Consider the following 57,671-nt stretch of genomic DNA (forward strand, 5'->3'; position numbering starts at 1 on the left):
GCCATCTCAACAGCCCTCCGTGGCAAAAACGAAACTCAGCGACATCGTCGCCGGTTACGCATTGCACGGAAACCCCAGTTTTGAGACAAGGCCTAGTGTGAGGCTGCCGTCCAGAGGTCGTAGCCGATCCACATCAGGCCGGCGTCGATGACCAGGTGGCCGAGCCACGAGGCGTACAGGGCGCCGGCGCGTTGGTATTGCCAGGCCCAGACAGCGCCGCCGATGGCGATGGCCGCCGAGAGTAGCCAAGTGGCGGCGCCGAAGCCGTGCAAGAAATGGCCGATGAGCAAGACGTGATGGGCCATGAAGCCGAGGCTGGAAATCGCGACGGCCGCCGCGGTCGGCACGTAGCGGCGCAGGCCGCCGAACACGAACCAGCGCCAATAGTATTCCTCGAGCAGCGAATGAGCTAAGGAATAGAACGTCGCCAAGGCCAGGAAGTGTCCGGCTGTGCGGATGCCGAAGCCTGAGAGTTTGCTCGTGAGTTCGCGCGGGGCGGCGCCGAGCAGGGAACCTCCGCGGAGGAAGCCGTAGTAGATGGCCAGGCCGCCGAGCGTGACGGCGAGTCCGAAGGCGAGACCTTCCAGGAGATCGCGCGGGCGCGGGCGAACGAGTTGAATGGGCCATTGGCCATTAGTCCACGTCAACCAAACGAGGGGGAGCGTGAATTGCAGCAGCTTGGAGATGGCGTAGGCGGGGCGTGACGATGGATGGCCGCCGAGCCATGAGAAGTAGAGCCAGGTAGCGAAGCTGGGAAAGACGATCGCAGCGAACAATACGACCAGCTCGCAGGAACGGGAGACTTTGTGCGGCGGATTCAGGGACGGTTCCATTGACGATGACCCGCGGGCGGCATTATGGTCGAGATGTTCGGTCGCCGCATGCTCAGGCGGGAATGGGGAATGGATATCACGCTCGAATGGGGAGAGCCGCTGTGAAACGATTCGGAGGATTCTTCCTGGGCGTGCTGACCGGCGCCGCGCTGATGTTCGGCTCGCTCAAGTACCACTTCTTGTACACGAAGGACGGCCTGAAGGCAGTCCCCAAACAGACCGCCACGTTCTCCGAGACGTTACTCGACGTCCGCGAATTTGGCCCCTCCGATTGGGTCGATCACCCCGCGGTGATGGCGGCGGTCGTGAAGGCGGACGAATCGGAATTGCTGGAAGCGGCGACGGTGGATTCGTTGCGCAACAGCGTGGACCGCTGGGTGGAGGAGTTCCGCGGGGAAGGGTCCAAGTAGGAGCTCGCTCACCGCGCTTTTTGACGCGGCTTTACCGGCCGTGTAGCAATTGGTGCGCAATGCTATGCCATCGCTCGACCGTGATTCCCTCTTGTTGTTCCTGGTAGATCGGATGGTCGACCGGCTGAATCTCAATAAGCGGAACCAGGTCATTATTGCGCGACCGCACGTTTGACTTGAGGTTCCAGGTTGTTGCCTCGTAGCACGGGAGTACTGTGCAAAGCCAGCCAAAGTACGTGTCGCCTGCTCGATCCGAATCGTCCCAATGCTCATAAAGGTGGCGAAAACTGTCGTTGCTCAGCGAACACCAGACCGACCAAACAAATACGTCGTCCGTGCCGAGAATCGGCAGGCGGATATGACCACGAACGAAGAAAAACTGACCGTCGACTACGCAAAGGCTTTTCTCGAGTAAGACACGCGCGTCAAATTCGTCGTCGCTCACGCCCATATTCCGCCACGGCGCTTCGCCGACAAAATCAAGCGGCAGACCATCAAAGCGCTGACCGCAACATTGACAGACGTACGACATGGCTGTGCAACTCTCAGCTGACGAAGTCGATTGTACGGTGCTCGCGCTACACAAGGACCGGGCGCAATGAGTAAACTGAATGCGGCTAATATACAGTGCGCAACGCCGCAATTCGAGTGTTCCCATTGGTCGATTTCTTCACCATCCGAGGTTACCTCGGAGGAGTCGCCCACACTGAGTTCATTGGCGGCGGGCCTTGGTTGTTCGATTCAAAGTGATTTGACTATTGTCGTCGCGTTTCGATCGTCACGACGCCGAACTGGCTCAGGGTCCGCCCTACACGCCCTCTCCAACAGTCCGCTTCTCCCTCTGCTTCTCAGCGCCTCTGCGGTTCAGCCGGATGCGCCGTTCGTTCCGTTCTTAAGGCGTTTGATGCCTTGGTCGTGATTTTCGCTGTTTTGCGAAGAATACGGTTTCCGCGCAAATTCGGTGCGCGTGTCACTGCGTCGTCAAAGAACGGCGGTTGCGCGGCGAGTCGGATGAAGTGCCAGTCGCCGGGTGATCGATACATGACCATGATGAGCGCGTGGCTCGCGCGCACGAATGGTCGTATGGAAACTGGCGAGGCGTACATCATGGAACTGAACCGCAACCATTACTTCGTGATCGGCGTGGTGTTGATTCTGATTGGCATACAGGTGCGAATGGTCGACACGTTTGTGTTGAACAAGGAAGCCAGCGATCGGCTGATTCCTCGGCCGGAGCGCACGCTGGCCAACGATCTGTCGTTGACCACCTTGGTGTCGAATACGACGGATGTGCGGAAGACCATCACGCCGGCGCCGTGGATCGGCTGGCTGGTACTGTCCGCCGGCGCGGTGCTGACGTTGCACGCCTTGGCGATGCCCAAGGCTGGGGGCTGAGTGACGTTCGCCACCAACCGTCCTACTCCACCCCCACGCCATCGAGCGGCAGAGGCAGAGTTCGCCGTGGCTTTTGCGAGCTTTCGATCCTCGAAGACCTGGCCGCGGCTGGCATTACTGCTGCTATTGGCCGCCGCCGGGGCGGGTTGGAGTTTCGCGCAGCCGGGGCCGCATACCCGCGATTCTTCAGAAACCTCGAATAGCGGCGCGGCTGCGAGTCCCGCCAACCCGGTCGATGCGGCGGCGGCTCGCGCGAGTCGCCGGGCGGCAAGTGCGCGGCTGAGAGAAGGCACGGAGATTCGCGAAGTCCTGGGCCAGTTCATTCAGGTGGACGGCCGCTTCGAGTTTGTCAGCAGCGATGGCATTTATCGCCTCCGCATGTTGGAAAACTTGGCGCTTGAGCGGGCGTCCCGCAAGGTTGACGAAAGCGCTCAGGGCGTGATGTGGAGCGTGTCCGGCATTGTTACGGAGTACCAGGGAGGGAATTACCTGCTGGTGAAACGCATTATCGTTGACTCCGGCGCGGCGCGTGGCAAGGAATAGGGGTTTGTCACCTGTCGTATTTCGGTTGACCGCGCGGTTACATGGGCGTGATTCGGCTGCCCAGTTGGGGCTTCGATTCGCTAATTCCAGAATCGACGTGTGACGGTATGCTGGCTTCAACGTTGTGCTACTCAGCACTTGTTTTTCTCCGGCGGGCCGCGATCAAATCATCGCATTGATGAGGCGAGTTGCGCCGATTTCTGGTTCCACGGAATTTTCTTGTTTGCCCTGGCCCGCCCTACGGTGTGTGATGGGCCTCTGCTCCGGCAGGAACTGCGCTTAGCGTCAATCGCCGATCGGCCCAATCTGCCGCTACCTGGCCGTCTGCGCGAATTTCGCTTTAGGTCGCCGGAAATAGCGCAACTCCTTTTCTATCAGCCGTTTCCGTGGTGCCGCAAGGCGTTTCTTTGCACCGGTAAGCCTGTTGGCACGCGCGTTGCTAAACGACGGCCAGACGGTCTTGCATCGTTTCACTCCACGCAATCGATACCGCCAGCCATGCCATACGGGCTGTACATCTCCGCCGAAGGGGCTCTCGTGCAGAGCCGACGCTTGGAAACGGTCGCCAATAACCTGGCGAACGTGAACACGGTGGGCTTTAAGCGCGATTTGGCCCTGTTTCAAGCACGCTATGCGGAGGAAATTGCCCAGGGGCAGGCCCAGCCCGGCGAACGTAGCTGGAACGATCTTGGCGGTGGCGTCGAAGTTCGGGAAACGCGGACGGACTACTCGCAGGGGCCGTTTAAGAACACTGAGATTCCGACAGACTTCGCAATCAAAGGGGACGGGTTCTTCGCGGTCCGTGCGCCGGACGGCGACTACCTGACTCGCGCGGGCAACTTCGCGTTGCTGCCGACCGGCGAGTTGGTGACACAGCAAGGGCACGCGGTGCTGGACGATGGCGGAGCGCCGGCACGAATCGAATCGTTCCCCTGGAAACTCACGCATGATGGCGGCATTCAACAGTCCGATGGCACGACCGTGCGACTTGGCATGCTGCAACCGGCGTCGCTGGGGGATCTCGTGAAGGTGGGCGAAAACCTGTTTCGTCCGATGGGACCGACTTCGGCGGTTGAAGCTGGAAATCGCCACGTGGTCGGCGGACACCTGGAACTTGCCGGCGTGAGCGCCACGACGGAAATGATGAACATGATCGAGGCCTCGCGAGCCTTCGAAGCCAACGTGAACCTGATCCGCAACCAAGACCAGATGCTAGGCACGATGCTGGGGCGGCTGTTGAAAGCTTAGGGAAATGATGAATGACGAATGATGAATGGCCAGAGAAGTAATTCATCATTCATCGTTCATCATTTAATACACACCTCTCTTCACTCATCACGAATTCGCCATGAGCGTTCAAACGCTGTATACCGCCGCGACCGGGATGGGCGCGATGGAGACCAAGCTCGATGTGATCGCCAATAATCTGGCGAACTTGAACACCACGGCGTTCAAGGCCGAACGGGCGAACTTCGAGGACTTGTTCTATCGCAACTACAAGCTGCCGGGCGCCTTGGACCAACAGGGGAACTACACCGCTGTGGGCACCATGGTCGGCCTCGGTACGCGCGTCTCCAGCACGCAAACCAACTTCGGCCAAGGCGCCTTTGCCACGACGAACAACCAACTCGACTGGGCGATCAGTGGCGACGGGTTCTTTCCGGTCATCGATACGAACGGCCAGACGGTCTACACGCGGGCCGGCAATTTTTCCATTAACGCCGTCGGCAACATTGTGATGGGCTCCGCTGACGCCGGGCGCTTGCTCGACCCCACGATTACGATTCCCCCGGACGCGACGGATATTGTGGTTAGTGGCGACGGCAATGTTTCCGTGCGGCAGGTGAACCAGGCGCAGTTGACGCAAGTCGGCACTCTGCAACTCGCGAACTTTATCAATCCGGAAGGTTTGTTGAAGCTCGGCGAGAACTTGTATCAGGAAACGGATGCTTCGGGGCCGGCGACCACGGGTAACCCCAATCAGAACGGTCTCGGCATGGTGCGGCAAGGCGTGTTGGAATTGTCTAACGTCGAGCCGGTCCGCGAGTTGATCGATCTGATCACGACGCAACGGGCGTTCGAGTTGAATTCGCAAGCGGTGCAGGCTGGCGACCAGGTGCTGCAGCTCGTGGCGAACTTGCGGCGGTTCTAGTCGGGAAGCAATGTTCTACGCGCGAACGCAAGACGGAATCCCATGGAACCAAGGATGGTTACTTATTTTCGCCGCACCTTGCTCGTCTGGCTCTGGCTGTGCGCGGCCGGGATCGCCGGCGAGATCAATTTGCGTGAAGCGTCGCAAGTGGACCACGCCGTCGTGCGGTTGGGCGATGTCGCTGAGATCTACGGTCTCGACGAGCAAGCCCGGGAGCGGTTGTTGGCGGTGGAGTTGTTGCCTTCGCCCGCCTCGGGGAAAGCGAAAAAGCTGACGGTTCGCGAGGTACAAGATGCGATCGCGCGCAGTGCGCCAGAGTTCGCGAGCTGGACTTTTGGCGGCAGCAGTGAAACCACGGTGACGCGCGCTGCGGCGTCGGAACCACGTAAGCCGAAGGCGCCGCGTAGTGCGTCGCTGTCGTCTGTCGCCCAGGATCGCGTCCGTGAGCGTATGGATGCGGCGATCTTGTCTTATGTACGCGAACGACTCGGCGATGAGACGTGGGACATCGAAGCTGAACTGAATGAAGAGCAATTGTCCTCGCTCTCCAGCGGTCAAAAAGTGAACGTGACTGGGGGGCGTTACCTGGATGCGGAACGGGTGCAGTTTCGCGTCGAGGTGGGTGACGAGGCGTCGCAGGAAATCTGGAAGGTCACGGCCCGGGTTTCGCTGCCGCCGATGATCGTGGTGGCGCGGCGGGAATTGTCACGCGGCGAACTGATCTCGGAACAAGATGTCGAACTCGTCCGGCCGGAAGCGGTCAAGGGATTGTTGAAGCCGCTGGAATCGCTGGACGAGGTTGTCGGCAAGGAAACCACTCGCGCGATTGCCGAGGGGCAGCCGATCACCGAACCGAGCTTGCGACCCGTGATGCTTGTGCAACGCGGCCAAGTAGTGACTGTGTATTCACGATGCGGCGGCGTGCAGATTCGCATCACAGGGCGGGCGAAGGAAAACGGCGCTCACGGCGACCTGGTGCCGGTGGAGTCGCTTACCTCGCGGGAGACCTTTCATGCCCGAGTGTCCGGTCCGCAGGAAGTTGAGATTTACGCGGGCTCGCCCATGACTCCGGCGGTGGATGCAGCGCCGCGCGATCCATCCCCCTGGCTCGCAGCGCGCCGCGGTACGCAAAAGGCGTCCGCTCAAGCAAATTCCAAGACACGTTCAGCGAAGTAGGAACGCTATGAAGATCAACTTGCGTCGTTCGATCATGCTGATTGCCTGCGGGTCCGCCTGTTGGACTTACACGGAAGTCGCCTCCGCGCAGAGTTCCAGCCTGTTCGGTGAACCGTCGCAACGGGCTTTGACGCTGGAGGACGCCTTTACCTTTGTGCCGACGCCGGAACCGCCGACGATTGGGTTGCATGACATTGTGACGGTGGTGGTGAAGGACGCGTTTCAATACACGAACGAAGGCGAGTTGGTGCAACGCAAGTTGGCCAATCTTGAAGCCACGCTGGAAGACTGGATCGAGCTGGACGGGCTCAATATTCAGAAGGCGCCGCAGGATCAAGGCGATCCCGCGGTGTCCGGCGAATTGAACAGCCAGTACCGGGCGATCTCCGAGATGGAAACCGTGGGCGGCGTGCAGTTCCGCATTACGGCACGTGTCGTCGATATCCGCCCGAACGGCAACATGTTGTTGGAAGCCCGCAAGGAAGTCGTTGACAACGAAGAGGTGTGGGAACAGCGTCTGACCGGCGAAGTGCGCCCCGAAGACATTGCTCCGGACAACACGGTGTTTAGCGAGAAGCTCGCCGACTTGCGAATCGAAAAGCGTGAAACCGGCGCCGTCCGCGACGGCTACAAGCGCGGCTGGTTCAAGCGGATGTATGAACGCTTCAGTCCGTTTTGAGCAGGTAGAACGATTCGGAATGAGACGAGGCCTCAGACGTTGGCAAAGGATTTAGCGATGATCCGACGAGTTTGTGTACTACTTCTGCTCATGATGGCGACGACTGCCGCGCCGGCCTCTGCTGGAATGCGGTTGGAGGATATTTGTCGCATTAAGGGGCAGGAAGAGAACTCGTTGCATGGGTTGGGGATTGTCGTGGGCCTGAAAGGGACTGGCGATGGCGGCGATTTCGCGCCGATGATTCGCAGTCTGGCGATGGCCATGCAGTTGATGGGTAACCCGATTGGACAAGGCGAGTTGAAGAACGCCCGGAATTGCGCGATCGTTACGGTATCGGCCACGATTCCGGCCGAAGGCGCCCGGCAAGGTGATCCGCTGGATTGCAAGGTGAGTTCGATCGGCAGCGCGAAGTCGCTGGCCGGCGGGCGGTTGTTTACCGCGCCGCTGCAAGGCCCGAATCCGGCCAGTGATCGGGTTTATGCCTTTGCTGAAGGGGCGATCATGATCGACGATCCAGTGAATCCCCTGAACGGCACGATCAAGAACGGCTGCCGGCTGGAAGAAGATTTCTTCAATGTGTTCTCGAAGGGGGACAAGATCACCCTGGTGATCGACAAGAACCTGACCGGCTTTCAAGTTGCTCAGGAGATTGTGTTCTCGATTCAAGATCAGCTGCGGTTTCAATTAGGCGCGGAGTTCGGCCAGGACTATCAGTTCGTGCGGGCGATCAATCAAGGCAACGTCGAGGTGATGATTCCGCCGCAGTATCGCGATGATCCGGTCGATTGGATCGCCCAGGTGTTGGCGGTGGAAATTCGCGACGCGCCGGTCGACGCCCGCGTGGTGATTAATGCTAAGACGGGCGCCATCGCGGTCGACGGCGACGTGGAAATCGGCGCGGCCTTGGTCACCGTGCAAGGCATCGCGGTGCAAACGGGGGCGAACGTGCTGCCGAGTCCGTTCGCGGCGGTCGGGCCGAAGACCGCGAAGCTGGACGACCTGATCAAGGCGCTCAACGCAGTGCGGATCCCGCCGGCGGAAATTATCGAGATCATCCGCGTGCTGGAACGCAGCGGGAATTTGAAGGGGCGGGTGATTTTTGAGTAAGAGACTATTCAATTGGATTCACCACGGAGGCACGAAGAACACGGAGAGGGAAGAACTGTTGTGGCACGGTCTCCCGACCGTGCCACGGAAACCGTGCTGTTGCCCAGAATTGGAGAACGTCGGTCAGAACGGTGTCACGGTCGGGAGACCGTGCCACAACGAGTACGAAGTTCCAAAATCCTCCCTCTCCGTGTTCTCCGTGCCTCCGTGGTGAGTCCTCCGAGCAAGACTAAGGATCATGTCGATGAACGCTGCACTTTCGCCTATCGCTTCGCATCCGGCGTTGAGCCAACTTACTGGGCCGCAGGCTAAGGTGCCGGAGAAGCCGGATGAGGCGCGCGAGACGTTTGATAAGTTCGTGGGCGAAGTGTTCTACGGGCAGTTGCTGAAGGCGATGCGTAGCACGCAAGGCAAGCCAGCGTATTTTCACGGCGGACGCGGCGAAGAGGTGTTTCAGCAACAGTTCGATCAGATTCTGACCGAAGAACTGACCGAGAACGGCGCGGCACAGTTTACTGGCCCGATGTTCGAGCTGTTCAGCATGGGCAGGAAATGATGCATGCAGAATGATGAACGATGAATCACAGGTATTTCATCACTCATCAATGGGCATTCATCAGTCATCATTCATCATTTGATTTCGCTGGAACCATTCGCATGGATGACGCTTGGACGGACGAGATCGCCGCGTACTTGACGGACCTTTCGTCCGTGCAGGACGACTTGCTCGCGACATTGGCGGACAAACGCGCGGCGCTACTGGCGGCGGACTCTGCGCGGTTAGCGGCCGTGAATGTGCGGGAAGTCCGGCTTGCGGCGCGCTTGCAGGATTGCCAGTCGCAACGGCAGGAGATGCTCGATCGCGCCGGGAGCGAGGGCGCGCCGCCCGATAACATTCGCATGTTGGCTTCCAGCTTACCAACTCAACATCGCTTGCGCATTGTGCCCAGCATCGACGCCGCGGAACATCGCACGCGGCTGTTGCAGCAGGAGTGTCTGACAAACTGGGTTGTCGTGCAGCGAACGCTGCTACATCTTTCGCAGATGTTGGAGATTATCGCTACCGGCGGCCGGCAACGTCCGACATATGGAACTGGAGACTGCGTCCAGGCGCATGGAGTCTTGGTAGACCACGCAGTCTAGCGATGCGGCGTAGCGCCGCGAGACTGCGCGGGGGCGCTTGACCGATGTCGCTGTTCGGCTCGATTCAGATGGCTAAGAACGCCTTGCGCGCCCAACAAATTGGGCTGCAAGTCGTCGGCCAAAATATCTCGAATGCCAACACACCCGGCTATATTCGCGAAGAAGTCATTGTCTCGCCTGCGCCGACGCAACGCATCGGCGGTCTTCTGCTCGGGCTTGGCGTGCAGGTCGACGCCGTTGTCCAGAAGATCGATAAGTTTCTCGAAGAACGCTTGCGCAACGCCAAAAGCGACCGGGTCAGCAACGAGACCAAGGAGCAGGCGTATTTAGAGTTGGAGAGCATTCTGGGCGAGCTCGGCGACACCGACCTCAGCACCGCGCTCAATAACTTCTTCGGCAGCATTCATGACGTGCTGAGCCAGCCGGAGGACATCGGCGTCCGCAATCTGGCGGTGCTGCAGGGGAAGACGCTCACGGCGGACATTCGCAATCTCTCGGAGCGGGTGCGCGAGGTCCGCAGCGACTTGAACGACAAGGTCAAGGACAACGTCTTCACGATCAACAATCTGATCGAAGAGATTCGCACGCTCAATATCCGTATCACGGCCACCGAGGGTGGCGATACCACGGCCAGCGACGCCGTGGGCCTGCGCGATCAACGCAATTTGGCGCTCGGGAATCTCGCCGGGTTGATCGACATCAAGTCGATCGAGCAGCCCAACGGTTCGATCAACGTGTTCGCCGGCGGCGACTATTTGGTGTTCGAGAACTCCGCGCGGTTCGTGGAAGCGAAGCTCGATATCGACCGCGGCCTGGCGGTGGCGGATATTCGCATTATCGAGACCGATTCGGCGCTGACGGCCAATTCCGGCGAAATCGAAGGGCTCGTGTCGTCACGCGACGATGTGCTGGGCGGCTTTCTCGATCGGCTCGACGATTTCTCGCAGGCCTTCATTTTCGAATTCAACAAGCTGTTTTCGTCGGGCCAGGGGCTGAAGGGGCATGCCGAGCTGACCAGCGAGTTCGCGACCAGCGACAGCACCGTGGCGCTCGACGAGGCGGGGCTGGAATTCACGCCAGAGAACGGCAGCTTTCAGGTGCTGGTCTACAACAAGCAGACCAAGCTCACTGAAACGACCAACATTCGTATTGATCTGAATGGGCTCGACGACGATACGTCGCTCGACGATCTGGCTTCGCAACTCAACTCTGTCAGCGGTCTGGCGGCGTCTGTGGATATCGACGGCCATCTGCAGATTTCGTCCGATTCCGTGGAATTGGAGTTTTCTTTCGCCAACGATTCCAGCGGTACGCTTGCGGCGCTTGGGTTGAATACGTTCTTCACGGGTTCGAACGCCCTCGATATTGGCGTGAATGCGGTCGTCGCGGCCGATGCGGGGAAGTTCAACGCGTCGAAGTCGGGCATCGGGGCCGACACGAATACGGCCACCTTGCTGGCAGCTTTTCTCGATGCGCCGTTGGATTCCAAGAATGGCAGTAGCTTGAAAGTGCTGTATTCCAGCCTGACGGCCGAGGTCACGCAGGGCTCGAGCGTGGCCCGAGGGATCGCGGATGGGAGCCGGATCTTCGAGCAAACGCTGGTCGGCCAGCAACTTGCCACCAGCGGCGTGAGTCTCGACGAGGAAGCCGTCAAGATGATCTCGTACCAGCGAGCGCTGCAGGCCACGTCCAAGTACATCAAGGCGCTGGATGAGTTGTTGGAGATCCTGGTGAATCTGTGAGGCAAGAAGGTGGAGTAGGGGGTAGGTGAAGTAGGCGAAGTAGTTGCAGATCGGTGGCGGCGATGTCGTTCGATGGTTGGGGATGACGCTTGATACTGAAAACTGAACACTGAAAACTTCAAACTGTCCCCATGGCTATCATTCCCGTACCGACGACGCGTGTCAGCGACTTGCTGATTTCGCAGCGTTTGCTGTCGCAGATGCAATCGGATCAGCAGGCGATCTTTCGTTTGCAGAACCAGCTGACGACGGGTCGGCGGATCTCGTTGGCGAGTGAAGACGCGCCGGCCGCGCTGCGGGCTATTACGTTGCAATCGCTGATTGAACGGAAGCAACAAGTCTCGGTCAACTTGCAGACAAATCAATCGTATCTGGGCGCGACCGACGTGGCCCTCTCGAACGTCTCGGCGCTGTTGGCCGATATCCGCGGCGCGGCCATTTCCGTGGTGGGAACGACTTCCACCGATTCGCAACGCGAAGCGATCGCCTTGGAAGTCGACCGGGCCATTCAGCAGCTGGTCGACGTTGGCAACCAGCAATTCCGCGGTCGCTATCTGTTTGCGGGGGCGCGCACCAGCACACAGCCGTTTGTACAGTCCGGCGATCACATCGAATATCTAGGCGATGAAAAGTCATTGTCCGCGTATTCCGACATCGACGTGCTGTTCGAAACGAACATGCCGGGAAACCGCGTGTTTGGCGCGATTTCAGAACCGGTTCGTGGAACCACGAATCTCAATCCGGTGCTGACGGCCGAGACATCGCTGTCGGACTTGCGTGGCGGCCGCGGGGTTGTGCCGAGCAGCATTGAGATTTCGACGGGCACGGTCAGTTCGATCGTTGACCTCAGTTCGGCGTCGACGGTCGGCGACATTGCGAAACTATTGGAAGCCAATGCTCCGCTCGGCAGAATCGTGACGGTGGAAATCACGGACGTCGGATTGAATGTCTCGTTGGATTCCGGCGGCGGCGGGTCGTTGATCATTCGCGAAGTCGGCGGCGGTACGACGGCCAACGAGCTGGGTATTCTGCACGAAGTCGGCGCCGGCACCGGGCCGGTGGTGGGGAGCGATCTCGATCCGCGATTGACACTGACCACGCGGTTGGAGAATTTGCTTGGCACCCGAGCGCGGGCTTCCTTGGCGTCCGCTGGGACGAGCAACAATCTCGATTTCATCGCGACGGCGAACGGCCCCGAGTTTAACGGCGTGACGATCAAGTATGTCGACGACGATTATCTGCGCGCAGGGCCGGGACTCACGGCGGGGAATGAGGTCGCCGAGTTTCACGAAGACGCGGTGGCGGCCCGGGCGTCGTTGACGTTCGATACGAATGTGGCGGCGAACAATGACCTCCTGCTGACGGCGACTGTGCCTGGTACGTCGAACAACAGTATCACGGTTGACTTCGACGTTCGCGCGGCGGATGCGGGTGGCGTGCAAGTCAGCTTTTCGGGCAGCACGTATACCGTTTCTGTCGAGGCTGGCGTGCATTCGGCACAGGATGTTGCGAACGCGATCAACGCCAACGCGGCGCTGGGCGGCAAGTTCACGGCGGCGCTCGATACGACGGTCGACGGCACGAACAGCGGCGCGTATGTGTTCCAGTTGTCCGATGACGCGGCAACGGCCGGCGGTACGTACAACACGGGTTCGGACGCCAACACGTTGGTCGTGCGGATCGAAAGCGGCGTCACCTCGGCGAACCAAGTGCTGGCAGCCGTGAACGCGGAAGGGACTTTTAGCGCGGAGTTGAATCCGCGCGAGATTCTCAACGACGGCGCCGGCGCTGTCGTTGACACGTTTAATGAGCTGGCGGCCGTGGCTACGACGGCGGGGGGCACTGGCGAGGAGTTTGACTTTCTTTCCGGAGTGCGCATTGAGAACGGCGGCGAGAGTTTTAACATCAGCCTTGCTAGCGCGCAGACCGTGGAGGATATGCTCAACATCCTGAATGGCGCCGGCGCTGGCATTTTTGCCGAGATCAACGGGAAACAGACGGGAATCGATCTGCGATCGCGGTGGAGCGGGCAGGATTTTTCAGTCGGCGAGAACGGCGGCGATACCGCCTCGCAACTGGGCGTGCGCAGCTTGACGTCTGGTACGGAACTGGCCGATCTCAATCACGGCTTCGGCGTCCACGATACCGAGGGCGTCGATTTCGTGATTCGCCGCGCGGATGGGATTGAACTGGAGATCGACGTCGCCGGCGCGGTCACCGTGCAGGACGTGCTTGATCGGATCAATAATCATCCGGCGAATCTGGCCACGCCGACGCCGATCGTCGCGCAATTGGCCGCCAACGGCAATGGCATTGAATTGATTAATGACGGTCCGCCAGGCGGCGGCGCTTTGACCGTGGAGCGACGCAATCTGAGTCAAGCCGCCGAGGACTTGGGATTGTTGCCGTCCGGCGTTGGGACGTTCACCGCTCAATCGCCCGGCGCCGCGCCCACCGCGACGCTCACTATGTCGGGCGCGAATAATGACCTTGTCATCCGTGGCATCGCGCCGGGCACCGGTCTGAACGAAGTTAACGTTTCCGTTGTGAACTCCGGATTGGGCCCGGGCAATGGCATCGTCACGTACAATCCTTCGACGCAGTCGCTGGTTTTTGATGTCGATCCGTCGACGACGGCGAACCAGATGATTGACATTCTGGCGAACACGCCGCTCGCCGGGACGTTTTTCTCGGCCACGCTAGCGCCGGGAGACGGCGCGCCGAATACCGGGGCCGGGACGGTTGATTTCACCGCGACGGCGACCTTGGCGGGAGGGGAGCCGCCGACGCTGACTGGGACGGATGTGAATCCACGTGAAGTCGAAGGCGTATTCACGGCGCTCGTACGCTTGCGCGATGCCCTGCGTTCGAACGATGTGCTGGGCATCGAGCGAGCGATCGAGATTCTCGACGACGGTTCGCAGGCGGTGAATTTCTCGCGTGCCGAACTCGGCGCCAGGCAAAAGTCTCTCGACGTGCTGCAGGCCCGGCTCGAGGCCGAAGAAGTGGACCTGCAAGCCAGCCTGTCTTTGGAAATCGACGTCGACATTACCGAAGCGATTTCGAACTTCACAGCCCGCCAGGCGTCGTACCAGGCGTCGCTTCAGACGGCGGCACAGAGTCTGAAGATTTCGCTATTGGACTATCTGTAGTCCGACGTGTTCGTGTGGATTCCACACGGAGTCACGGAGGAGAGGATTTAACCGCGAAACACGCGAAACACACGAAAAAGGACAGAGACAAGAGTAGCGCGAAGTACGCACTCTCCGTCCGAAACCTTTCGCGTCAATTTGCGCTTTTCGCGGTTGCAAACTTGCTTCTCTCTCCTTCTCCGTAAATCTGTGCCTCTGTGGTGAATGGTCCGGGGTAGCCCGCGTCGGGACCGAAGTCTTTTCGGCTTGGCGGTCTTGTCCGATTGTTACGGCTGCGTTGCATCGCGCGGTTCGATCGAACCCTCCTCTGGTGGCTTTTTTGTGGCGGGCATTGCGACTGCTGGCCGAATTACCCCATATGCGCCAGGGACAGCCACGACCTCGATCCAAGGGTCTGCACGGATGCAACTCAAGACCACGCGATTTGGGCTCGTCGAGATTCAAGCCGACGATGTCATTCATTTTCCCGCCGGCTTGATCGGACTCGAGCACTGCCGCCAATGGGTGTTGCTGGCTGATTCCGCCAACGATGCCTTGGCTTGGATGCAATGCGTCACCGAACCCGAGGTGGCCCTCGCCGTGGTGAGCCCTGGGCGCTTCGTGCCTGGCTACCAGGTGCGGGTCTATCGCGCCGAGCTTGCTCCGCTGAACCTGACGAACGTGCGCAACGCGCAGGTTCTGGCGGTGGTGGGGAAAGGGGACGGCGCCTTGACGCTCAACCTGAAAGCACCGCTGGTGATCAACTTGGAACGCCGCGCCGGGCGACAGGTGGTCGTCAACAGCGACGAACCGACTCAATACACGCTGCAGCCCTCGGGACCGACGGTCCTTCGGAAAAGCGCATAGCCTGCCTGATTGCACTCCCAGCGAGCAAACCGCGGCGAACGCCCCGTCGAAGCGGCCCAGCTCGTTCGAAACACACTCAATATAAACAGCACCGTTCACGCGCACGGCGACCCGCATCGCCGTAGTCGCGTTTCAAAGGAGTCAGCGATGCTCGTCCTGTCGAGACAGCGCGATGAAAGCATCATGATCGGCGATCACATCGTGGTCACGATCGTGGATATTCGAGGTGACAAGGTCCGCCTCGGCATCAACGCGCCCACCGAAGTGCCCGTGCATCGCCAGGAAGTGTACGAAGCGATTCAACGCGAGAACCTCCGCGCCAGCCGGCTGGAACCGCAAGACACGGAATCGCTTGGCAAGCCCGCGCCGGGGCCGGGTCCGGGCGGCAAAGGCCGCATGCGCTAACGCGGAGCGCGAATTGAGATCGAAAACGTGCGAAGAATCCGGTTCGGCCGAAGAAAAGACGCGTAGTGAAGCTGCCGATAAACTGCGTGCCAACCTGGCGCGGAATTTCGTTGGCGTTCGCGTCGTGACGGCCGCATCGCTTCGCGCGGGCGTGCAATCCTTCTGATCCCGCCGGCCTTCATAACCGGCGCAAGTAGTCCGAATAGATAAGGACTACGGGGGCCAATGCCTTTGCCTAAAGTGCTCATCTTCGCTAGTCGATAAGGCGTGTAGGCGCTCCAACCTGGGGCGTGATTGCGCGGGAAGGGAGTTCCAGCGACGGTCACATTTCAGGAACCAACCGGTCGGCGTCGAAACGAAAACAACAGCCAGAAGTTTTTTGTGCGTGGTTGCGAGCCAGCGTGGAGCCGCTCCCCGGCGCACACGCAAACAAGTTGGAACGGAGTCGTATCCTTCCCGCAATCTGTTCCGCTTGAAACATCGTCCTCCTTTATTCGAAGGTGCCCGGAATGACCCGCATCAACACGAACGTCAGTTCGCTCAACGCTCAAAAGACTTTGGCCCGTTCCAATGTTCAATTGCAAGAAGCTCTCACCCGGTTGAGCACGGGTTTGCGCATCAATAAGGGTAAGGACGACCCGGCCGGCTTGATCGCCAGCGAAGTTTTGCGGAGCGACATCATCAGCACGCAGCGCGCCGTGACGAACAGCGAGCGCGCGAATCAATTGATCGCCACGGCCGACAGCGCCTTGGGGCAGGTCAGCGCGTTGTTGAACGACATTCGCGGTTTGGTGTCGGAAGCCGCCAACGAAGGCGCCTTGAGCACGGATCAAATCGCCGCCAACCAGTTGCAGATCGACTCGTCCTTGGAAGCCATCGACCGGATCGCCCAGATCACGTCGTTCCAAGGCAAGCGTCTCCTGGACGGCAGCTTGGACTTCATCACCACCGGCGTCGACGTGACGCAGATCCAAGGCCTGAAGATTGACCAGGCCAACTTCGGCACGCAGAACTCGATCGGCGTGACGGTGCAAGTTGTGCAGCAAGCCGCCCGCGGCTCGTTGAACTTCAACTTCGGCGCCATCTCGACGGACGTGTCGTTGCAAATCGGCGGTAAGAACGGCGCGGAAGCGTTCAACTTCGCCCAAGGCAGCACCATCGAGGAAATCGCCACCGCGGTGAACCTTGTCTCGGACGCGACGGGCGTGCAGGCCACGGTCGAACAAGAAGCCACGCAAGGCGCCATCACCGCTTCGAGCTTCGGCACCGACAACGACGTGCTGATTCAAGCGGACACCGCCGGTGAGGAAGAAGGCGACATCCGCGTCAAATACAGCAAAGGCGATTCGACTGGCACGGTCGCCGTGTACACCGCCGCCACGGGCAATTCGCCGGCCACGTTAGACGTGCAGTTGCAGACGCGTGCGTACGAATCCGCCGTCGCCACGGTGAACGACTCGGACTCGGCTCCGACCGACGCCGTGTACCGCTTGGTGCAAGCGGGTGCCAACAACGACCTCGACTTGACCATCACGAGTGACGGCAGCATCGGCGCCGGCATCACGGTCAGCTTGAACAACGCGGCCACGTTGGCCGCCGGCACGAACTACAACGCCACGACCAAGACGTTGACGATCGGCACGTCGGACCAGGCCAGCGCCACCGCTTTGGCCGCCAATGCTCCGGCCGTGATCAATGCCCTGACCGGTATTGAAATCCAGGTCAGCCTGGCCGTGGCTTCCACGGATACGACGGGCGGCACGAACTCGGGTGCTGGCGCCAATGCGACGGCCACGAATATCGGCTATGCAACGACCGAAGGTCGCGGCACCTCGGACAACGCTTTGACCTACACGGCTACGATTAAGGGCGCCCAGTTCAACAACGCGACAGTCAACTACGTCAACGACGCGTTGCTGGACAACGGCGTGGCGCTGACCGCCGGCAACGAGCGGATCACGTACAATCACGACGCCCAGAAGTCATCGGCCTCGATCAATACGTCGATCGCCAACACGGACTTGATTATCACGGCCGACCAGGCGGGGGCTGCTTACAACAACGTGCAGGTGTTGTTCACCGACAGCGGCGCCGTCACGGGCAACGCGGCCACGGCGACCTACAACGCCTCGGCCAAGACGTTGACGCTGGATATCGACGGCGGCACGACGGACGCCAATGCGGTGTTGGCGGCCATCAACACGGAAGGCACGTTTGCCGCCACGTTGGATACGACCGCGGGCGCCAATACGGGCGCTGGCGTGCTGACGGCTGCTGAAATCGCCGCCCGCGGCGGACGCTTCGGCAACACCGGCTACTCCGGCGGCGACGCCGGTACGCTGTACGTCTATGTACAGGAAGGCCGGTCGACGGCCAACAACATCATCACGTCGCTCGGCGCCGTGGGAAATGCCGCCGCTGGCGAGTTGTTCTCGGTCGCACGCACGGTCGACAACGACGGCTCGGGCGTGGTGGCCAGCGGCACGTTCTCCAACGTGTTCCAAGACGGCGTGACCGGTGGCGACGTGATCGCCACGGCCAACGACGTGGTTGACGCCATCAACGATAACGCCACCGCGGCGGCGCTGTTGACCGCACAGAAGAGCGCCGAAGACACTGGATTCGGCACGGTGTCCGAGTTCGTCGAGTCGAGCTACTACGGCACGGCATCGGCCAACAATCGCCTCCAGTTCCTCGGTCCCGAGGATTCCCGGAATATTCGCTTCGTGGCAAATTCCGGTCAGGCCTTGGGAGTCGATCTGATTACCGATCCGCAAGTCACGGCTCAGTCGAAGACCACCCTGACTTCAGCCAACGCGAATGCCAGCCTGGTGTTCTCCGCCGTGGCCGCTGGCAAGTCCTTCGACGACTACGCGATTCGCTTCCGCGCCGCCGCCACGGGCGCCCAGGATCGGGTCACGTACGACGAAGAGACGACGGCCGCGACGGCCGACTTGAACCTCACGGGCACGAATAACAACCTGCGGATCACGTCGACGGAGCGCGGCGAGGACTTCAACGACGTAAATGTCGTGCTGACGGCCTCGCTGACGACCGGCACGGCCACGGCGGCTTACGACGCCAGCTCCAAGACGCTGACGTTGAATATCCGCTCGGACAACTCGACGACCGGTGCGCAGCTCCAAGCGGCCATCAACACGGAAGGCACCTTCTCGGCTGCGGCCAACTACGCCAACCGCACCGGCGACACGGAAGCCGCGAACACGTTGGCCGGCACGATCGCGGCCACGAACGCCTCGGCGACGTTGGCCGACACGGGCAGCACCGGCGGACACAACGGCAGCCTGACGTTTTATGTCGCGAACGGCACGACTGCTGAACAAGTTCGCTCGTTGTTGCAGAACGACGCTTATGCGAACAAGACCTTCTTCGCCACGCACTACCAGGGGAGCACCGGGGCCGGCACGATTGACTTCGCGACCGACAACAATAAGCTCTACACCTCGGGCGGCATCGCGTCGGAAGGAACATTGATCGTCAACTTGGAGACGAACGCCAATGGCGTCGTCCAGACGACGGCCAACGACCTGATCGAGTACTTCGATGACGCCGCCAATAGTGCGACGCTCGCTTCGCTGGGCATCAGCATCAGCAACGCCGAAGGCAGCAACGGCACCGGCAAGTTGGCCGCCACGCTCGAGGACGCGGATCTGGAATTCGCGACCACGGGCACCGAGACGATTAATAGCAATGCCAGCCTGACCACCAGTGCCGTGAACGGACTGGCGGCCAGCATCACGCTGACTGCGGTCCTGCAAGGCGAGGCGTACAACGGCGTCACGGTCGCCTTCAACAACAATCCGCTGTTGACTGGCGGCGGCGACGAAGGGGTCAGCTATGACGCGCTGAGCAAGGTGCTCACCGTTGATGTCAAAGCCGGCGTCTCGACGGCCCAGCATGTCATCGACGCCATCAACGCCGACACGGAAGTGAGCGAGTTGTTCACCGCCGCGGCGGCCGGGGCAGGCACGGGCTTCGTCACCATCTTCGACACGGGCACGTCCTCGGGTGGCACGACGACCGACGGCGAACCCGCCGGCACGGCACTGCTCGGAAACTCGGATCTGTCCGACACCGGTTTGACCTTCCAGTCCACGACCTACGGATCTGACGCGTTCGTGTCCGTGAAGGCCTTGGGATCGAATCCGTTTGTCCTGACGGACGCGGACGGCGAAGTCGCCGAACGTTCCGTCGGAACCGACATCTTGGCCCGTATCAACGGTATCCAGGCTGTCGGCCAGGGCTTGAAGGCGTCCATCAACACCTCGTCGTTGGACATCTCCTTCAACATCGCGGACACGGTTGAGAACGACACGACGATTCAGTTCGAGATCACCGGCGGCGGCGCCCAGTTCCAGTTAGGCCCGGACGTGGTTTCCAACCAGCAAGTGCGGTTGGGCATCGCCGGCGTCAACACGGCGACGATCGGCGGCGTCAACGGCAAGTTGTTCGAGCTTCGCTCCGGTGGCGCGAAGTCGCTGGGCAACAACGTGAACGGTGCGGCCGCCGTTATCGACGAAGTGATCACCGCGATCACCAGCCTTCGCGGTCGGTTGGGCGCCTTCCAGAAGACGACGCTCGAAACCAACATCATCACGTTGAACGACACGTTGGAAGCCCTCACCGAGGCCGAAAGCTCGATCCGCGACGCTGACTTCGCCGCGGAAAGTGCTCGCCTCACGCGGGCTCAGATTCTGGTGCAATCCGGCACGGCGGTGTTGTCGATCGCCAACCAGAATCCGCAAAACGCTTTGTCCCTGCTGCGGTAAGCGTTCTCGTAACGCCCCGCGAAGGGTTGCTATAGGGGCCGCCGATCTCGAACCTAGTTCGAGGTCGGCGGCTTTTTTTAATTGAGTCCCCACTTCCGGTGATACGTTCCGGAAAGCCGGCAGACTTTCGCTCAATTACCCCGGCGTTCGCGACCGAATTCATCCGAAGAGGACGCATTCTTTTGCGGACCCGCGGGCTTGCGCTTCATGGGCAGAATCAATTCCAACGTCGGCCTGATCACGGGCATCAGTATCACGGACACGGTCAATCAGCTCCTTGCGCTGGCGGCCAAGCCCCGGGATATGGTGCAAGCCCGTACCGATAAGTTCAAGGCCGAACAAGTCGCCGTGACGCAGCTCACGGCGCTGCTGCTCAGCACGCAGGTGAACGCCAAGAAGCTCGGCGACGCGGCGCTCTACGACCAGAAAACGGTGCAGAGCCTCGACGCGGCGACGCTCAAGGTGACGGCGAACGGCGAGCCTTCGCTCGGCACGTACCAGTTCACGCCGCTCCAACAGGTGCAGGCGCAGCAACTGCTCAGTGACGGCGTTGCCAGCGATACCGCGCCGCTGGGCGAAGGCAAGGTCACGTTCCGTTTCGGCGGCTTTATTAACGCGGATAGCAGCTTGGCGTTGCTCAACGGCGGCGAGGGCCTGGCTCGCGGCAAGATTCGCATCACCGATCGCTCAGGGGTTTCCACCGAGATCGATTTGCGTTACGCGCAAACGGTTGATGACGTATTGAATGCGATCAATAGCACGTCGACGATCAATGTTCGCGCGCAAGTGAGTGGCGATGCCATTCAACTCGTCGATCAAACGGGACAGACGACGTCGAATCTTAAGGTGCAGGAAATCGGCAGCGGCAAGACTGCCGCGTCGCTGGGGATCGCCGCGATCGATTCGAGCACAGGAACCGCGACCGGTTCGGACGTGCTTAAGCTGTTCGGCAAGGTGTCGCTCGACCGGCTGAATGGGCCGAACGGCGTTCGGTTTGACGAAGTACTGCCTGATATCGAAGTCAAGTTTCGCGACGGCAGCACGTCGCATATCGACTTCAAGCACTTGCCGCGCTCGAACGACGAAGAAGACAAGCCGGCGAATGAGCAAACGCTGGAAGACGTGCTCGCGACCATCAACGCCGTTGCGCCGGACAAGTTACGCGCGGAGATCGCGCCGGATGGCGATCGGTTGCTGCTGACGGATTTAACCGAGGGCGGGCATGCGTTCAAGCTCTCTTCGGAATTCAACTCGAAGGCCATCGCCGATTTGGGGCTTGATGGCGCGTCGGACGCCGGCGTGATTACGGGCCGACGATTGCTCGGCGGGTTGAAGTCGACGTTGCTCAGTACGCTCGACGGCGGGCGCGGCGTGGGCGAGTTGGGCGCCGTGAATCTGACGGATCGCTCCGGCGCGCAGGCCACGGTGAATCTCGCCGGCGCTGAAAGCGTGGATGATGTAATCGCTCGCATCAACGCGGCGGGCGTCGGTATCCAAGCCAGCGTGAATGCGGCGCGGAATGGCATTCAACTCAGCGATACGACGGGGCTCACCGCCGGCAAATTGATTGTGGCCAGCGGAGACGACAAGGGAACGGCCGAAAAATTGAAGCTGGCGATCGACGCGGAAGCGTCGCAGCGCAATTCCGGCAGTCTCAGTGCGCAAACACTTGGCGCCGCGACGAGGCTCTCGTCGTTGAACGGCGGCAAGGGAGTGGCCGACGGTTTGATTCGCATTACCGACGCCCGGGGCGGCACGCGCACCGTGGGTATCGCGAGCGCGACGATCCAAACGGTTGGCGATTTGATCGAGACGATCAACAACCAGGGACTGGATATCGAGGCGCGCCTCAACGACGCGGGGGACGGCGTGCTGCTGGTCTCCACCAATGCGTCGAACGGCAGCATTCGCGTGCAGGATTTGAACTCCACGGCGGCGGCCGATTTGCATATCGCCGGACAGTCGGCGGTGACGACCATCGGCACCGTGGAAAAGCAGGCCATCAACGGTACGACGACGTTCGAGATTGCGCTCAATCAGGAAATGTCATTGGCCGACCTGGTCGATGAAATCAACACCAAGAAGGTCGGCGTCGCGGCCGGCAAGTTCAACGACGGCGGCGCGCTGAATCCTTTTCATCTGACGCTGCTCAGTCAACGCCCCGGCCGCGCCGGCGAGTTGATGATCGACACGTCGGAACTGGGGCTGCGATTCGAGGAATCGTCGGCGGCGCAAGACGCGAAGCTGCTATTGGGCGCGCCGAGCGCCACCGGCGTGGGCCCGATCGTCACCGGCACGTCGAATGTGTTCAAAGACGTGGTGCCAGGTTTGACCCTGGAGGCGCTCAACACCTCGGACACGGCGGTGACCGTCACCGTCAATGGCACGAACGAGCCGATCATCGCGGCCGCGCAGGCGTTCGTTGACTCGTACAACGCCTTGCACAAGAAGCTGAAGGAAGTCACCGCCTACAACACCGAAACACAAAAAGGCGGCATTCTGCTGGGCGACAGCTCAGCGTTGCACATTGATACTGACTTTGCGTCGCTGTTGAGCGGCCGCGTGTTCGGCGTGGGTGATATCCAGTCGCTCGAGGAAGTCGGCCTGGAGTTGAAAGACGACGGCACGCTCTCACTCGACAAAGACAAGCTGCGCGCGCGCCAAACTGAGTCGCCCGAAGGCGTTCAGGCGTTCTTTCAGACGAAGGACTTGGGGCTGGCCGCGAAGATCGACAAGTTGATCGAAGGTTTGGCCGGAGAAGACGACTCGATCCTCGTCAACCGCGCGGCGGCGCTGGAACGCAAGATTCAGGTCAACGATCAGCGCGTGAAGTTTTTCAACGAGTTTTTGACGCGCAAGCGAGACGTGTTGTTGAATCAGTTCTACACGTTGGAATCGACGATTGCCAAGATTCAAGCGAATACGAATGCACTGGGGGCGCTCAATGCCCTCGCCAATCCCACGGCATGACGCCGCCCCTAACGTAGATTCATGGAGAGAAGTTGCAGATGCAAGCCAACGCGCGCGAAAACTATCTGGCCACGGAAGTCATGACCGCCCCGCCGCAGAAGCTGCAATTGCTCCTGATCGAAGGGGCGATGCGTTTTTGCAACCTGGCGCTGGCCCGTTGGGAGCAAGGAGATCAGGAAGCGGCGGGCGAAGCGCTGACCCGCGCGCAAGGCGTGATCACGGAATTGATCGCCGGCGTGCGTCCAGAGCACAATCGCGAGCTGGCGCGCAAGGCGACGAGCATCTATCTCTACTTGTTCCGCACGCTGGTTGACGCGCATATGCGGCACGATGCGCAAATGGTGCAAGACGCCATGCGCGTGCTGGAGATTGAACGCGGCACCTGGCAGGAAGTCTGCCGCCGTCTGGCCGGCACAACGCCGCCGCCGGTGGAAATGCCTGCCGAGGACTATACGCCGCTGGGCGATTTGTCGGCGTAGGGACGAGACGCGAGTGCATTGGGTTGTGCGACGGCGGGCCGGCACCGTCATGCATGCGCAAGTGTGCGTCTGTAGGTCGTGCTCGAAACGAACAGGTTGTATGCCATTGCGCTGGCCCGCCCTACGGCGTCGCGCTATTCCGACATGCGCCGCGATACTTGAACTTCGGCGCTGTACATCGACGCCGGGTCGCCGCGTTCGGCCAGTGTTTCGTGGAGCGTAGCGATTGTGCGCGGCGCAAGCTCGGCAGAGACTTCGGCGTCGCCGAATTGGATTTTCACTGGTTCGTCCAGGTTGACCAACTCATCGTTCAAGCGCACGGTGATGCGGCGCACGTCGTCGGCTTTAATGCGCACGGATTGGCCGTCGATGTCGGCGGTGATCTCCGCGCCGCCTTTCGCCTGGCCGTCGCGCAAGGCTAGCCAAAAGAAGCGGTCGTGCGTGACGTCGTCTTGCTTCCAGACGACGCGTTTTGGGAACGGATTGCGCGTGAACTTGGCCATCCATGGTAGCGCCATCGCGTCTTCGCCGTCCATCCAGTGGCCTTTGCCGGCGTAGATCTTCACGAGATGTTCGTAGCCGGACGGGTCGGCCGTGCGCAGATCGGCGAGTTTCTTTTCCCACTCGGCGGCGACTTGATTGCGATTGTAAGCAGCGTCGTCGCCGCCCATTTGCAGGATGAACGGCAGATTGCGAAGCCCCAGGGGCGAGGTCTCATTGGGATGTCCCGCCATCATTGCGGCCGCCGCGAGTCGATCAGCCATCCGCGGCGCGAGCTGAAACACGCCGTCGCCGCCGGCGGAATAGCCGAGGATGTAGACGCGATTCGGGTCGACGTCGGCGAACACGATCAGGTTTTCGATCAGGCGATCGAAAATGCGATCGATGTGTTCCTCGTGCCAAAGGTTCCACGTGTTCGTCGGCGCGCGGGGCGCGAGATATACGCCCTCTTCAATCTTGTAGAGCTTCTTCTGGTTTTCCCACTGCCGATCGTTGACGCGTGGCGGAGCGTTCCCACCGCCATGCATCGAGATATAGAGGCTGCGGCCGTTTGCAGGCTTGTCGCCGAACGTCTCATAGAAGAACGGCATCTTCAATTCGCCGTCTGGCAGTTCGCGCTTGTCCATTTCCTCGGCGCGGGTCTTGAGAATCCATTGGCGATGGTCCTCACGCAGCAACTCAGCGGCGGCTTCAGCGCCGGCCTTCGTCAGCGGCGCTTTGGCGAACGGTTGTTCTTCGAGCTTGGGGCGCATCGCGCGATCTTGTTTCAAAAAGGCTTCGAGCAATTGCACCGCGCCGCTCGATGCGGCCTCGCTGAGCTCGTTCGCAGCCGGGGGATTTTCTTCGATCAACAGCGTGACGAGTTGATCGGCCTTTTCGGCGGTCACTTCGTCGCTGCCGCACAGGTTCCCGGCCACCGCTGCGACCTTGAGCCGCGTTCCCAATGCCACGGGCATGGCGATGTGATCGTTGGCGTCGAATCGCTCGTCGTTCGAACCGCCGACGAATAGCGTTGCGCCAGCTGCGTTTGTGATTCGCAAAGTCGTCGCGACGCGCGCGTTTGTCGACTTATTCACCGCGCGGAACAACAGCCGGACCATGCCTTCGGGCAGCGGCGCTCCTTTGTCCGTGTAGCGGTCGGTGACGTTGACGGCCGAGACGTAGTCTGCGCCGCGCGCCCAGATCAACGGGAACTTCTGATCAGTGCGCCGATAACTTACGGCGTAGATGGCGTGCAGCGGATCGTCCCGCAAGGCTTGCGATGCGCGATCGATGAACCACGACTTGTTCAGGTCATCGCCGTTCGCCTCGCAGGCGCCGGTGAAGTGCCAGCCGTTGTCCCAGATCTCGACCCAGGTGTGATTGCCGCTGTTGTCGGTCCAACGCGGCGTGCCGACGACGCGGGCCGGGATGGCCAGCGCGCGGCAGGCGTCGACCAACAGTACCGACAATCCTGTGCAAGAGGCTTTGCCGGATTCGATCGACTCGTAGGGACTCTGATCCGCTTTCCGCCGCGCGGTGCTGTATTGCACCTTCACGAGCGGAAACACCTGCTGGTTCAGCGTTGCCGCCGCTTTGCCGGGCGACTCGATGCCGGCGATCAGCGGCTTGAATCGCTCATAGAAGTCTTTGCGCCAATCGTCGCGGCGCTCGTTGATGTTCGCATACGGCAGAATCTCGTTGAAGAACACGTCGTCCGGCAGTCGGTCCTTCCAGGGAGCTTCGTCGCGGGCTTGATAGGCATAGCGCACGTTCGAGGTCAAGAATTCCGCCGTGAGGCTCGTAAGATCGCGCTCTGGCATGTGCGCGACGAGGAAACGCATGCCCGGTTGCTGGTCCGTCGGGACTCCAGCCAACGCTTGCTCGATCTGGCTGCGGTTTTCGCCGGCGCGTTCGAGGGCCGTGTCGATCAGAGGTTGCAGTGCGTCCTCGGCGACGGACGTTTGCACCAGGCACAACGCGCAGACCATCCACGCGGCGAGTACACGAATCAAGGCAGGCATGGCGGGACCTCGGGCAGGGAGTGGCGTAGCCGGATCGCCACATTGTAACGCGGCGGGCGACGGCGGCGAACTCCCTCGTCGAGGTGATGCGGCTAGCTGGCCGCTTCGGGGGCGATCACGTCGATCACCGGATTTGCCTTCCGCTCCGTTGCGGCGGGGAAGCGGCGGCCGCCGGTGCCGGGCACCAGCATCGGGCTGGGCGAGTTCTGTTCGATGATTTCCCGAAGTTCCGTGGCGTCGATGACTTCCTTTTCGATCAATCGCGCCGCCAATCCATCCAGGGCCGGGCGACGGACTTCGAGGATATTGCGCACGCGTTCGATTGCTTCGTCGATGATCCGCTTCACTTCCTCGTCGATTTCGCGGGCGGTGCGTTCGCTGTGACTACGTTCGCGGGGGCCGTCGGAACCGCTCAGGAATGCGGATCGCCCGCTTTCTCGGTAGTTTACGCGGCCCAGCCGGCTCATGCCGAAGTCCATCACCATGCTGCGGGCCAGTTCACTGGCGCGTTCCAGATCGTTCTGCGCACCGGTGGAGACGTCGCTAAAGACGATTTCCTCGGCAATGGTTCCGGCCAGCAAGACTTGGATACGGCTTTCCAATTCGCCTTGGGTCATCAAGTAGCGATCTCCTTCGGGCCGCTGCAGCATATACCCGAGCGCCGCCAGGCCGCGAGGAATGATTGAGACCTTATGTACGGGATCCGTGTTCGGCAGGCTGTAGGCCACGAGGGCATGGCCGCTCTCGTGATGCGCGACGCGCTGCTTTTCGTGTTCGTGGATGATCCGCTGTTTCTTTTCGAGTCCGGCGGTGACGCGTTCCACGCCTTCGTTGAATTCGTCCATACCGACGGCGCTCTTGCTTTTGCGGGCCGCCAGCAGCGCTGCTTCGTTGACGAGGTTCGCCAAATCCGCGCCGACGAAGCCGGAAGTGATCGCGGCGACTTCGCGCAGTTTGACCGTCGAGTCGAGTTTCACGTTCTGCACATGCACTTCGAGAATCTTTTCGCGCCCGCGGACGTCGGGGCGATCGACGAGGACGTGCCGATCGAAGCGGCCTGGTCGCAATAGTGCCGGATCGAGCGTTTCGGGGCGATTCGTGGCCGCCATTACGATCACGCCGCTGTTCGTGTCGAAGCCGTCCATTTGTACGAGCAAGGCATTGAGCGTTTGTTCCCGCTCGTCATGGCCGCCCACGACGCCGGAGCCGCGTGTTTTGCCGAGGGCGTCTAATTCGTCGATGAAAATGATGCAGGGCGCCTTCGCTTCCGCTTGTTGGAACATGTCGCGCACGCGGGCGGCGCCCACGCCGACGAACATCTCGACGAAGTCCGAACCGGACAAACTGAAGAAGGGGACGCCTGCTTCGCCGGCGATTGCCTTGGCGAGCAACGTCTTGCCGGTGCCTGGAGGGCCGACCAGGAGGATGCCCTTAGGAATGCGTCCGCCGAGCACCTGGTACTTTTCCGGCGTGCGGAGGAATTCTACGACTTCGCGGAGTTCCTCGACCGCTTCGTCGATGCCGGCCACGTCCTCGAACGAGATGCCGATGTCTTCCTGGGCGTACATCTTGCCACGGCTGCGTCCGAAGGCCATCGGCGAGCCGGCGCCTCCGAGCTTGCGCATCAGCAGGTAGACCATCAGGCAGATGATGCCGCACAGCACCAACAGATTGAGCGGTCCGCGCCAGACCGGGGGATCTCCTTCGGCGTTAAAGACGAAGTTCTTTTCTCTCAAGAGCGTGATCAACTTGCCGTCATCGTCAGCCAGTCCACGGCGGTTAGACTTGAATGTGACCGCTGAGTCGCGTTTGATGGTGCCGTCGGGCTTGGCGGGGCGGAGTTGGTCTCGATCGATAACTCCGGTGACTTCCCCTTCGCCGATCATCAGCTCGCGCAGATTGCTGTAGCGATAGGTGTGCTCTCCCGCTGCATCGGTGACCACGATATACGGCATGTCCGCCGGCAATGGCGTTTCAGGCGTCGCGACCGCGGCCGGGGTGGCCGCCGGCGCCGTCGTTTTTTCCGCGACTTTTTCTGGCGGCGGTCCTTGTTCGATCAGTCGCCAGAGATCGCTGTACTGGATTTCCGCGTGCTGGCGGCTGTTCAGCAGGGTGACCGCGACGGTCATCGTGATGCCGACGGCCAGCAGGTACCAAACCACGTTCCCGTTGACGTTGTTGTTCTTGCGTTCACTCTGCTTGCCGGAATTGCCGTTTTCTTTCATGGAACCACAAAGTTGCTAAGTTCGAACGGGGCGAGGCGAACCTCCACATTTCGGAGTTCGCCGGGCGGTTAGAATTGCGGTAACTCCTATCGTAGGGACGCATCTTCGCTCGAACAACAATCGAGTTCCCGCATTCCCCCCTTAGTGCCTGTCGCGCAAGGAGTTGGATTGTCGGGATTGACGGATATTCTTAGAATGCAGGGCGTGGCTGAGTGTCTGTCCCCTGTTCCTGTTGGCCGGCCGTAATGATGTTGCGCGCCGCGACGACGTGTTGAATGCCTGAGTCCCCTCAGCGAATCGCGATTCTCGGCGCCACGGGCAGCATCGGCGGCAGCGCGCTGGAAGTTGTCGCCGCGTCGCAGGGTCGACTCCAGGTCGCTGGGTTGACGGCTCATTCGCGATTGACGTTCCTGCTGGAACAAGCTCAGCGTTTTCGCCCAGCGTGGATCATCGGGACCGACGAAACGGTTGCTCAATCGTTCGACTGGACGGGCGCCCCCCCCGCTTGTGTGGTCAAGCGAGGGATGGACGCGGTGATCGAGGCCGTGGCTTCGCCGGACGTGGATGTAGTTCTCGCAGCCATGGTCGGAAGTGCTGGACTGCACGCGACTTGGGCGGCGCTGGCCGCCGGTAAAACGGTCGCCTTGGCGAACAAAGAGACGCTGGTGATGGCCGGCGGGTTGGTGACGGCCTTGGCCCGGCGGACTGGGGCGACCATTGTGCCTGTGGACAGCGAGCATAGTGCGGTGTGGCAGGCGTTACAGGCCGGACGCCGGGCAGAAGTGCGACGGATTGTCCTGACCGCCAGCGGCGGACCGTTCCTGCGGCATTCTTGCGAACAATTATCGAATGTGACGGTCGAAGAAGCATTGGCCCATCCCACATGGACGATGGGGCGTAAGATTACGGTGGACTCGGCGACCATGATGAACAAGGCGCTGGAGATCATCGAAGCCCGGTGGCTGTTCGACCTCGACGTGGACCAAATTGGCGTGGTGATCCATCCACAATCATTGATTCATGGGCTGGTGGAGTTCGTGGACGGCTCGATCGTCGCGCAAATGAGTTGCCCGGATATGCGATTGCCGATCCAATACGCGCTCAACTATCCCGAGCGACGCGAGCAGGTTTCCACGCCGTTCGATTGGTCTCGAGCGACCAGTTTGACGTTGGAACCGCCGGACGAGGAGCGTTTCCCGGCGTTGCGGCTGGGGCGCGAGGCGGCCCGAGTCGGAGGCACGGCGGGCGCGGTGTTGAACGCCGCGAACGAGGCCGCCGTAGCCGGGTTTTTGGAAGGCGAATTACGTTTCAACGAAATTGTGCCGGCGTGCGAACGCGTGCTCGGCCATCACGACTTTGATCCCAATCCGACGCTGGACGATTTGATCCGGCTGGACCGTTGGGCTCGCGAGGAGGTAGTCCGTTGGGCATGTGCATGAACTTGTTGCTGGCGCAAACGTCGTCGGGCATTGACTGGGCGGCGTGGGGCGCGAATATCGGCTACGCCGTGTTGGCGGCGCTCGGCGTCGGCGCGGTGATTTTCATCCACGAACTGGGGCACTTCGCCGTCGCCAAGTGGTGCGGCGTGAAGTGCGAGAAGTTCTACATCGGCTTCGGTAAGCCGCTGGTGAAATTCCAGTGGGGCGAAACCGAGTACGGCATCGGCATGATCCCGCTGGGCGGTTATGTGAAGATGCTGGGCCAGGATGACAATCCCAGTTCGGCGGCCGCGGAAATTGAGCGCGCGCGCCTTGATCAAGGAGGCGGCGCGGAACTGCCGACCTACGACCCGCGCAGCTATATGGCCAAAACGGTGCCGCAGCGGATGGCGATCATTTCGGCCGGCGTGATCATGAATTTGATCTTCGCCGTCGTGGTGGCCTCGGTCGCTTACGGCATTGGCGTCGAAGATTCGCCGTGCAAGGTCGGCGGCACGGTCCCGGGCGGCGGCGCGTGGAAGGCAAACCTGCTGCCGGGCGACACGATCGTGGCGATCAACGGCGAACCGGTGAAGCGTTTCGACGATTTGAAGAGCAAGATTGCGCTGGGCGAACATGACGGCGGCGCGCGGATTCACTTCATCCGTGCCGGCGAGAAAGACGTGCGCGAAGCGATCGTCCAGCCGAACACCAAAGACATCATGCCGATGATCGGCGTGATGATGGCTTTCGAAAACCAATTGCACGAAAAAGAACCGTTTGTTCCGGGATCACCGGCTGCGAATGCAACTCCGCCGTTCGAAAAGGGGGACAAGATCGTCCGGATCGGCGATACGCAAATCAACAGCTACGCCGACGTGCAACGCATTTTGGCTGACGAAGCTTCGAAATCACTGCAAGTCACCGTGCAACGCAAGAAGGCGGTTTCCGAGACCGTCGAAGAGATCACGACGTCGGTTGATCCCGCGCCGCTGCGGACGCTGGGCGTTCAGATGCGACTGGGACCAGTTCGCGCCGTGCAGGACGATTCCCCGGCGGCGGAGGTGGATGTGGTCACGAAGGCCCCGGCGGGCGATCAGCATGTAGGCGCTGCGATCTCCGCACGCGGGCTGCGCGCCGGCGACTTGATCGTTTCAGTCAATGGCCTGGACAACATCGACCCGATGAAACTGCCGGAAATGATGCGGCAATTGGCCGGCATGCCCGTCATGCTCAAGGTGCAGCGGGACGGCGAAAAATTGGACGTGGAGATTACGCCACGTGCCCACACTGCCTTCGAAGGCGCTCAATCGTTTTCTGAGAAAGGCATCTCCGTGCCGGCGTTGGGGATTGTTTGCGAGGTGGTCAATAACATCCAGGCGATCGAGCCGGACAGTAGCGCGGCAAAAGCTGGCTTAAAGCTCAATGACAAGATCGAATGGGTCGAAGCGGTGCCGGCCGATGAGGACGCAGAGGAATCGAATCGACCAGCGGCCACGAACCAAGACGAGGAATACGAGCCGTCCGTCGCCGCTCAACGGCTCAAGAAGGCGCATCGTTTCGGCGAGGGCATCGAGGAACTGGATTGGCCGCTCTTGATGACGTTTGTTCAAGACTTGCGCGACGGAGAGAAGCTGCGCATCAAGGTGGCGAATCGTGAACCGGTCGTGATCGAGCCGTACATTTCCACCGATGAGTTTTACCCGGAGCGTGGCTTCGTCTTTACTAGCGAGAAGTTCACCATTCAGGCGACGTCGTTCCAAGAGGCTTTGGGTTTTGGACTGACGGAAACCTGGAAGCAGTCGACGCGCGTCTACAGCTTTATCAAAGGTTTGATTTACCAGCGCGTGTCGGTGAAAGGCGCGGGCGGGCCCATCACGATCGCCCAAGGCGCGTTCTACCTGGCCGGCAAGGGTTGGAGTCCGTTCTTGATTTTTCTGGTGGCGCTGAGCGCCAACCTGGCGGTCATTAACTTCCTGCCGATTCCGGTGCTCGATGGCGGGCATTTTGTGTTCTTGACGTTGGAAGGCCTGCGCGGCAAGCCGGTCAGCGAGAAGGTGTTTATCGGCTTCACTTATGCCGGACTCGCGTTCCTGTTGATGGTGATGGGCTTTGTGCTTTGGCTCGACGTCTCGCGCATGGTTTCCTGATGCGTTGGCGGGAGTTACTTGGCCCGGCGGCGGAAAACGTCCGGGCCGTTTTGTTCGACGCCGTCGGCACCTTAATCACGCCGACCACGTCGGTCGCCGAGGTTTATTTCGACTTCGGCCAACGGCGCGGTTCACGGCTTGAGACGAAGGAAATCGCGGCTCGCTTTCCGGCCGCCCTGCGCGCTGCGGAGGTCTGCCAAGGACGCAGCGACGAGCGCATCGAGCTCGACCGCTGGCGGGCTGTCGTCCGGCATGTGTTTGACGATCTGCCCGAAACCGAGCCGCTCTTTCGCGAGCTATGGGCCCATTTCGCCGAGCCGCATAGTTGGCGGCTTGTTCCCCGGGCCGTCGAATTACTGGAAGGTCTGATCGCGGAGAATTACCTGGTCGGCGTCGCTTCCAATTTTGACGCGCGGTTGAGGACAGTGCTGAGTGGTCCGAATCGCGTGCCTGCGGCAGTGAATCTTTTCATTTCGTCCGACTTGGGCTGGCAGAAGCCTCACACTGGCTACTTCCGCGGCGTGGAACGGGCGCTGGGATTGTCCCCGCAGGAACTATTGCTGATCGGCGATGATTGGGACAACGACGTCTGCGGCGGCCGAAGCGCTGGGTGGCAGACGATCTGGGTCGCGCCCACGACCTCGGCAGACAGCCCGAGCGTCGCCTCGTTGGCGGAGCTTTGCGACTGATCTTGACCCGTTGCCGGGCATTCAGGAGACTTTTGCCGCCTGGGGGAACCATGCGCGCCCGTGGATGGGTTCTCCGAATCAACACAATCGGCCGCCAAGGATGGCGGAGACCGTTCAGCAACAGGAGTATTGCGATGTCCCAGCGTTATTGGCTGGCCGTGAGTCTGATGTGCACCGCGGCGTTGTTTGGCTGCGGCGATTCGACTGCGCCGACGACCGAGGCGGCCGACTCGTCTGCGATCGAGGCCGAAGGAGCCGTCGAGGCCTCGTCCGGCGATGCAACGACCGGGCCGAAACAGGCGCTGAACGATTTTCTCCGCGCCGTCAAAGCTGGCGACGACGAAGGGGCCGCGGCAATGCTGACCACGGTCGCGCGGCAGAAGACATCCGAAATGGGATTGAACGTCGCCCCGCCGGGAAGCGATACCGCCACGTTCAAGATCAACCAGGTGGAAATGAAGGGGAGCAACGGCGCCTATGTGGCCTGCGCTTGGACCGAGACCGACGCCGAAGGGAATCAATCCACGGACGAAGTCGTGTGGGTGATGGCTCGCGAAGAAGCCGGCTGGCGGATTGCCGGCATGGTGGCCAAGGTGTTTCCTGACATGGCCGCGATCGTCTTCAATTTCGAAAACCCGGAAGACATGATTCGAAAGCAGGAGTCGGCCCAGCAAGAAATGGAGCGCCGAGCCGCCGCAGCGCTCGGAGAATTGACCGGAAATCCCCCCGAAGGTGGCGGTCAAAATGCTGCCGAAACTCCACCTGTTAGCGAAGAAACAGCGACTTCCGCTGGCCGGCCGCGCCGCTAGCGATCGACGCAAATGGTTACTCAGCGAGTAGTTGCGTACTGTTGATAACCAGCCGAAGTTGCCAAGAGACCTCGTCCCACGGGGTCTCTTTTTTTGTGCGCATTTTTTTCACCACACGTGTTGATTGTGTCCTACAGTTGAGCGAAGAGTCGTTGCAGTAAACCCAGAATGCCTGGTCGACCCAGAGGTCACACGTTACCAGGCGGGCGGTTGACAGCATGACTCGAAATGCTAACCTAGCGACCTAGCCTGTGCAGTCGTTACGTCTTGCTTAACCCTCAAGGGCCATGCCTTGGAGGGTCGGTGAGATCGCGGCGGCGGCATCGGCTCGAGGTGGACTCTCCCAGTTTGTGTTGGTCGTCCGGATACGGGGGAGCGGAAAGCATCTCGGACGGCCGACGCGTTTCCAATACCCCTTCGGTACGGTACCTGTTGTTTTTGGAGGATTCGAGGATGAATCGTGCATTGGTTCTTGGCATCGCGATTTTTTGCGCGGTGGTGGGCCTGACCCTCGTGGGCGGGACCAGCAAAGCGGTCGCCGGTCACGGCTGTGGTTGCTCGTGCGACGGCGGATGCAGCGCCTGTGATGGCGGCTGCAGCAGCTCGTGTGACGGTGGCTGCCACAGCAGCTGCCACGGCGGTCTGTTCTCCGGTCGTTGCCACGGCCGTTGCCATGGTCGTTGCCATGGTCGTTGCCATGGTCGTTGCCACGGCCGCTGCCATGGTCGTTGCCATGGTCGTTGCCACGGCGGTTGCAATGGTGGCTGCAACGGCGGAAGCTGCAGCGGCGGTTGCGATGGCGGTTGCCACGGTGGCGAAGTGATCGAAGAAGCCGCTCCGGCGGAAGAAGCCGCTCCGGCTGCCCCGACGGATGCTCGCGTGCGCGGCCTGCGCAGCGGCGCGTTCCGTAGCTAACTTCTCGAACCGATCAACCGGCCTTCCCCGCGAACGGCCGGCAAATATCGGAACTCGCATAAAGAGCCGGGCCCTGTCAAAGGGGCCCGGCTTTTTTGTTGCGCCCCTGGTTGGCGGTGCGGCGCGGAGGAGTAGGCGGGGGTGGGAATGACGAATTTCTAAATCTGAATGTCGAATGAATGACGAATGTTCAAATGTCGAATGGTCCAGAGCGGTAGCCGGGCCTCGAAGAAAATTCGACATTCGTCATTCGGACTTGATTCGACATTCAGATTTAGAAATTCGTCATTCATGACTGCGCTTTATAGCGTTGCTGTGCGTTAGCGCGACGGGGCGGCATTTCATGAAACGGCCCGTGTCGCAGCGTCGATGCTAGCAAGGTCGCATCCGGCTTGCCGCAACCTCTCGCTCGGCATGCGCGTGGCGCGATTCCTCCGCTGGCTTGCATATGCCTGACTCCCCGCAGCCTGCCGTTCGGACGTTGTCCGACAACGCGCGAACAACGATCAGCTTCCTGCTGTTTGTGCATCTGTTCGCGCTCGGCGTGGCGATTCTGTCGAATACCAGCCCGCTGCCAGAACCGGGCGAGGCCGCCCTGCCGGATCTCAAACGGCAGCTGCGACAGGTGCCGGGCGTGGTGCCGTATTTGCTGGCGCTGAACATGGATTACGGCTACATCGGCGGTGATCGCTACCAGGGGGCCGACTACCATCTGACGCACTATACGCCGTGGGACTTGCCGTATCGCATTGAGTTGACGCTCAACCTTCCGGATGGCGGCGGCGAAACGACGGTCGTGATTCCGAATGAAACGCTGCAGCCTCGCCTGCGACGTTTGCGCTACCAGATGCTGGCTTCGCGGACGGCGCGGCTGGAGGGCTTCGACGGGCCGGACGTGCAGATTCCCCATGCCGTCGCGACTCACTATGTGAATCTGTTCCAGGCGACCGGGGGACGGCTGCGTTGCCTCGCGGAGTTCGAGCGGCCGATGTTGGAATTGAACAATTTCAATCCTTCCATGGCGCAAGAGCTTCCGGCGCTTCCGACGAATACAGTGCTTGATCTTTATGTGCTCGTCGCGAATGGTAAAGTCTCGCTGTTGAATGCGGAGTCGGCCCGCGACGCGGCGGCGCCTTCCACGACATCCAACGGGGCGGAGGGTGAAGGTACAACGCCGCCCGCGGCGCCTGACATGACCGTGCGGCCCGACGTCCAATAGTCCATGGAGCTGAGGGCGCGATGCGCAACGCCATTTTAGAATACTTCCACCAATTTCTGTCCGGCGAGGCCTGGAATCAGTTCTGGTACGAAGCCCGGGACGCGCGAGTGATTTCGCTGATGCGGATCGGCGTTGGCGCGATCGCGTTATTCGCGCTGCTCTGCTACACGCCGGACTTGATCAAGTTCTTCGGGCCATCGGGTTTGTTGCCGGCGAATACCGTTCGCGCGGTGATGTTCGCCGAAGAGGCGACGCCGGACAAGCCGTCGTTCTTGTACGGCAGCTTCCTGATGTCGTTCAATTACCTCGCCTGGTTCGAAAACGAACCGGCGATGTTATGGGGCGCTCACGGAGTCGGTATCGCCATCTTGCTCGCGTTTGTCGTGGGGCTCAAAACCCGCGTGACGTCGGTGTTGGCGCTGATCGTCACGTTGACTTATATCCACCGCGGGCAGGTGCTCAATGCGCAGTTGGAACCCATCGTCTCGATGGTAATGGCTTATCTGTGCCTGGGGCCCTGCGGCGCGTATTACTCTGTCGACCGCTGTCTGCAGTTGCGAAAGCAACCACTCGCCAAGGTTGAACCGAGCATCGGCGCGAACATCGCCACGCGGCTCCTGCAGATTCACTTGTCGGCGATCTACGTGATGATGGCGTTCGGCAAGTTGGTTCGATTGGGCGTGGCCGACGGCGCGGTCTGGTGGTCGGGCGACGCCGTGTGGTGGTTGATCGCCAAGCCGGGCGGGAGCCTGGTCGACTTGACGTGGTTGCACTCGCATCCTTATATGATCGACGCCTGGACGCAGGCGATCGTGTTCTTCGAGCTGGGCTTTGGGATCTTCGTCTGGAAGCGCTGGGCGCGCCCGGCGTTGCTCGTGTTGGCCGTGCCAATGTGGCTGAGCCTGGCGGTGCTGACAGGGTTGATCCCGTGGTGTCTGATGATGCTCGTGGCGAACCTGGCGTTCGTGCGGCCGGATGATTGTTGTGGCGCTGGGCACGCGCCGCGGCCGGCGCTGTGAATGAACGCAGAGCGCGGGTGAGGTAGCTGTTGAGAGTTTGGTCCGCAATTTGTATCGCGGCGTCCACTCTCCCTCGCTGGCGCTATGGGCTGGTGATTCGTCACGCTTCGATTTTTTGAATAGTTGAGAACGGCGGGTGCCTGGGGCTGCGGCGTGCGAATGCCGCGGCCAAGCCGTATCAACGGGGGCATCGTTTCGACTTGTTGATCAACTCAACGATGCCCAACAAAGATGGACCATTGTGAACGTGATGTTAGTGCCCCTGCCCCAGGCACCCAAGCTTTTCGGCTGTTGATTAATCGCGGCGGTCGGCGTGCTTGCTCGTGGTTGTACAGGTGTCGGCGACGCGGCCGGTGGAGTCGATGGCGACGTGGAAGCGGTCGTCACCTTCCAGGCGATGTACCGTCATGTGGTACGCCTCGCTGACGGCGGCCAGGTAGGGGCGTTCTTCCGGCGTTTTCGGCGTGCGCAGTTGCCCCCAGGAGCCGTCGCCGAGGTAGAGCACGCCGTTTTTGTCTTTGAGACCCCCGGCCATGCGGTGGGTGCGTTTGAAGGTGTGATCGTGGTGCTCCAGCACCAGGTCGACGTTGTATCGCTCAAACAGCGGCGACCAGTATTTGCGGTTTTCCTCGCCGGTGCCGTACTCGCCGTTTTCTCCTTCCGGCGCGCGATACGACGGATAAGCCGGCACGTGATTGGCGACGATCAGGTGTTGTTTGTCCTGACGCGCGGCGAGCGTTTGCTCCAGCCACGAGGTTTGTTCACCGCCGATGGGGGCGATGTGGCCTGAGTCCAAGAGGACGAAGCTCAGGTAGTCGCCGATATCGAGCACGCCGTACGGCCTGTCGCCGAAGAAGCCATCGAACACGCTCAGATAATGTGGTGCGCGTACGTTGGCGGGCCCTTGCTTGTCATTGCATTCGTGGTTGCTGATGCAGGAGATCATCGGAATCAAGCGTCCCGTCGGGTCGATCATCTGCCGGCTGTAGTTGCGCAGGAACGTGAGAAACGTTTCGGGCGAATCGCCGTTGTCGTACGCGAGGTCGCCGCCGAGCAGAGCAAAGTACGGTTCCTGTTTTGCGGCCAGGGCGTTCGTCGCGACCGCGTGTTCATTGGTGCCGCAATCGCCGCCGGAGACGAATTGGATGGTGTTCGTCGACGTCGCCGGCATGGTGCGGAAGCGATAGGTCGCGCTGCCGCCGTTAATGCGGAATTGGTACTCGCTGCCGGGCGCCAGGCCAGACAATTCGCAGCGATGCACTTTGAGATCGGTATCGGGAAACGGACGCAGTTCCGTGGGTTGCGACTGGAAGTTGTCGGAGTTCAACGCGCTGAACGAGATCTGATCGGCGCCAGAGTCGGGGCCGATCCATTGGATGGCCATCGTCGTCGTGGGATCGCGCTGCCAGGTGAGGAACAGCCCATCCGGCGCGGCGGTCGAGTCGATGGCGGGCGCTTCCTGGCCGACAGCTCGTTGACCCAAAGTGAGGGCGGCTGCCATGCCTCCCAGCGACGCGCCGAGGAAACTTCTGCGATCCAATCCGGACATGGCGGGAACCTGGAGAGAACTGCTGGCGGGCGGGGATGTTCAGCGTTTACGCTCGCGGGCGAAGCGAATGCGGCACCCTTGGGCGTAGGTTTCGGCGGTCTCGGGCGTCTTGCCTTGGAGGACAGCCTGGAAGGCGTCTTCGAGGTAGTGCTTCGTGACCATCGCCGGATCGTCATTATCGTCCATGCCGCCCAGGTAAGCTAGTTGGCGCTCCTTGTTCAGCAGGAAAAACTCCGGTGTGCCCGTGGCGCCGAAGTCTTTGGCGATTTGCTGCGTGTCATCGTAGAGGTACGCAAAGGGGAATTTCTCTTGTTCCGCCCGTTCTTTCATTTTCGGCAGGCTGTCCTCGGCGACACGATTGACGTTGATCGCCACGACCACGACGTCGTCCGCGTGGGTGCGGGCGAAGTCCGCGATGCGGCCTTCGTATTTCACCGCCACGGGACAACTGTTGCAGGTGAAGACGACGAGGACCAGCTTGTCCTCCGGCAGATCTGCCAGGGCGTGTTCTTTGTCGTCGACGCCAGGCAGATTCTTCCAGGCCGGCGCGGCGTCGCCGACGCTGAGAACTTTGTTGAATTCGCCGGCGTGGGCGGTGGAGGCGAACAGCGCGAGAACTAGGAAGAGCTTGCGCATAGTGCGATCTCGGCGGAGGTTGGATGTAGTTCGTGTCGCCCCATTGGGGCTCAATCAATACTATGCCGCACGCTTTCCAGGGGTTTGCACCCCTGGCTATTGTCGGTCGCCCCTTTGGGGCTTTTCTTGCTTCGGACGCAAAATCGGGGCGCGGTTCTTGCCGCGCCCCGATTGTTTGCGGACCAGTTCAATATCGTACGTTACGGCAGGTCGATGGTTTGGAGATCGACGCCGGCGTCGGTTTTGATGAGGACGACGGCGCGCTTGGCGTCGAGCTTGTCGAGTTGTTCGACGCCTTTCAATTCGGCGATCGTCTCGAACGGTTGGCCGGCGGTGTTGCCATCCGGCACCGGTTCGTCGAGTCCCGCGTTTTCTTGCAGTTTCTCCGTGCTGATCTTCATCACGCCGCGAGCGCTGTTGGACATCAGGACGAAAGTCTTGCCGTCCTGCTCGTAGACGATCATGTCGAGCGGGCGGTTCTGGTTGCCCAGTTCAGCGACGGTGGTGCCGCGGACTTTCTCGCCCGACGCGATGTCGTTCAACGGGAACTTGACCAGCGGCGTGCAGGTGAAGCCGGCCAAGAGGACCGGTTCGCCGTCGATCATCAGCGGGGCGAACGCCCGCACGACGGCGTCGTCTTCCACGCGGCCGTGGGCGGCGTGATAGATTTCGACGTTCGTGCCCTTTTCCTTATCCGCGAACGGGAAGAACAGTTCGCGGACCGTTGACGACGCTTCGTTACTCGTCAGACCGGAGATGTAGAGCTTGCCTTCGGCGAACGTCAGGTCGGTGATCGAGTCGTCGCGGGGATCGCCGCGGCGGCCTTGAGCGCTCGCCGGAGCACCGGCCAAATCGACGCGGGAGTGGCGGACGTTCGTCAGCGGGAACACGGTGATGGCGCCCTTCGTGTCGATGCGCATCAGGACCGGCTGGGCTGGTTCGCCGACGGCGACGTTCAGGTAGGCGTTGCCGCTGGCGGGGTTGATCGCCAGATCGGCGATGCGGAACTTGGACGGGTCCGCGCCGAGTTCCTCGGCCAGTTTCATGTTGGCGTTCGGTAAATCGAAGGTCGCTTGCGTCGGATCGCCTGCTTCGTCATCGGTGGCGATGGCCACGACGGCGGCGGCTTTGGGATCGCCGATGAACAGAATGCCGTTGGGGCCGAACACCATTGGTCCAGCCGAAGTGAGCGTCACGGCGCCTTCTTTGAGACCCCAGGGATCGGCGGCAAGGGACGATTGTGCCGCGCTGAGGATCAACCCCAGGGCGGCCAGTCCGGTCAAACAGATTTTTCGCATGGCAGGTTTCCTTTCGTGGGCCGGATCGGAATGAAACGCGGACGACGGCGAGTGTTCACGGCTGAGCGGCCGAAGTGGTTTGGTCCCGGTAGTGTACCCGATTCAATGCTGGGGGAAACTTGTTTCGGGATGACTTCCTGTACGCGTCAATTTGCGTACTTGATCGCGCCGCGTCTCGGAGCCGAGAATGGCGGTTTGGCGACCAGTTCCCTTGCCACGAGGTCAGCGCGCGGATGTCCCCACTCGCAGTCGACCCGCTCAGCCTGATTCAACCCCGGCGCAAGGTCGAAGGTATCTCGGCAATTTTGCTGCCGTTCGATTCCGGCGGCGCGATCGACTGGCCGGCGTTTCGCGCCCATGCCGAACGCACCTGGGCGGCGGGACTGACGCCGGCCGTGAATATGGACACCGGTTATGTGAACTTGCTCGCGCCAGCGGAACGGCTGCGGGTGTTGGAGGAAGCGCGATCCGTCGCCGCAGGACGATTATTTGTGGCGGGGGCGTTTGTGGGCGATCAATCGGGTGCGCCGTTCGACCGCGATGCCTACGGCCAGGCGATGGACGCCATCACTCGTCACGGCGGGACGCCGGTCGTTTTTCAATCGTTCGGGCTTACGCAACAGGGCGACGACGCACTGATCGAAAGCTATGAATCGCTTGGCAAGCTTTGCGACCGCTGGATCGGCTTCGAATTAGGGACCATGTTCGCGCCGTTCGGGCGGATTTATTCACTCGACGTGTATCGGCGGCTGATGGAGATTCCATCCTGCGCCGGCGCGAAGCATTCTTCGTTAAGCCGGGAGTTGGAATGGCAGCGTCTGGTGTTGCGAAACCAAGTGCGGCCGGAGTTTCGCGTCTATACCGGGAACGATCTCGCCATCGACATGATCATGTACGGCAGCGACTACCTGCTGGGGTTGAGTACGTTCGCGCCGGACTTGTTCGCGCGGCGGGACGCCTTTTGGGCGGCGGGCGATCTTGCGTTCTACGAGTTGAACGACACGCTGCAATACCTTGGCAACTTGACGTTCCGCGTGCCGACGCCGGCGTACAAACACTCGGCGGCGATGTTCCTGCACTTGCGCGGTTGGGTTGCATCCGATCGCACCCATGCGGGGAGCGCCATCCGGCCGGCGAGCGATCGAGCGATCTTGGCTGAGATTGGCGCCCGCCTCGGCATCGAAATTGCCGACGCATAGGGTGCGCGAAAACTGTGTCGGCGACGTGCATCGTGGATTCCGCCCGATTATGATGAGCGAGGGGAAATCAGGGAGGACCGATGCTGTATTTGATTCGCCACGCCTGGGCCGGCCAACACGGCGATCCGCGCTGGCCGGATGACAATCTGCGCCCGCTCACGAAGGATGGCAAGAAACGCTTCAAGGCGGTCGTTGAACGGCTGCTGGCCGCGGGCTTTGCGCCGGAGTTAATCGCGACGAGCCCGTTGGTGCGCGCGCGGGAAACCGCGGATGTCATCGTCCGTGTGCTGCCGGAGGAGCCGGAGTTGATTGAGCTGGAGGAACTTGCGCCGGGCTCGCAGCTCGATCGGCTGATCGCCTGGACGAATCAGCAATCCCGGGGACGCGACGTGGCCTGGGTGGGGCACGCGCCGGATATCAGTATGTGGGCCGGCGGGTTACTGGGCGCGGCGCCGAGCGCAATCGCCTTCGGCAAGGGCGCGGTGGCGGCGCTGGAATTTGGAGACCGCATCGAACGCGCGAATGGCGAACTCTGCTGGCTGGCAACGGCGAAGCTGCTGGGGGAATAGTTCTCTTGCTCGGCAACGGTGAGTGTGGAGAGTCACTTCGGAAGGCACGGAGGGAGTATGGTTGTAGGCAAGTGAGGTAAGTAAGTAGGCGAAGCCCCTGGTCGCCTGCAGTCGCTAATGCGACGCACGCACCATCCCCCCTCATGCGTTCCCTTCCTCTTTTCCACAATGCGTCTCCGCGCCTCAGCGGTTCAAGGGTTTTTGCCCTCACTTCTCCCCGTATCCTCCGTGCTGTGGTGAACTCTCGCAAGAGTCTCTTTTCAGCTTCTGGCGTATGAATGCGTGCGCGCCCTCATCTGACAAGGCGCGAACCTTGGTGCGCCCCTAGGCGTCCGTAGCGTCACGCCGCACAATGGGAGGTTTGCATTGCTTCCCCGGGGATGACGCGCGACGATGGCTGAACTGAAGATTACTCGGATTGACGCCGGAACTGCGAATTGGCGCGTTCAACTAGCGGAACTGCGCGCCCGGCTCAGTCCGGCCGGCAACGTGGTCAGCGAGGCTGGTCGCCAGCGGACGATCGATGTCTTTGGCGAGCCGCTTTCGCCGACGCAGGTGGTCGAAAAGATCTGCGGCGATGTCCAATCCCAAGGGCTGCCGGCGGTGCTGGATTATTCGCGGCGCATCGATCGCGCAACGACGACTGCCGAGACGTTGCGCGTGCCGGCCGCGGAACTGGCCGCGGCGCATCGAAGTGTAGCCACAGCGTTCCTGGATTCGGTGCGCCGCATTCGCGAGAATATTCGTGCGTTTCAATCAGCGATTTTGCATGTGGATGTTCGCGTTGAGCGACCGCATGGCGGGTATCTGCGACAGCGCTATTTGCCGCTTTCTCGAGTGGGCTTATGCGTGCCCGGCGGGGCGGCGGCGTATCCGTCGACAGTCTTGATGACCGCCGTGCCGGCGCAGGTGGCCGGGGTGAAGGAGTTGGCGGTCATTGCGCCGCCGACGCCCTTCGGCGCGTTCAATCGGGAACTGCTGGCGACCTGTCATGAGTTGGGCATCACCGAGGTCTATCGCCTCGGCGGCGCGCAAGGCGTCGCGGCGCTGGCGTATGGCGTGGATGGCATTCCGCGCGTGGACAAAATCGTCGGGCCCGGCAATTTGTTTGTCGCGCTGGCCAAGCGGCATGTGTATGGCACGGTGGATATTGATTCCATTGCCGGGCCGAGCGAAGTGGTGGTGCTGGCGGATGAATCGACGCGGCCGGATTTCACCGCCGCCGATATGCTCGCGCAGGCGGAACACGCGCCGGGGTCGAGCATTCTGATTACCTGGAGCGCGCAGGTGCTCGAAGCCACGGCGATGGAATTGTTGCGGCAGACGCAGCAGCTTTCGCGCGGCGATTTGGCGTTGCAGAGCCTGAACGATTTCGGCGCGTTGATCCTCGTCAAGAGCTCCGACGAGGCGTGCCAACTGGCGGACGAGATCGCGCCGGAGCATCTGCATATCGCCACCGATAACGCCGAGGCGTTGCTGGAAAAAATCCCGCACGCCGGCGCGGCGTTTTTGGGGAATCACACGCCCGTGGCGTTGGGCGACTACGTCGCCGGGCCTTCGCACGTCTTGCCGACCGGCGGGACGGCGCGCTTCGCCAGCGGCTTGTGTGCGAATGATTTTCTGCGCCGCACGAGCGTAATTCACTACACCGCCGCGGGACTCGCGGCCGCGGCGGACGATGTGCGGATGTTGGCCGATACCGAGGGACTGACCGCGCATCGCGCGAGCGTTGATATTCGCACCGCGGTAGAACCGTAGGCATCATCTCCGAGCTTCGTGGGGAAAAAAGCCCAGGGCAGGCACTCGGAGTCGATCCATGAGGTCCGACTTTGGCGGCCTGCCCTGGGCTTGGACAGCGCGGGACGAATTGCTGACAATGATGGGATGAACTCCGACGCAAAAGCACCGGCGTTGTTAAGCGGCTTAATGCGTCCCACGGCGTTTGCGCATCCTGTCGGCGAGCTGCGGTTGTTGGAAACGCACATCTCGTGGGTCGTGCTGACTGGCGAATTCGCTTACAAAATCAAGAAGCCGGTACGGTTCAATTTCGTCGATTACTCGACGTTGGAGTTGCGCCGTGCATGTTGCGAGGAAGAGTTAAGGCTCAATCGCCGCCTGGCGCCGGAGCTGTACCTCGACGTCGTGCCGATCGTCGGGCCTCCGGAGCGATGTACGGTCGGCCGAGATGGCGAGCCGATCGAGTATGCGGTGCGAATGCGGGAGTTCGATCAGCGATCGCTGCTGGCGGACGCAATGCTGGCTGGCAAGACCTCCGCACGTCATTTCCGCGACTTCGGCCGGCAATTAGCGGAGTTCCATGAATCACTGCGGATTGCCGCCCCGCCGGCTGGATTGGGCACACCGGGACAAATTGCGAAAAACGTCGGCGATGTGTTCGAACTGCTGCGCGCGCATGCGCCTGCTTCGCAATCCAAAACCGTCGCGGAACTCGACACGTGGCGACGCGAGCAAGAACAGACTTTGGCCGAGACCTTCTGCGATCGTCTGAAAAGCGGCTTCGTGCGCGAGTGCCATGGCGACTTGCATCTGGGGAATTTGCTACTGTGGAATGATCGGATCACGGCCTTCGACGGGATTGAGTTCAATCCGTCGCTGCGGTGGATCGACGTGCTCAGCGAGGCGGCGTTTTTGTTCATGGACCTGGAAGCGGAACGGCGCCGCGACGTCGCCTATGAATTCCTGAACACTTATTTGGAAGTTACCGGCGACTACGCGGGAATGGCCCTGTTGCCGTACTACATTGCCTACCGCGCAGCGGTGCGCGCGGCGGTGACGCTGCTGCGCGGCGGACAAGTGACGGACGCAGGGGAACTCGCCGCGCTGCGCGGTACGGCGGAGCGCTATCTCGGAGAAGCAAGACGCTGGCGCGAACGGCCGACGCCGTGGCTGTGGATCATGCACGGCGTTTCAGGCAGTGGAAAGACGGCAGTGTCGTCCGAACTTGCTGGCAAACACGGCGCGATTCGTATTCGTTCCGATGTGGAACGGAAACGCTTGTTCGGCGTGCGCGGCGAGGCGCCGGCGGAGGCTTATGCCGAATCGGCCTCGCAGGCGACGTATTGCCGGCTGGAGGCGCTGGCGGAGACGTTGCTCGCGGCGGGCTTCGCGGTCATCGTCGACGCCACTTTCCTGCGGCGCGCTGAGCGCCGGCGTTTCCAGGACTTGGTCGAGCGGATGGCTGTGTCATTCAAGATTTGGGCATGCCGCGCGCCGCGTGACGAATTGGTACGTCGGATCGAGGCCCGGCGGAACGATGCGTCGGACGCCACGCTCGAAGTTCTCGATGCGCAACTGCGCACAATCGAGCCGCTGGATGAGGAAGAGGCGGCACTGAGCGTGACTTGTTGGTCGACAGGATCGTGACAGACGACAATTACTCGGCCGTCAGCTTGTACACAAACAGGCCGCCGACGGTGAAGACGAGACCTGCGCCCATCAGCACCCAGCGAGTGACTTCCGTGCGGGATCGAGCGGATTCTACTGCGGCCTTATGTTCTTCGTATTTCTGACGTTGCGCTGCCAATTCCTCGGCGGAAACGAGCGCCTTCTTCTGGTTGCCCGTCGGCCTGGTCTGGAACGCCATGTCATGCAGTTTGGCGGCGTTATCCAGATATTCCTTGGCCTCTTCGTCGGAGTAAGTCATGGGGGGCGCGTCGGCGGTAGCGCCCCAGTACATCGAAATGCCGAGGAGCGCCAATCCGAGGACGACACTCGCCAGCGACAGTCCGCCCGAAGGAGTCGAGCCAGCGTTTCTGGATTTCTTGTTCAAGCGTCGCCCCGCCTCGCTTCACTCGTCGATGGAAACCGGCTTGCCGTCGTCGATCGAGACCAAGTAGGCGAATTCGGTACGGTCAACGTTGTCATTCATAAAAGTGACGCGGCCGTCGCACCATGATACATTCACGCCGCCAGGATGGAGACTTCGTGGTGCGGCCGACCAGTACGAGGCTTCACGGAACGCGCGGCAAGGCATATTCGAGAACACCGCATCCGCTTCATTGTTGCAGGTGCCGATGACATCCAAGTTTGGTCCAGGATTGTTTGGCGGTTGCGCCGAATCCAAAACAAATGCCGGATCGACCAAGTAGCGACCTTGGCGGCGATAATTGCGAAAGTTCTCTAGTTCCTCTTTGGGCGCCAAGTGGTGGGCATCGTAGGCCAACAGCGATGCCCCACACCAGGGAAGCGCCCAAACACCACGTTCGTCGACCGGATTATTGCGGGTCCGAACCTCGGACAGCATAATGGTCGTCGAAAATCCATCGCGAAAGCGACGACGCGTCTGCGGGACGTGCGCGATCAGTGCCCCCGGAAAAAAGTTCTGGTACTCGACGTGAAACGGACTGCAAAACGCGGCGTAGTTCCCCTTGGCGAAAACTTTGCGGCGCGTGGCCGCTAGGTCTGAAAAGATTCGCCCCACGGCGCTATCAGAGGGGCAGCCAAGCGTGGAAATGTACGTGGATTGCGGCTCGATATCCCGCTGATCCAGGACGGATTTGCTGAAGTTGAACTGCTTGTGCAGCGCCTGCTGCTCGAAGAACGGCAGCGTCAGCACGACCCAACTGAACATCCGCCCTGAGTTTTGCGTGTAATAGACGTATCCGTTCTTGCGAACGGAGCCATCGATTTCCTTGGGTTCGCCGGTCGGGCGATCGACGATGCCCGATGGCGGAAACACCCTGAACGTTTGCTCGTAGTTGATGACCGCCAGGGTCAATTGCTTCAAATTGTTGGTGCAAGTTCCTTTTCGCGCGGCTTCGCGAGCGACCTGGAGCGCGGGAAGCAAGAGGGAAATCAAGACGCCGATAATGGCGATCACCACCAGCAGCTCCACTAGCGTGAAGCCGGCAACACGACTGCGACGCACAGGATCACCTCCTTGATGCGTGGAACTGCCCTCGATGACTGGCACGCGCGACGAGGTCGAGCCTCTTCGCCAACGACAGAGCCCCAAGGCAACGAATTCGGACGTTTGCGGAGTCTGCGGGACAAGCGATCGGCCGAGACGCAATCGTACCGCTCGACCCATGGGGAGGCCGCCACCGGGGTCTGCTTCCCGAAGTAACGAGAACCGACCCAAGGACCGACGCCTGTGAATCGGCCGCCGCACAACGGGCGCAAGTTGTTTTGGCGAGACGATTTGAGACAGCGGAACGGATTTCGCGCACGCGACGCCTGTATTCTGCCCTTCTCCCGGCGGCTTGGCAACCAAATGGCGCGACATTTTTTTCGCTCGAGGTTGAGTTCGTTTCGGTGGTGCCAGTTTGGCAGGCTGAGCCTGGCTGGCGGACGAAATTCGCCGGAATTGTCGGGCCAGGGCGGTTGGTCATAACGCGGTCGTTGCATCACAAACCGATGCCGTATAGACGTTTGTGACGCCGTGTTGGATTTGGTCCGGGAGTTGCTTTCCCAACGCATGCGTGCGCTGCGACTGCGCATGTCTGGCAGGTTTCCGGCGGCCTTTGAGCCCGCTCGGCCGCTGACCGCGGCCTGCCTTAACCGTTCAAGTGTCCATTCCATTCGTGGAGGCGAATCCGACTATGTCGATTGCGACGAAGGCCAAGAGCAAGAAATCATCCGGCGACATCAAGCTGCAACCGTTGGGCGACCGCGTGGTCGTGGAGCGCGAAGCGTCCGAAGAGCGGACCGCCGGCGGCATCGTCCTGCCGGATTCGGCCAAGAACAAGCCGGCCCGCGGCACCGTGGTCAGCATCGGCAACGGCCGCCTGCTGGACGACGGTACTCGCGGCAAGATGCAGGTCAAGCCGGGCGACCGCGTCCTGTTCACCTCGTACGCCGGCGAGACCTTCAAGATCGGCGACGACGAACTGTTGCTGATGCGCGAAGACGACATTTTAGCCGTGCTGGAGTAAGGCCATGCGGGGCGGGGAATGACTAATTTCTAAATCTGAATGTCGAATGAATGACGAAATCCGAATGACGAAGGGCTGACGAAGGGCTGTTGAGAAGTTCAAGATCCTTTCATTAGAAATTAGTCATTCAGATTTGATTCGACATTCGAACTTCGTCATTTGACATTCACGCCCCGGCCGGTCACCTCCAACGCGCCATTCAAACACTCAACCGAACTATCAATAGGAGCAAATCCAAACATGGCCAAGACGATTGCTTTCGACCAGGAAGCTCGCGACGCGATTAAGCGTGGCGTGGGCAAGCTGGCCCGGGCGGTCAAGGTGACGCTCGGACCGAAAGGCCGGAACGTTATTTTGCAGAAGAGCTTCGGCTCGCCGACGGTGACCAAGGACGGCGTGACCGTCGCCAAGGAAGTCGACCTGGAAGACGTGTACGAAAACATGGGCGCGCGGATGGTCCGCGAAGTCGCCTCGAAGACGAGCGACGTGGCCGGCGACGGCACCACGACGGCTACCGTGCTGGCCGAAGCGATCTTCAACGAAGGCCTCAAGGCCGTGGTGGCTGGCGTAAATCCGGTCCAGTTGAAGCAAGGCATCGAGCGGGCGGTGGCCGACATCACCGAAAAGCTGCACAAGATGTCGATCACGATCAAGAGCCAAAAGGAAATGGCTCAGGTCGGCACCGTGGCGAGCAACAACGACACGGAAATCGGCGAGTTGCTGGCCCAGGCGATGGAAAAGGTCGGTAAGGACGGGGTGATCACCGTTGATGAAGGCAAGAGCCTGAAGACCGAAGTCGAATGGGTCGAAGGCATGCAGTTCGACCGCGGCTACCTCTCGCCGTACTTCGTCACCGAGTCGACGAAGATGCAGGCCGTGCTGGAGGATTGCTATATCCTCGTGCACGAAAAGAAAATCACCAATGTCAAGGAATTGGTCCCAATCCTCGAAGCCGTGGTGAACGCTAGCCGTCCGCTGCTGATCATCGCCGAGGACATCGAAGGCGAAGCCTTGGCCACGTTGGTCATCAACAAGCTGCGCGGCACGTTCAAGTGCGCCGCGGTGAAGGCCCCCGGCTACGGCGATCGCCGCAAGGCGATGCTGGAAGACATTTCGATCCTGACCGGCGGCCAGGCGATCTTCGAGAACCTGGGCATCAAGCTGGAAAACCTGGGCGTCGCCGAACTCGGCCGCGCCAAGAAGGTGATCATCGACAAGGACAACACGACGATCATCGAAGGGGCCGGCAAGGCCTCGGACATCAAGGCGCGTATCGACCAGATTCGCCGCGAGATCGACGCTTCGACCAGCGATTACGATCGTGAGAAGCTCGAAGAGCGTCTCGCCAAGTTGGCCGGCGGCGTTGCCAAGGTGAACGTGGGCGCCGCGACCGAAAGCGAAATGAAGGAAAAGAAGGCCCGCGTCGAGGACGCACTGCACGCCACGCGTGCCGCGGTCGAGGAAGGCATTCTGCCCGGCGGCGGCGTCGCACTGTTGCGGGCCGCGAATGCGGTCAAGGCCGAAGGGCTCTCGACCGACGAGCAGATGGGCTACAACCTGGTGCTCCGCGCTTGCCGCGCCCCGCTGACGATGATCTCCAACAACGCGGGCCAGGACGGCAGCGTAGTGTGCGAGAAGGTCCTCGAGCAGAAGGGCAACAACGGCTACAACGCCGCGACCAACACCTACGAGGACCTGGTCAAGGCCGGCATTATCGACCCGACCAAGGTGACCCGCACCGCGTTGCAAAACGCGGCCAGCGTGGCGACGTTGCTGTTGACCAGCGACGCCTTAATCGCCGAGAAGCCCAAGGACAGCAAGAAGAAGGGTGGCGGCGCTGGTCACGGCGGCGACTACGACATGTATTAATCGGCTCGGAGGCCGAAACTACCGGTTGATTCGCGCTCCGTTGGCGAATCGCCGTTTTTCATCAGCAGCCCGTCGGATTTCGCAAGAAGTCCGGCGGGCTTTTTTTTGTTTTGACAATGGTTCTTCCCAATCGTCCATGCATGGGACATTCTGTAGTGGCGAGGGATTCATCTGCGATAGAAAGATATGCTGCGATCTCAATTCAATTTGCGATCACTTTTCTGGCTGGTGTCGTGCATCGCCGTCGGTGTTTGGTGGATGATTCAGCAGCCGCTGATCTTGCAAATGCACAACTCTTTCGTGGCGAGACTCACAGCCATGGGCAGGACTCACTACGAAACATTTGCTCCGGATCGCACCTTACTTTATTGGGGACTCACCAGCGTGTTTAGGGTGCTGGTCATCGTGGGCATCTACCTCGCACCACGGATCGCCAGGTCGTTGGCCGCGAGAGTCACCGTCGCCAAGCGAAACGACTGAGCTGCATTTCTGTTCTCAGAGTTAAGCGCGGGTGCCTGGGGCTGAGGCGCCACCGAAACGGCCCCCAACTTTAACCGGCTGGGGCATCGTGCCGATTGGTTATCACGTTGGATGAAGCCCCAGCCAGTTGGACGTCGCAATACTCGGATGGAATGCCGCTGCCCCAGGCACCTATCGCTTGTTGCTCAGTCAGCCACGCGTCGGGCCACGATCGTGTACCGCTTCGCCGTTGTGTTCATCCTGGCGTAGCGGTAGTTGGCCGTGGTGACTCGCTCGATTTCGAAGCCGAGCATGCCGAGGATTTCTCGGTACGTGCCGATGGAGTAGGTCCACCAGGTGAAATCTTGATCTGGGTTGTTGGCGCGCGGTTCGAAGCGGGCGAGGCGTTCTTCGCTGTCGATCAGGTCGGTGGCGATGACCATGGTCTCGCCAGTGACGCGAGAGATCGAGGCCAGGGCTGAGATCTGATCGTTGACGTGTTCCAGCACCGCGCCGACGATCACCACGTCGAAGCGGCCCAGGGACGGCGGCAATTGATGAATGTCGCCGTAATGCACGCGGGCCTGGGACTTGAACAATCGGTGGCAAAGCCAGTAGGCGTTTTTCCAGGCGTCGAAATGGTCGGAGCGCGCTTCGGCCCAACGGGCGTGGTCGCGGTAATAAAGCTTCTGGTGAAACGGCAGCAACTTTTGCTGGCCGCCGTGGCCGATGTCGAACGAGACGACGTCCGCGCCGCGGCGCTCCGCTTCGAACGTCAGGAAGCCGGTGGCGACGCCGATATCCAGCACGCGACGATTCCGCACGTGTACATGCCCGACGTAGTCGTCGAACATGTCGCGCAGGTCCCAGTGCCCGGGTACGAGGCCGAACTCCGGCAATTCCATCGTGTGATAGAAGTAGCAGTCTTCCAACGACTCGACGTGCCGGGGCAGTTCGTAGGGAGCGCCTTGCTCGTGGCGATCGATTGGCTTGGTAACGACCTCCGAAGCAGCTAGCTGGGCGATCACGCGCGGCTCCTTTTTTGGGCAAACTGGCCGCGTTAGGGAAACGGCGGGGGGCAATTTATCGTCTATATCACGGGCAAACAACCTCAGTCGCTCGAGCCGACACGGCCACAGCCGGCCTGATTCAAGGGTTTTTTCCGTGCTTTTTACGTAAGGTTCTTGTAAGATTGGCATTTGCATCGGCACGACCGAGGGCGCTATGGCTGCGCCTCCTGGTGCCTCGCGCGACCTTGCCGACTCCGAAGCGATCCACGCCGGGGGCGGCCCCACCAAGTTCGGAACGGGCAGATGAACAGAGAGCGTCCAGGCGGGCGGACACGTCGTAACGTGCCCCTGAGGTTCGAGTCGTTGGAACACCGCCAGTTGCTGGCCGTGGGCCCGGTCATCACGGAGTTCATGGCGGACAACGCCAACACGCTCCAGGATGAAGACGGAGCGTATTCCGACTGGATCGAGGTCTATAACCCGACCGACGAGCCGTTGAGCCTCGCGGGCTACCATCTGACGGACGATGACGACGTCCTCGATATGTGGACGTTCCCGGACGTCACGCTGCCCGCGCGCGGATTTCTGGTGGTGTTCGCCTCGGGGAACGACCGCGTCGACGCCGGGGAGTTGCACACAAACTTCCGGCTGTCGTTGGACGGCGAGTATCTGGCGTTGGTGGCGCCCGACGCCGCGACGATTCAGACGGAGTTTTTTCCGGCATATCCCGCGCAGCACGAGGACGTTTCCTACGGCGTAGAGCAGGGAACGAACGGCGTCACGTTGCTGGGCCCGGAAACGGTGGGTCGGGCGTTAGTGCCGACTGCGGCGAACGGCCCAGGGCTCGGGCTCACCTGGACGTCGCGGACTTTTAACGATGCCAGTTGGCGCAGCGGAGCGACGGGCTGGGGCTACGACCAGGCTTCCACCTATCGCTCGTTGATTGAGACCGACCTGTTCGCCGAGATGTACAACACCACTACGACCGCCTATCTGCGCGTGCCGTTCGAAGTGGACGATCCGTTGTCGATCAACACGCTGATGTTGCGAATGAAGTACGACGACGGGTTCGTCGCCTATCTCAACGGACAGCGCGTGGAAGACATCCATGCTCCGGTGGAGGCCGCTTGGGACGACAACGCCAGTGACGTGAATCCGGACAGTCTCGCCGTCGTGTACGAGGAGTTCGACATTACGGACTTCAAAGGCGCGTTGGTCGCCGGTACGAATGTCCTCGCGATCCAAGGGTTGAACGTATCGAGCGGCAGCAGTGATTTTCTGATCCTGCCGGAGATCACGGCCACGGTGGCCGGCGAAGTGGAGCCCAAGCTCGGTTTCTTCAAGACGCCGACGCCCGGCGCGGCAAACGAGACCCCGCCGACGGACGGCTTCATTGCGGATGTGCAATTCAGCGTGGATCACGGGTACTACGACGCTCCCTTCGACGTGACGATCACGACGGCCACGGCTGACGCGACGATTCGCTATACGACCGACGGCACCGAGCCCACGCCGGCCAATGGCATCACCTATAGCGGTCCAATTCATGTCACGGCCACGACGGTGCTCCGCGCCGCGGCCTTCAAGCCGGACTTCGAGCCGAGCGATCCTGGGTCGCGGACGTACCTGTTTCTCAATGATGTGATTCGTCAATCGCCCAACGGCGCGCCGCCGCCGGGCTGGCCGTCGAATTGGGGCGGCAACGTCGTCAACTACGGGATGGATCAGGGTGTCGTCAACGCCAATCTCGGCACCATCATCAACGACATGAAGGCGATTCCGTCGATGTCGATCGTGATGGATCTTGACGACCTATTCGGTCCCGATGGGATCTATGCAAATCCCGGCGGCGAGGGGAGCAATTGGGAAAAAGAGACGTCGCTGGAACTCATCAACCCAGACGGCAGCGAGGGCTTTCAGGTCAACGCCGGACTTCGCATCCGCGGAGGATTCAGTCGTTCGGAATCGAATCCGAAGCACGCGTTCCGTTTATTTTTCCGCCGCGAGTACGGCGACGGCAAGTTGAACTACCCGCTGTTCGGGGATGAAGGCGCGGATGAATTCGACAGTGTCGATCTGCGCACGGATCAGAATTACTCCTGGTCGTTCGGCAACGACTCGCGGCACACTGCGATCCGGGATGTCTTCTCGCGCGATACGCAGCGCGACATGGGGCAACCGTATACGCGCAGCCGTTACTACCACCTGTACATCAACGGCCAATACTGGGGCATGTATCAGTCGCAGGAGCGAGCGGAGGCCTCGTACGGCGAGACGTATCTCGGCGGGGAAAAAGACAATTACGACGTGGTCAAGGCGGAAGCTGGGCCGTATCAAACTCAGGCGACCGACGGGAATCTGGACGCGTTTTTCCGCTTCTGGCAAGGCGCGAACGCCATCGCTGCGACGCCGACGGAAGCGGGGCGCGCCGCACTTTATCAGCAATTGCTCGGCAACAACCCGGACGGCACGCGCAATCCCAACTACGAGGTGCTGCTCGACGCCGAGAATTTGATCGATTACATGCTGGTGATCGTCTACGGCGGCAATTTGGATGCGCCCATTTCTAACTTTCTGGGCAATACGGCCGTCAACAATTGGTTTGGCATGCGCGAACGGACTGGCGCCAGTGGTGGCTGGAAGTTCTTTGCGCATGACAGCGAGCACACGTTGCTGAATGTCGCCGAGAACCGGATGGGGCCGTATTCCGCAGGGTCGTCGTTTGCGTACGCAAATCCACAGTGGATCTGGCAACAGCTTTGGACCTCGGAGGATTTTCGATTGGCGGTGGCGGATCGCGTGCAGGAGCACTTTTTCAACGGCGGCGCCTTGACGCGGGAAGCGGCGACGGCCCGATTCCAGTCGCGCGCCGCCGAGATCGATCGCGCGATTGTGGGCGAGGCTGCGCGCTGGGGAAACTCGGGACTCAACCGGCAGACCTGGCTCAACGCCGTTCAGTTCGTGACCAACAACATTTTCCCCACGCGCGGGAATGTGGTGCTGGATCAACTGAACTCGAAGGGCCTGGTTTCCACCTTGCCCCCACCGTCGTTGACGAGCTACGGCGGTGATGTGGACCCGGGGTTCGAATTGGGTATCACGTCGCAGACCGACGCCTACTATACGACCGACGGCAGCGATCCACGGCTCCCCGACGGTAGCGTGAATCCTGCCGCCACGTTGATCCCCAGCGGCAGCGACATTTTGCTCTACGACGCCCTGCACCCGGCGAAGTATTTCGTGCCCACCGGTTCCAACGGCGGCTCGTCGCTCGGCACGACCTGGACGACGATTCCGTTCAACGATGCTGCGTGGACGTCGGGCACGGTCGGCGTGGGCTATGACTTATTGGGCGACTACGACGGCGTCTATGCCACGGATCTTGAGCAAGCGATGCTGAACGTGAACGCGAGCGTCTACTTGCGCACGGAGTTCAACGTCGCGAATCCGGTAGACTTGAACGGCCTGAACCTGCGCGTGAAATACGATGACGGATTTATCGTGTTTCTGAACGGTCAGCGCGTGGCCTCGCGGAATGCGCCGCCGTTGCGTTTTGGCTACAACTCGCTGGCCACGGCGGAGCATCCCGACGCGGAGGCGCTCGAATTCGAGTCGCTGAGTCTGAGCAATTTCAAGCATCTTCTCGTGCCGGGAAAGAATGTGCTGGCGTTTCAACCGATGAATCGCGCGGTGAACAACGACGACTTCCTGTTTGTGCCCGAGTTGTTCACGTTCGGGTCGCCGGGCGCGGCGGAACTGACATTGCATGAAAGCACGATCGTCCGGGCACGAGCCGCCATTGGCAATCAATGGAGTGCCGAAGTGATCGGTGATTTCCGGCTACCGTCCGCGCTGCGGGTGACGGAGATCATGTACAATCCGCCCGCGCCGCCGGCGGGCAGTCCGTTCGTGGGCAGCGACTTTGAATTCATCGAGCTGCAGAATATCGGTACGACGACACTCGACCTCGCCGGATACAATCTGGGAGGCGGCATCGAATTTGAGTTCGGCGACATCTCCGTGGCGCCGGGCGCGTATGTAGTGGTGGTGAACAACCAGGCGGCGTTCGAGTCGCGCTACGGCGCGAATCTTCCGGTGGCCGGAGAGTTTGTTGGCAACCTGAGCAACAATGGCGAGTCGGTGTTCCTCAACGCCACGCTGACGGCGCTGGTGCAAGATTTTGCGTACTCCAATACCTGGTATGCAACCACCGATGGCGAAGGCCTGTCGTTGACCGTTGTGAACCCGGCCGGGCCGCTCGAAAACTGGGATGTGGCCGCCGGATGGAAGGTCAGCAGCCGCGCGGGAGGCACGCCTGGCGCCTCGGATGCGCCGATTGTCGTCGGAGATACGAACGGCGACGGGGAAGTGAACGTGGTGGACTTGAACAACGTTCGCAATAACTTCGGCGCTTCTGGGCCAGGTGTCGTGGGCGACACGAATGGCGACGGCGAGGTGAGCGTCGTCGATTTGAACAATGTCCGCAATAACTTCGGAGCCTCGGCGCCGGCGCCGTTGATTGAACGTCGCGTCACTCGCGCGCAAGTGTTGGATAGTGCGCTTGAGTCATGGGCGTCAGGCGAGGAGCGCGTCGCGCTTCCGGCCGCGCAATCCAGCGGTTTGGCAGACGATTCGCTGCGCGTATGGGACGAACTGCTCTGGCAATTCGTCGTTCGTGACGATCGCTCCGCGACGCAACTCAAGGGGCGCGGCAAGCGCTGATCTGACGAGCGTCTTACCCTATGCCGGTGGTACGGTCGGGAGACCGGCCACAACAACGCGGCGCTGATCCGGTTAAAACGATTCCTCGATCACCGGATTTGTGAGCTGGCCGATTTGATCGATCTCGATCGTGACCTTGTCGCCGGGTTGCAGGAAGACCGGCGGTTTTCGCACGAAGCCGACGCCGTGGGGCGTGCCTGTGAGAATAACGGTGCCAGGAACCAATTTGGTGCTGCCACTGAGGAATTCGATCAGCGTCGGCACGTTGAAAATCATGTCACTGGTATTCCAATCCTGCATCACTTGGCCATTGAGAATGGTGCGAATGCCGAGCGCATTCGGGTTCGGGATGTCATCGGGCGTCACGAGGTAAGGGCCGAGCGGGCAGAAAGTGGCAAAGGTCTTGCCGCGGCACCATTGGCCGCCGCCCCACTTGGATTGCCAGTCCCGGGCGCTGACGTCGTTGGCGCAGGTGTAACCTAACACGTACTTCAAGGCGTCGGCCTGGGCGACGTTGTAGCATTCGCGGCCGATCACCACGGCCAGTTCGCATTCGTAGTCGACGGAGTCGCTGCGCAACTTCCGCGGCAGGATGATCGGCCCGCCTGGATCCTGCACGGCGCCGACGTTCTTCATGAACACCACCGGCTGTTCCGGGATCGGCTTGCCTCCTTCTTCGGCGTGCTTGCGGTAGTTGAGGCCGATGCAGATGATGTCGCGCGGCTCGACGGGGGCGAGTGCCGCGGCAACTTGGGCCGACTCGCCGGTGTCGCGGTATTCTCCGTAGATGTCGCCCTCGATGCGGGTCACGCGGCCGTCGTTGTGGCGGCGACCGAAATGAATACCTCCGGATGCGTCGCGGTAGCGGAAAATTTTCATGGGGGAACTCTCGAGAACTTGGCGGCGATCGTAGCACTCGACATTGTGACCAAGATTGCTCGATTCTCAAGGCGTATGGCGCTGCCTGGGCTCGGTATCATTTTGGCGCGGCGTCTAGTATTCTGCGAACCATGAAACGCGATGGATTCTCGTTCGCCTTGAAGCACGTCGACGCGTCGACGGGCGCCCGTCGGGGCGTCTTTCATACGCCGCGCGGAGCGGTCGAACTGCCGGCGTTCATGCCTGTGGGAACGGTCGGCACTGTTAAGGGTTTGACCATTGACGCGGTGCGCGCGACCGGCGCGCAGATGATTCTGGCGAATACGTATCACCTGGCACTGCGGCCCGGCGAGGAGATTGTGCGCGAACTCGGCGGACTGCATCGCTTTATGGGCTGGGATGGGCCGATTCTGACGGACAGTGGCGGGTTTCAGGTTTTCAGCCTGGCGCAGATGACCAAGGTTACCGAAGACCGGGCCACATTCCGCTCGCACATCGACGGCAGTCTCGTCGAACTCTCTCCGGAACGCGCCGTGGCAATTCAAGAGGCGCTCGGCAGCGACGTGGCGATGGTGCTCGATCACGTCGTCGGCCTGCCGAACACGTTCGAAGTACTGGCCGACGCCGTGACTCGCACGACGCGCTGGGCGGCGCGCGCGCTGCAAGTCGCGCAGCGGCCTGACCAGGTATTGTTCGGCATCGTGCAAGGCGGGCTGTTTCCAGAGTTGCGCATTGAGAGTGCGCGACAGCTCGTGGAATTGGATTTTCCGGGCTATGCAGTCGGTGGGCTCAGCGTGGGTGAGACGCCCGCGGAGAT

The 57,671-nt window shown here is 61.0% G+C and carries 44 protein-coding genes (1 of these 44 running past the window's edge); 33 read left to right on the plus strand and 11 right to left on the minus strand.

Going from position 1 to position 57,671, the window contains the following annotated elements:
* Window positions 1-92 precede the first annotated feature (92 nt).
* Complete coding sequence (locus SGJ19_16965; protein ID MDZ4781941.1) at window positions 93-833, minus strand: CPBP family intramembrane glutamic endopeptidase; 741 nt, start codon at window positions 831-833, stop codon at window positions 93-95.
* A gap of 101 nt (window positions 834-934) precedes the next feature.
* Between SGJ19_16965 and SGJ19_16970 the strand changes: the two genes are divergently transcribed.
* Window positions 935-1,243 (plus strand): hypothetical protein, encoded by a 309-nt coding sequence (locus SGJ19_16970; GenBank protein ID MDZ4781942.1) that lies wholly within the window; start codon window positions 935-937, stop codon window positions 1,241-1,243.
* A gap of 31 nt (window positions 1,244-1,274) precedes the next feature.
* Here SGJ19_16970 and SGJ19_16975 read toward each other — a convergent pair whose 3' ends face one another.
* A complete protein-coding gene (locus tag SGJ19_16975; GenBank protein ID MDZ4781943.1) occupies window positions 1,275-1,775 on the minus strand; it encodes a DUF2199 domain-containing protein in 501 nt (166 codons plus the stop codon).
* A 509-nt stretch (window positions 1,776-2,284) separates the two neighbouring features.
* Here SGJ19_16975 and SGJ19_16980 point away from each other — a divergent pair.
* From SGJ19_16980 to fliS, 16 genes are all read left to right on the plus strand, one after another.
* On the plus strand, window positions 2,285-2,638 hold the full coding sequence (locus tag SGJ19_16980) for a hypothetical protein (protein MDZ4781944.1): 354 nt from the start codon (window positions 2,285-2,287) through the stop codon (window positions 2,636-2,638).
* A 66-nt stretch (window positions 2,639-2,704) separates the two neighbouring features.
* Window positions 2,705-3,181 carry a hypothetical protein gene (locus SGJ19_16985; GenBank protein ID MDZ4781945.1) on the plus strand — a complete coding sequence of 159 codons (477 nt, stop codon included), beginning with the start codon at window positions 2,705-2,707 and terminating at the stop codon, window positions 3,179-3,181.
* A gap of 498 nt (window positions 3,182-3,679) precedes the next feature.
* Window positions 3,680-4,429, plus strand: a complete 750-nt coding sequence (locus SGJ19_16990; GenBank protein MDZ4781946.1) for a flagellar hook-basal body protein — start codon at window positions 3,680-3,682, stop codon at window positions 4,427-4,429.
* Window positions 4,430-4,529: 100 nt separating this feature from the next.
* Window positions 4,530-5,333, plus strand: coding sequence for a flagellar basal-body rod protein FlgG (gene flgG, locus SGJ19_16995; protein ID MDZ4781947.1), 804 nt, complete (start codon window positions 4,530-4,532; stop codon window positions 5,331-5,333).
* 42 nt (window positions 5,334-5,375) lie between these two features.
* Window positions 5,376-6,509 (plus strand): flagellar basal body P-ring formation chaperone FlgA, encoded by a 1,134-nt coding sequence (flgA, locus tag SGJ19_17000; protein ID MDZ4781948.1) that lies wholly within the window; start codon window positions 5,376-5,378, stop codon window positions 6,507-6,509.
* A gap of 7 nt (window positions 6,510-6,516) precedes the next feature.
* Window positions 6,517-7,188, plus strand: coding sequence for a flagellar basal body L-ring protein FlgH (locus SGJ19_17005; GenBank protein MDZ4781949.1), 672 nt, complete (start codon window positions 6,517-6,519; stop codon window positions 7,186-7,188).
* Window positions 7,189-7,278: 90 nt separating this feature from the next.
* Window positions 7,279-8,295: a flagellar basal body P-ring protein FlgI gene (locus tag SGJ19_17010; GenBank protein MDZ4781950.1), complete on the plus strand. Its 1,017-nt coding sequence runs from the start codon at window positions 7,279-7,281 to the stop codon at window positions 8,293-8,295.
* 244 nt (window positions 8,296-8,539) lie between these two features.
* Complete coding sequence (locus SGJ19_17015; protein MDZ4781951.1) at window positions 8,540-8,851, plus strand: rod-binding protein; 312 nt, start codon at window positions 8,540-8,542, stop codon at window positions 8,849-8,851.
* Between the two features lie 101 nt (window positions 8,852-8,952).
* Window positions 8,953-9,438: a flagellar export chaperone FlgN gene (gene flgN / locus SGJ19_17020; protein MDZ4781952.1), complete on the plus strand. Its 486-nt coding sequence runs from the start codon at window positions 8,953-8,955 to the stop codon at window positions 9,436-9,438.
* Window positions 9,439-9,482: 44 nt separating this feature from the next.
* Window positions 9,483-11,180 (plus strand): flagellar hook-associated protein FlgK, encoded by a 1,698-nt coding sequence (gene flgK, locus SGJ19_17025; protein ID MDZ4781953.1) that lies wholly within the window; start codon window positions 9,483-9,485, stop codon window positions 11,178-11,180.
* Window positions 11,181-11,311: 131 nt separating this feature from the next.
* On the plus strand, window positions 11,312-14,332 hold the full coding sequence (gene flgL, locus SGJ19_17030) for a flagellar hook-associated protein FlgL (protein ID MDZ4781954.1): 3,021 nt from the start codon (window positions 11,312-11,314) through the stop codon (window positions 14,330-14,332).
* Window positions 14,333-14,734: 402 nt separating this feature from the next.
* On the plus strand, window positions 14,735-15,178 hold the full coding sequence (gene fliW / locus SGJ19_17035) for a flagellar assembly protein FliW (GenBank protein MDZ4781955.1): 444 nt from the start codon (window positions 14,735-14,737) through the stop codon (window positions 15,176-15,178).
* A 147-nt stretch (window positions 15,179-15,325) separates the two neighbouring features.
* Complete coding sequence (gene csrA / locus SGJ19_17040; GenBank protein ID MDZ4781956.1) at window positions 15,326-15,583, plus strand: carbon storage regulator CsrA; 258 nt, start codon at window positions 15,326-15,328, stop codon at window positions 15,581-15,583.
* A gap of 509 nt (window positions 15,584-16,092) precedes the next feature.
* The gene (locus tag SGJ19_17045) at window positions 16,093-20,373 is read left to right on the plus strand and encodes a flagellin (GenBank protein MDZ4781957.1); all 4,281 of its coding nucleotides are present in this window, start codon (window positions 16,093-16,095) and stop codon (window positions 20,371-20,373) included.
* A 207-nt stretch (window positions 20,374-20,580) separates the two neighbouring features.
* Window positions 20,581-23,343 (plus strand): flagellar filament capping protein FliD, encoded by a 2,763-nt coding sequence (fliD, locus tag SGJ19_17050; GenBank protein MDZ4781958.1) that lies wholly within the window; start codon window positions 20,581-20,583, stop codon window positions 23,341-23,343.
* Window positions 23,344-23,381: 38 nt separating this feature from the next.
* The gene (gene fliS, locus SGJ19_17055) at window positions 23,382-23,822 is read left to right on the plus strand and encodes a flagellar export chaperone FliS (GenBank protein ID MDZ4781959.1); all 441 of its coding nucleotides are present in this window, start codon (window positions 23,382-23,384) and stop codon (window positions 23,820-23,822) included.
* 134 nt (window positions 23,823-23,956) lie between these two features.
* Here fliS and SGJ19_17060 read toward each other — a convergent pair whose 3' ends face one another.
* Both SGJ19_17060 and ftsH read right to left on the minus strand, forming a co-directional pair.
* Entirely contained in the window at window positions 23,957-26,326 is a 2,370-nt protein-coding gene (locus SGJ19_17060; protein MDZ4781960.1) for a transglutaminase domain-containing protein, read from the minus strand.
* 92 nt (window positions 26,327-26,418) lie between these two features.
* On the minus strand, window positions 26,419-28,551 hold the full coding sequence (gene ftsH, locus SGJ19_17065) for an ATP-dependent zinc metalloprotease FtsH (protein ID MDZ4781961.1): 2,133 nt from the start codon (window positions 28,549-28,551) through the stop codon (window positions 26,419-26,421).
* Between the two features lie 275 nt (window positions 28,552-28,826).
* On the opposite strand from ftsH, the gene dxr reads away from it, so the two are divergent.
* The 7 genes from dxr to SGJ19_17100 all read left to right on the plus strand — a co-directional run bounded on the left by dxr (window position 28,827) and on the right by SGJ19_17100 (window position 36,770).
* Window positions 28,827-29,990: a 1-deoxy-D-xylulose-5-phosphate reductoisomerase gene (gene dxr, locus SGJ19_17070; protein MDZ4781962.1), complete on the plus strand. Its 1,164-nt coding sequence runs from the start codon at window positions 28,827-28,829 to the stop codon at window positions 29,988-29,990.
* A complete protein-coding gene (rseP, locus tag SGJ19_17075; protein ID MDZ4781963.1) occupies window positions 29,981-32,119 on the plus strand; it encodes an RIP metalloprotease RseP in 2,139 nt (712 codons plus the stop codon). The genes dxr and rseP overlap by 10 nt, the downstream gene beginning before the upstream one ends.
* Window positions 32,119-32,808 (plus strand): HAD-IA family hydrolase, encoded by a 690-nt coding sequence (locus SGJ19_17080; protein ID MDZ4781964.1) that lies wholly within the window; start codon window positions 32,119-32,121, stop codon window positions 32,806-32,808. Before rseP ends, SGJ19_17080 begins: the two co-directional genes overlap by 1 nt.
* 134 nt (window positions 32,809-32,942) lie before the next feature.
* Window positions 32,943-33,617, plus strand: a complete 675-nt coding sequence (locus tag SGJ19_17085; protein MDZ4781965.1) for a hypothetical protein — start codon at window positions 32,943-32,945, stop codon at window positions 33,615-33,617.
* A gap of 586 nt (window positions 33,618-34,203) precedes the next feature.
* Window positions 34,204-34,440, plus strand: a complete 237-nt coding sequence (locus SGJ19_17090) for a hypothetical protein (protein MDZ4781966.1) — start codon at window positions 34,204-34,206, stop codon at window positions 34,438-34,440.
* A gap of 540 nt (window positions 34,441-34,980) precedes the next feature.
* Window positions 34,981-35,751, plus strand: coding sequence for a hypothetical protein (locus SGJ19_17095; protein ID MDZ4781967.1), 771 nt, complete (start codon window positions 34,981-34,983; stop codon window positions 35,749-35,751).
* Between the two features lie 20 nt (window positions 35,752-35,771).
* The gene (locus SGJ19_17100; protein ID MDZ4781968.1) at window positions 35,772-36,770 is read left to right on the plus strand and encodes a hypothetical protein; all 999 of its coding nucleotides are present in this window, start codon (window positions 35,772-35,774) and stop codon (window positions 36,768-36,770) included.
* Between the two features lie 295 nt (window positions 36,771-37,065).
* On the opposite strand, the gene SGJ19_17105 is transcribed toward SGJ19_17100, so the two are convergent.
* From SGJ19_17105 to SGJ19_17115, 3 genes are all read right to left on the minus strand, one after another.
* The gene (locus SGJ19_17105; GenBank protein MDZ4781969.1) at window positions 37,066-38,319 is read right to left on the minus strand and encodes a metallophosphoesterase family protein; all 1,254 of its coding nucleotides are present in this window, start codon (window positions 38,317-38,319) and stop codon (window positions 37,066-37,068) included.
* 39 nt (window positions 38,320-38,358) lie between these two features.
* Window positions 38,359-38,955 carry a thioredoxin family protein gene (locus SGJ19_17110; GenBank protein ID MDZ4781970.1) on the minus strand — a complete coding sequence of 199 codons (597 nt, stop codon included), beginning with the start codon at window positions 38,953-38,955 and terminating at the stop codon, window positions 38,359-38,361.
* A gap of 200 nt (window positions 38,956-39,155) precedes the next feature.
* Window positions 39,156-40,253 (minus strand): hypothetical protein, encoded by a 1,098-nt coding sequence (locus SGJ19_17115; protein ID MDZ4781971.1) that lies wholly within the window; start codon window positions 40,251-40,253, stop codon window positions 39,156-39,158.
* 233 nt (window positions 40,254-40,486) lie between these two features.
* Between SGJ19_17115 and SGJ19_17120 the strand changes: the two genes are divergently transcribed.
* From SGJ19_17120 to SGJ19_17135, 4 genes are all read left to right on the plus strand, one after another.
* Window positions 40,487-41,452, plus strand: a complete 966-nt coding sequence (locus SGJ19_17120) for a dihydrodipicolinate synthase family protein (protein ID MDZ4781972.1) — start codon at window positions 40,487-40,489, stop codon at window positions 41,450-41,452.
* An 80-nt stretch (window positions 41,453-41,532) separates the two neighbouring features.
* Window positions 41,533-42,021 (plus strand): phosphohistidine phosphatase SixA, encoded by a 489-nt coding sequence (sixA, locus tag SGJ19_17125; protein ID MDZ4781973.1) that lies wholly within the window; start codon window positions 41,533-41,535, stop codon window positions 42,019-42,021.
* A 393-nt stretch (window positions 42,022-42,414) separates the two neighbouring features.
* Window positions 42,415-43,779 carry a histidinol dehydrogenase gene (gene hisD, locus SGJ19_17130; protein ID MDZ4781974.1) on the plus strand — a complete coding sequence of 455 codons (1,365 nt, stop codon included), beginning with the start codon at window positions 42,415-42,417 and terminating at the stop codon, window positions 43,777-43,779.
* Between the two features lie 126 nt (window positions 43,780-43,905).
* The gene (locus tag SGJ19_17135; GenBank protein ID MDZ4781975.1) at window positions 43,906-45,405 is read left to right on the plus strand and encodes an AAA family ATPase; all 1,500 of its coding nucleotides are present in this window, start codon (window positions 43,906-43,908) and stop codon (window positions 45,403-45,405) included.
* Between the two features lie 10 nt (window positions 45,406-45,415).
* Here the strand turns inward: SGJ19_17135 and SGJ19_17140 are convergent, their stop codons facing one another.
* Together SGJ19_17140 and SGJ19_17145 are read right to left on the minus strand one after the other, a co-directional pair.
* A complete protein-coding gene (locus tag SGJ19_17140; GenBank protein MDZ4781976.1) occupies window positions 45,416-45,811 on the minus strand; it encodes a hypothetical protein in 396 nt (131 codons plus the stop codon).
* Window positions 45,812-45,829: 18 nt separating this feature from the next.
* Window positions 45,830-46,909: a DUF1559 domain-containing protein gene (locus tag SGJ19_17145; protein MDZ4781977.1), complete on the minus strand. Its 1,080-nt coding sequence runs from the start codon at window positions 46,907-46,909 to the stop codon at window positions 45,830-45,832.
* A gap of 673 nt (window positions 46,910-47,582) precedes the next feature.
* Between SGJ19_17145 and SGJ19_17150 the strand changes: the two genes are divergently transcribed.
* The 3 genes from SGJ19_17150 to SGJ19_17160 all read left to right on the plus strand — a co-directional run bounded on the left by SGJ19_17150 (window position 47,583) and on the right by SGJ19_17160 (window position 50,264).
* Window positions 47,583-47,915, plus strand: a complete 333-nt coding sequence (locus tag SGJ19_17150) for a co-chaperone GroES (protein MDZ4781978.1) — start codon at window positions 47,583-47,585, stop codon at window positions 47,913-47,915.
* Window positions 47,916-48,155: 240 nt separating this feature from the next.
* Window positions 48,156-49,784, plus strand: coding sequence for a chaperonin GroEL (gene groL / locus SGJ19_17155; protein ID MDZ4781979.1), 1,629 nt, complete (start codon window positions 48,156-48,158; stop codon window positions 49,782-49,784).
* A gap of 186 nt (window positions 49,785-49,970) precedes the next feature.
* Window positions 49,971-50,264, plus strand: coding sequence for a hypothetical protein (locus tag SGJ19_17160; protein MDZ4781980.1), 294 nt, complete (start codon window positions 49,971-49,973; stop codon window positions 50,262-50,264).
* 185 nt (window positions 50,265-50,449) lie between these two features.
* Here SGJ19_17160 and SGJ19_17165 read toward each other — a convergent pair whose 3' ends face one another.
* A complete protein-coding gene (locus SGJ19_17165; GenBank protein ID MDZ4781981.1) occupies window positions 50,450-51,271 on the minus strand; it encodes a class I SAM-dependent methyltransferase in 822 nt (273 codons plus the stop codon).
* 324 nt (window positions 51,272-51,595) lie between these two features.
* On the opposite strand from SGJ19_17165, the gene SGJ19_17170 reads away from it, so the two are divergent.
* Window positions 51,596-55,975: a lamin tail domain-containing protein gene (locus SGJ19_17170; protein MDZ4781982.1), complete on the plus strand. Its 4,380-nt coding sequence runs from the start codon at window positions 51,596-51,598 to the stop codon at window positions 55,973-55,975.
* Between the two features lie 72 nt (window positions 55,976-56,047).
* Here the strand turns inward: SGJ19_17170 and SGJ19_17175 are convergent, their stop codons facing one another.
* Window positions 56,048-56,854, minus strand: coding sequence for a fumarylacetoacetate hydrolase family protein (locus SGJ19_17175; protein MDZ4781983.1), 807 nt, complete (start codon window positions 56,852-56,854; stop codon window positions 56,048-56,050).
* Between the two features lie 131 nt (window positions 56,855-56,985).
* Between SGJ19_17175 and tgt the strand changes: the two genes are divergently transcribed.
* Window positions 56,986-57,671, plus strand: the 5' portion of a protein-coding gene (gene tgt / locus SGJ19_17180; GenBank protein ID MDZ4781984.1) for a tRNA guanosine(34) transglycosylase Tgt. The gene runs 451 nt beyond the window's last position; 686 of the gene's 1,137 nt are visible here — the first part of the coding sequence; it begins with the start codon at window positions 56,986-56,988; its stop codon lies off the right edge, out of view.

It is taken from the genome of Planctomycetia bacterium (assembly GCA_034440135.1).
Classification (GTDB): Bacteria; Planctomycetota; Planctomycetia; order Pirellulales; family JALHLM01; genus JALHLM01.

Bases quoted from the DNA above. Each gene is read 5' to 3' on its own strand.
- SGJ19_16965 (MDZ4781941.1), bottom strand. From the start codon at position 833: ATGGAACCGTCCCTGAATCCGCCGCACAAAGTCTCCCGTTCCTGCGAG.
- SGJ19_16975 (MDZ4781943.1), bottom strand. From the start codon at position 1,775: ATGTCGTACGTCTGTCAATGTTGCGGTCAGCGCTTTGATGGTCTGCCG.
- SGJ19_16980 (MDZ4781944.1), top strand. From the start codon at position 2,285: ATGACCATGATGAGCGCGTGGCTCGCGCGCACGAATGGTCGTATGGAA.
- SGJ19_16990 (MDZ4781946.1), top strand. From the start codon at position 3,680: ATGCCATACGGGCTGTACATCTCCGCCGAAGGGGCTCTCGTGCAGAGC.
- flgG (MDZ4781947.1), top strand. From the start codon at position 4,530: ATGAGCGTTCAAACGCTGTATACCGCCGCGACCGGGATGGGCGCGATG.
- flgA (MDZ4781948.1), top strand. From the start codon at position 5,376: ATGGAACCAAGGATGGTTACTTATTTTCGCCGCACCTTGCTCGTCTGG.
- SGJ19_17005 (MDZ4781949.1), top strand. From the start codon at position 6,517: ATGAAGATCAACTTGCGTCGTTCGATCATGCTGATTGCCTGCGGGTCC.
- SGJ19_17010 (MDZ4781950.1), top strand. From the start codon at position 7,279: ATGATGGCGACGACTGCCGCGCCGGCCTCTGCTGGAATGCGGTTGGAG.
- SGJ19_17015 (MDZ4781951.1), top strand. From the start codon at position 8,540: ATGAACGCTGCACTTTCGCCTATCGCTTCGCATCCGGCGTTGAGCCAA.
- flgN (MDZ4781952.1), top strand. From the start codon at position 8,953: ATGGATGACGCTTGGACGGACGAGATCGCCGCGTACTTGACGGACCTT.
- flgK (MDZ4781953.1), top strand. From the start codon at position 9,483: ATGTCGCTGTTCGGCTCGATTCAGATGGCTAAGAACGCCTTGCGCGCC.
- flgL (MDZ4781954.1), top strand. From the start codon at position 11,312: ATGGCTATCATTCCCGTACCGACGACGCGTGTCAGCGACTTGCTGATT.
- fliW (MDZ4781955.1), top strand. From the start codon at position 14,735: ATGCAACTCAAGACCACGCGATTTGGGCTCGTCGAGATTCAAGCCGAC.
- csrA (MDZ4781956.1), top strand. From the start codon at position 15,326: ATGCTCGTCCTGTCGAGACAGCGCGATGAAAGCATCATGATCGGCGAT.
- SGJ19_17045 (MDZ4781957.1), top strand. From the start codon at position 16,093: ATGACCCGCATCAACACGAACGTCAGTTCGCTCAACGCTCAAAAGACT.
- fliD (MDZ4781958.1), top strand. From the start codon at position 20,581: ATGGGCAGAATCAATTCCAACGTCGGCCTGATCACGGGCATCAGTATC.
- fliS (MDZ4781959.1), top strand. From the start codon at position 23,382: ATGCAAGCCAACGCGCGCGAAAACTATCTGGCCACGGAAGTCATGACC.
- SGJ19_17060 (MDZ4781960.1), bottom strand. From the start codon at position 26,326: ATGCCTGCCTTGATTCGTGTACTCGCCGCGTGGATGGTCTGCGCGTTG.
- ftsH (MDZ4781961.1), bottom strand. From the start codon at position 28,551: ATGAAAGAAAACGGCAATTCCGGCAAGCAGAGTGAACGCAAGAACAAC.
- dxr (MDZ4781962.1), top strand. From the start codon at position 28,827: ATGCCTGAGTCCCCTCAGCGAATCGCGATTCTCGGCGCCACGGGCAGC.
- rseP (MDZ4781963.1), top strand. From the start codon at position 29,981: ATGTGCATGAACTTGTTGCTGGCGCAAACGTCGTCGGGCATTGACTGG.
- SGJ19_17080 (MDZ4781964.1), top strand. From the start codon at position 32,119: ATGCGTTGGCGGGAGTTACTTGGCCCGGCGGCGGAAAACGTCCGGGCC.
- SGJ19_17085 (MDZ4781965.1), top strand. From the start codon at position 32,943: ATGTCCCAGCGTTATTGGCTGGCCGTGAGTCTGATGTGCACCGCGGCG.
- SGJ19_17090 (MDZ4781966.1), top strand. From the start codon at position 34,204: ATGGCGGCTGCAGCAGCTCGTGTGACGGTGGCTGCCACAGCAGCTGCC.
- SGJ19_17095 (MDZ4781967.1), top strand. From the start codon at position 34,981: ATGCCTGACTCCCCGCAGCCTGCCGTTCGGACGTTGTCCGACAACGCG.
- SGJ19_17100 (MDZ4781968.1), top strand. From the start codon at position 35,772: ATGCGCAACGCCATTTTAGAATACTTCCACCAATTTCTGTCCGGCGAG.
- SGJ19_17105 (MDZ4781969.1), bottom strand. From the start codon at position 38,319: ATGTCCGGATTGGATCGCAGAAGTTTCCTCGGCGCGTCGCTGGGAGGC.
- SGJ19_17110 (MDZ4781970.1), bottom strand. From the start codon at position 38,955: ATGCGCAAGCTCTTCCTAGTTCTCGCGCTGTTCGCCTCCACCGCCCAC.
- SGJ19_17115 (MDZ4781971.1), bottom strand. From the start codon at position 40,253: ATGCGAAAAATCTGTTTGACCGGACTGGCCGCCCTGGGGTTGATCCTC.
- SGJ19_17120 (MDZ4781972.1), top strand. From the start codon at position 40,487: ATGTCCCCACTCGCAGTCGACCCGCTCAGCCTGATTCAACCCCGGCGC.
- sixA (MDZ4781973.1), top strand. From the start codon at position 41,533: ATGCTGTATTTGATTCGCCACGCCTGGGCCGGCCAACACGGCGATCCG.
- hisD (MDZ4781974.1), top strand. From the start codon at position 42,415: ATGGCTGAACTGAAGATTACTCGGATTGACGCCGGAACTGCGAATTGG.
- SGJ19_17135 (MDZ4781975.1), top strand. From the start codon at position 43,906: ATGAACTCCGACGCAAAAGCACCGGCGTTGTTAAGCGGCTTAATGCGT.
- SGJ19_17150 (MDZ4781978.1), top strand. From the start codon at position 47,583: ATGTCGATTGCGACGAAGGCCAAGAGCAAGAAATCATCCGGCGACATC.
- groL (MDZ4781979.1), top strand. From the start codon at position 48,156: ATGGCCAAGACGATTGCTTTCGACCAGGAAGCTCGCGACGCGATTAAG.
- SGJ19_17160 (MDZ4781980.1), top strand. From the start codon at position 49,971: ATGCTGCGATCTCAATTCAATTTGCGATCACTTTTCTGGCTGGTGTCG.
- SGJ19_17175 (MDZ4781983.1), bottom strand. From the start codon at position 56,854: ATGAAAATTTTCCGCTACCGCGACGCATCCGGAGGTATTCATTTCGGT.